Annotated in this window: 46 protein-coding genes and 2 pseudogenes (2 of these 48 running past the window's edge); 14 read left to right on the top strand and 34 right to left on the bottom strand. The window is 73.0% G+C overall.

What is annotated here, in order from left to right:
* The 3 genes in view from AC07B0_RS24325 to AC07B0_RS24315 are tightly spaced (at most 2 nt apart) and all read right to left on the bottom strand, a layout consistent with a single transcriptional unit that may run on beyond the window.
* Nucleotides 1–391: the 5' portion of a succinate dehydrogenase/fumarate reductase iron-sulfur subunit gene (locus AC07B0_RS24325; RefSeq protein WP_478898918.1), read on the bottom strand. It extends 350 nt beyond the left edge of the window; 391 of the gene's 741 nt are visible here — the first part of the coding sequence; its start codon is at nt 389–391; the stop codon falls past the left edge of the window.
* Entirely contained in the window at nt 388–2,373 is a 1,986-nt protein-coding gene (locus tag AC07B0_RS24320; protein ID WP_478898917.1) for a fumarate reductase/succinate dehydrogenase flavoprotein subunit, read from the bottom strand. Before AC07B0_RS24320 ends, AC07B0_RS24325 begins: the two co-directional genes overlap by 4 nt.
* A 2-nt stretch (nt 2,374–2,375) precedes the next feature.
* Nucleotides 2,376–3,080: a succinate dehydrogenase cytochrome b subunit gene (locus AC07B0_RS24315; protein ID WP_356882932.1), complete on the bottom strand. Its 705-nt coding sequence runs from the start codon at nt 3,078–3,080 to the stop codon at nt 2,376–2,378.
* Nucleotides 3,081–3,175: 95 nt separating this feature from the next.
* Between AC07B0_RS24315 and AC07B0_RS24310 the strand changes: the two genes are divergently transcribed.
* A complete protein-coding gene (locus tag AC07B0_RS24310; protein ID WP_469382295.1) occupies nt 3,176–4,054 on the top strand; it encodes a LysR family transcriptional regulator in 879 nt (292 codons plus the stop codon).
* Between the two features lie 73 nt (nt 4,055–4,127).
* On the opposite strand, the gene AC07B0_RS24305 is transcribed toward AC07B0_RS24310, so the two are convergent.
* Nucleotides 4,128–4,772 carry a TetR/AcrR family transcriptional regulator gene (locus AC07B0_RS24305; protein WP_478898916.1) on the bottom strand — a complete coding sequence of 215 codons (645 nt, stop codon included), beginning with the start codon at nt 4,770–4,772 and terminating at the stop codon, nt 4,128–4,130.
* A gap of 106 nt (nt 4,773–4,878) precedes the next feature.
* Between AC07B0_RS24305 and AC07B0_RS24300 the strand changes: the two genes are divergently transcribed.
* Nucleotides 4,879–5,955 (top strand): FAD-dependent monooxygenase, encoded by a 1,077-nt coding sequence (locus tag AC07B0_RS24300; RefSeq protein WP_478898915.1) that lies wholly within the window; start codon nt 4,879–4,881, stop codon nt 5,953–5,955.
* Between the two features lie 290 nt (nt 5,956–6,245).
* Here AC07B0_RS24300 and AC07B0_RS24295 read toward each other — a convergent pair whose 3' ends face one another.
* Together AC07B0_RS24295 and AC07B0_RS24290 are read right to left on the bottom strand one after the other, a co-directional pair.
* A complete protein-coding gene (locus AC07B0_RS24295) occupies nt 6,246–8,411 on the bottom strand; it encodes a putative bifunctional diguanylate cyclase/phosphodiesterase (RefSeq protein WP_356882952.1) in 2,166 nt (721 codons plus the stop codon).
* A gap of 137 nt (nt 8,412–8,548) precedes the next feature.
* The gene (locus AC07B0_RS24290) at nt 8,549–9,379 is read right to left on the bottom strand and encodes an SAM-dependent methyltransferase (RefSeq protein WP_356882940.1); all 831 of its coding nucleotides are present in this window, start codon (nt 9,377–9,379) and stop codon (nt 8,549–8,551) included.
* A gap of 826 nt (nt 9,380–10,205) precedes the next feature.
* Between AC07B0_RS24290 and AC07B0_RS24285 the strand changes: the two genes are divergently transcribed.
* The 3 genes from AC07B0_RS24285 (at nt 10,206) to AC07B0_RS24275 (ending at nt 12,245) form a co-directional block, all read left to right on the top strand.
* Nucleotides 10,206–10,421: a hypothetical protein gene (locus AC07B0_RS24285; RefSeq protein ID WP_356882942.1), complete on the top strand. Its 216-nt coding sequence runs from the start codon at nt 10,206–10,208 to the stop codon at nt 10,419–10,421.
* Between the two features lie 62 nt (nt 10,422–10,483).
* Complete coding sequence (locus AC07B0_RS24280) at nt 10,484–11,254, top strand: bestrophin-like domain (protein WP_356882944.1); 771 nt, start codon at nt 10,484–10,486, stop codon at nt 11,252–11,254.
* A 229-nt stretch (nt 11,255–11,483) separates the two neighbouring features.
* Nucleotides 11,484–12,245 (top strand): hypothetical protein, encoded by a 762-nt coding sequence (locus tag AC07B0_RS24275; RefSeq protein WP_478898914.1) that lies wholly within the window; start codon nt 11,484–11,486, stop codon nt 12,243–12,245.
* A gap of 216 nt (nt 12,246–12,461) precedes the next feature.
* Here AC07B0_RS24275 and AC07B0_RS24270 read toward each other — a convergent pair whose 3' ends face one another.
* Entirely contained in the window at nt 12,462–12,965 is a 504-nt protein-coding gene (locus tag AC07B0_RS24270) for a hypothetical protein (protein WP_356882453.1), read from the bottom strand.
* A gap of 375 nt (nt 12,966–13,340) precedes the next feature.
* On the opposite strand from AC07B0_RS24270, the gene AC07B0_RS24265 reads away from it, so the two are divergent.
* Nucleotides 13,341–14,006, top strand: coding sequence for a class F sortase (locus AC07B0_RS24265; RefSeq protein ID WP_356882451.1), 666 nt, complete (start codon nt 13,341–13,343; stop codon nt 14,004–14,006).
* A gap of 190 nt (nt 14,007–14,196) precedes the next feature.
* On the opposite strand, the gene AC07B0_RS24260 is transcribed toward AC07B0_RS24265, so the two are convergent.
* Entirely contained in the window at nt 14,197–15,069 is an 873-nt protein-coding gene (locus AC07B0_RS24260; protein ID WP_467297034.1) for a polysaccharide deacetylase family protein, read from the bottom strand.
* Between the two features lie 70 nt (nt 15,070–15,139).
* Entirely contained in the window at nt 15,140–18,451 is a 3,312-nt protein-coding gene (lysX, locus tag AC07B0_RS24255) for a bifunctional lysylphosphatidylglycerol synthetase/lysine--tRNA ligase LysX (protein ID WP_478898913.1), read from the bottom strand.
* Nucleotides 18,452–18,511: 60 nt separating this feature from the next.
* Between lysX and AC07B0_RS24250 the strand changes: the two genes are divergently transcribed.
* Nucleotides 18,512–18,973: a universal stress protein gene (locus tag AC07B0_RS24250; protein ID WP_356882445.1), complete on the top strand. Its 462-nt coding sequence runs from the start codon at nt 18,512–18,514 to the stop codon at nt 18,971–18,973.
* 8 nt (nt 18,974–18,981) lie between these two features.
* Here the strand turns inward: AC07B0_RS24250 and AC07B0_RS24245 are convergent, their stop codons facing one another.
* Nucleotides 18,982–20,202, bottom strand: a complete 1,221-nt coding sequence (locus AC07B0_RS24245) for a CapA family protein (RefSeq protein ID WP_469382297.1) — start codon at nt 20,200–20,202, stop codon at nt 18,982–18,984.
* Between the two features lie 301 nt (nt 20,203–20,503).
* Here AC07B0_RS24245 and AC07B0_RS24240 point away from each other — a divergent pair, with 301 nt between their 5' ends.
* The gene (locus AC07B0_RS24240) at nt 20,504–21,037 is read left to right on the top strand and encodes a sigma-70 family RNA polymerase sigma factor (RefSeq protein WP_356882441.1); all 534 of its coding nucleotides are present in this window, start codon (nt 20,504–20,506) and stop codon (nt 21,035–21,037) included.
* 255 nt (nt 21,038–21,292) lie between these two features.
* Complete coding sequence (locus AC07B0_RS24235; RefSeq protein ID WP_356882460.1) at nt 21,293–21,757, top strand: hypothetical protein; 465 nt, start codon at nt 21,293–21,295, stop codon at nt 21,755–21,757.
* 67 nt (nt 21,758–21,824) lie between these two features.
* Here AC07B0_RS24235 and AC07B0_RS24230 read toward each other — a convergent pair whose 3' ends face one another.
* The 4 genes from AC07B0_RS24230 to AC07B0_RS24215 form a co-directional block, all read right to left on the bottom strand.
* On the bottom strand, nt 21,825–22,217 hold the full coding sequence (locus tag AC07B0_RS24230; RefSeq protein ID WP_356882439.1) for a hypothetical protein: 393 nt from the start codon (nt 22,215–22,217) through the stop codon (nt 21,825–21,827).
* A 27-nt stretch (nt 22,218–22,244) separates the two neighbouring features.
* The gene (locus tag AC07B0_RS24225; protein ID WP_469382298.1) at nt 22,245–23,105 is read right to left on the bottom strand and encodes an Fpg/Nei family DNA glycosylase; all 861 of its coding nucleotides are present in this window, start codon (nt 23,103–23,105) and stop codon (nt 22,245–22,247) included.
* A gap of 346 nt (nt 23,106–23,451) precedes the next feature.
* The gene (locus AC07B0_RS24220) at nt 23,452–25,515 is read right to left on the bottom strand and encodes a SpoIIE family protein phosphatase (RefSeq protein ID WP_356882458.1); all 2,064 of its coding nucleotides are present in this window, start codon (nt 25,513–25,515) and stop codon (nt 23,452–23,454) included.
* Between the two features lie 7 nt (nt 25,516–25,522).
* Complete coding sequence (locus tag AC07B0_RS24215; RefSeq protein WP_478898912.1) at nt 25,523–27,241, bottom strand: DUF6777 domain-containing protein; 1,719 nt, start codon at nt 27,239–27,241, stop codon at nt 25,523–25,525.
* A 162-nt stretch (nt 27,242–27,403) separates the two neighbouring features.
* Here AC07B0_RS24215 and AC07B0_RS24210 point away from each other — a divergent pair, with 162 nt between their 5' ends.
* The 3 genes from AC07B0_RS24210 to AC07B0_RS24200 are packed head-to-tail and all read left to right on the top strand — an operon-like array spanning nt 27,404 to nt 30,290.
* On the top strand, nt 27,404–28,252 hold the full coding sequence (locus AC07B0_RS24210) for a YndJ family protein (protein ID WP_478898911.1): 849 nt from the start codon (nt 27,404–27,406) through the stop codon (nt 28,250–28,252).
* Nucleotides 28,253–28,308: 56 nt separating this feature from the next.
* The gene (locus AC07B0_RS24205) at nt 28,309–28,839 is read left to right on the top strand and encodes a DUF1990 family protein (protein WP_469382301.1); all 531 of its coding nucleotides are present in this window, start codon (nt 28,309–28,311) and stop codon (nt 28,837–28,839) included.
* An 11-nt stretch (nt 28,840–28,850) separates the two neighbouring features.
* Nucleotides 28,851–30,290: a lipase maturation factor family protein gene (locus AC07B0_RS24200; RefSeq protein ID WP_478898910.1), complete on the top strand. Its 1,440-nt coding sequence runs from the start codon at nt 28,851–28,853 to the stop codon at nt 30,288–30,290.
* Here the strand turns inward: AC07B0_RS24200 and AC07B0_RS24195 are convergent.
* The gene (locus AC07B0_RS24195; RefSeq protein WP_478898909.1) at nt 30,276–31,259 is read right to left on the bottom strand and encodes an NAD-dependent epimerase/dehydratase family protein; all 984 of its coding nucleotides are present in this window, start codon (nt 31,257–31,259) and stop codon (nt 30,276–30,278) included. The two genes, AC07B0_RS24200 and AC07B0_RS24195, sit on opposite strands and share 15 nt — an antisense overlap.
* 173 nt (nt 31,260–31,432) lie before the next feature.
* The gene (locus tag AC07B0_RS24190) at nt 31,433–31,603 is read right to left on the bottom strand and encodes a hypothetical protein (RefSeq protein ID WP_356882462.1); all 171 of its coding nucleotides are present in this window, start codon (nt 31,601–31,603) and stop codon (nt 31,433–31,435) included.
* Between the two features lie 332 nt (nt 31,604–31,935).
* Here AC07B0_RS24190 and AC07B0_RS24185 point away from each other — a divergent pair, with 332 nt between their 5' ends.
* A complete protein-coding gene (locus AC07B0_RS24185; RefSeq protein ID WP_356882456.1) occupies nt 31,936–32,241 on the top strand; it encodes a hypothetical protein in 306 nt (101 codons plus the stop codon).
* Nucleotides 32,242–32,299: 58 nt separating this feature from the next.
* On the opposite strand, the gene AC07B0_RS24180 is transcribed toward AC07B0_RS24185, so the two are convergent.
* Nucleotides 32,300–33,763 (bottom strand): SDR family NAD(P)-dependent oxidoreductase, encoded by a 1,464-nt coding sequence (locus AC07B0_RS24180; RefSeq protein WP_356882425.1) that lies wholly within the window; start codon nt 33,761–33,763, stop codon nt 32,300–32,302.
* A 290-nt stretch (nt 33,764–34,053) separates the two neighbouring features.
* Between AC07B0_RS24180 and AC07B0_RS24175 the strand changes: the two are divergent.
* Nucleotides 34,054–34,863: pseudogene (locus AC07B0_RS24175) on the top strand (DMT family transporter); the annotation flags it as partial.
* A gap of 63 nt (nt 34,864–34,926) precedes the next feature.
* On the opposite strand, the gene AC07B0_RS24170 reads toward AC07B0_RS24175, so the two are convergent.
* From AC07B0_RS24170 to AC07B0_RS24090, 17 genes and pseudogenes are all read right to left on the bottom strand, one after another.
* Complete coding sequence (locus AC07B0_RS24170) at nt 34,927–36,318, bottom strand: transglycosylase family protein (protein ID WP_478898908.1); 1,392 nt, start codon at nt 36,316–36,318, stop codon at nt 34,927–34,929.
* Between the two features lie 151 nt (nt 36,319–36,469).
* Nucleotides 36,470–36,664: a hypothetical protein gene (locus AC07B0_RS24165; RefSeq protein WP_356882421.1), complete on the bottom strand. Its 195-nt coding sequence runs from the start codon at nt 36,662–36,664 to the stop codon at nt 36,470–36,472.
* Nucleotides 36,665–36,776: 112 nt separating this feature from the next.
* Nucleotides 36,777–38,951, bottom strand: coding sequence for an FG-GAP-like repeat-containing protein (locus tag AC07B0_RS24160; protein WP_478898907.1), 2,175 nt, complete (start codon nt 38,949–38,951; stop codon nt 36,777–36,779).
* Between the two features lie 116 nt (nt 38,952–39,067).
* Entirely contained in the window at nt 39,068–39,733 is a 666-nt protein-coding gene (locus AC07B0_RS24155; protein ID WP_478898906.1) for an aspartate/glutamate racemase family protein, read from the bottom strand.
* Nucleotides 39,727–40,068, bottom strand: coding sequence for a GNAT family N-acetyltransferase (locus AC07B0_RS24150; RefSeq protein WP_478898905.1), 342 nt, complete (start codon nt 40,066–40,068; stop codon nt 39,727–39,729). The genes AC07B0_RS24155 and AC07B0_RS24150 overlap by 7 nt, the downstream gene beginning before the upstream one ends.
* Nucleotides 40,069–40,082: 14 nt before the next feature.
* Nucleotides 40,083–40,502, bottom strand: a complete 420-nt coding sequence (panD, locus tag AC07B0_RS24145) for an aspartate 1-decarboxylase (protein ID WP_356882413.1) — start codon at nt 40,500–40,502, stop codon at nt 40,083–40,085.
* 86 nt (nt 40,503–40,588) lie between these two features.
* Nucleotides 40,589–41,095 (bottom strand): flavin reductase family protein, encoded by a 507-nt coding sequence (locus AC07B0_RS24140; protein WP_356882410.1) that lies wholly within the window; start codon nt 41,093–41,095, stop codon nt 40,589–40,591.
* Between the two features lie 89 nt (nt 41,096–41,184).
* Complete coding sequence (locus AC07B0_RS24135; protein WP_356882455.1) at nt 41,185–42,021, bottom strand: AfsR/SARP family transcriptional regulator; 837 nt, start codon at nt 42,019–42,021, stop codon at nt 41,185–41,187.
* A 285-nt stretch (nt 42,022–42,306) separates the two neighbouring features.
* Nucleotides 42,307–43,413 carry a serine hydrolase domain-containing protein gene (locus AC07B0_RS24130; RefSeq protein WP_478898904.1) on the bottom strand — a complete coding sequence of 369 codons (1,107 nt, stop codon included), beginning with the start codon at nt 43,411–43,413 and terminating at the stop codon, nt 42,307–42,309.
* A gap of 63 nt (nt 43,414–43,476) precedes the next feature.
* On the bottom strand, nt 43,477–44,709 hold the full coding sequence (locus AC07B0_RS24125) for a cytochrome P450 (protein ID WP_356882406.1): 1,233 nt from the start codon (nt 44,707–44,709) through the stop codon (nt 43,477–43,479).
* A complete protein-coding gene (locus AC07B0_RS24120) occupies nt 44,706–45,929 on the bottom strand; it encodes a cytochrome P450 (RefSeq protein ID WP_356882404.1) in 1,224 nt (407 codons plus the stop codon). The genes AC07B0_RS24125 and AC07B0_RS24120 overlap by 4 nt, the downstream gene beginning before the upstream one ends.
* A gap of 53 nt (nt 45,930–45,982) precedes the next feature.
* Nucleotides 45,983–46,513, bottom strand: coding sequence for a nuclear transport factor 2 family protein (locus tag AC07B0_RS24115; RefSeq protein ID WP_356882402.1), 531 nt, complete (start codon nt 46,511–46,513; stop codon nt 45,983–45,985).
* A 104-nt stretch (nt 46,514–46,617) separates the two neighbouring features.
* The gene (ccrA, locus tag AC07B0_RS24110; RefSeq protein ID WP_467300703.1) at nt 46,618–47,841 is read right to left on the bottom strand and encodes a crotonyl-CoA carboxylase/reductase; all 1,224 of its coding nucleotides are present in this window, start codon (nt 47,839–47,841) and stop codon (nt 46,618–46,620) included.
* 155 nt (nt 47,842–47,996) lie between these two features.
* A complete protein-coding gene (locus AC07B0_RS24105; RefSeq protein ID WP_467300701.1) occupies nt 47,997–48,782 on the bottom strand; it encodes a thioesterase II family protein in 786 nt (261 codons plus the stop codon).
* A 6-nt stretch (nt 48,783–48,788) separates the two neighbouring features.
* Nucleotides 48,789–52,781: pseudogene (locus AC07B0_RS24100) on the bottom strand (type I polyketide synthase); the annotation flags it as partial.
* A 52-nt stretch (nt 52,782–52,833) separates the two neighbouring features.
* Nucleotides 52,834–56,187: a type I polyketide synthase gene (locus tag AC07B0_RS24095; RefSeq protein ID WP_478898964.1), complete on the bottom strand. Its 3,354-nt coding sequence runs from the start codon at nt 56,185–56,187 to the stop codon at nt 52,834–52,836.
* 78 nt (nt 56,188–56,265) lie between these two features.
* A protein-coding gene (locus tag AC07B0_RS24090) for a type I polyketide synthase (RefSeq protein ID WP_478898903.1) crosses the window boundary here: on the bottom strand, nt 56,266–57,426 show its 3' portion. The gene runs 2,259 nt beyond the window's last position; the window shows 1,161 of its 3,420 coding nt (coding positions 2,260–3,420); its start codon lies off the right edge, out of view; its stop codon occupies nt 56,266–56,268.

The raw sequence follows: 57,426 nt of genomic DNA, 5'->3' as shown, positions 1-57,426 counted from the left end.
CGGTGATGTAGCCGCCGGCCTGGATGATGCGGTCGAAGGCACTGCGGTCGACGACGAGGTCCTTGACGACGGGGAAGGCGGAGGCCCGCCACGGCTCGACGTCGATGGTGTCGCCGTCGACGAAGGACCGCATGTGGAGCTGGCAGGTGGTGGTCCGCTCCGGGCCGTGCGCGTCGCCGTTGATGACGAGGCTGCACGCGCCGCAGATGCCCTCGCGGCAGTCGTGGTCGAAGGCGACCGGGTCCTCGCCGCGCAGGATGAGGTCCTCGTTGAGGGTGTCGAGCATCTCCAGGAAGGACATGTCCTTCGAGATGCCGTCGACCTCGTAGGAGGCCATGGCGCCGGGGGCGCCGGCGTTCTGCTGGCGCCAGACGCGCAGGGTGAGCTTCATGCGTAGCTCCGCTGGGTGGGGTGGACGTACTCGAAGACGAGGTCTTCCTTGTGCAGGACGGGTGCGGCTCCGGTGCCCTGGTACTCCCAGGCGGCCGCGTAGCCGAACTCCTCGTCGCGGCGGGCCGCTTCGCCGTCCGGGGTCTGGGACTCCTCGCGGAAGTGGCCGCCGCAGGATTCGGCGCGGTGGAGGGCGTCGAGGCACATCAGCTCGGCGAGTTCCAGGTAGTCGACGACGCGGTTGGCCTTCTCCAGCGACTGGTTGAACTCCTCGCCGCTGCCGGGGACCTTGATGCGCCGCCAGAACTCGTCACGGATCTCGGGGATGCGGGCGAGCGCCTTGCGCAGCCCCTCCTCCGTGCGGGCCATGCCGCAGTACTCCCACATGAGTTCGCCGATCTCACGGTGGAAGGAGTCGGGGGTGCGGTCGCCGTCGACGGCGAGGAGCTTGGCCAGGCAGTCGCGGGTCTCGCGGACGGCGGCCGCCGCCTCCGGATGGCTGTCGTCGATCTCGTCGTGGTGCGGGTGCCGGGCCAGGTAGTCGTTGATCGTGGAGGGCAGTACGAAGTAGCCGTCGCCGAGGCCCTGCATGAGGGCGGAGGCACCGAGGCGGTTGGCCCCGTGGTCGGAGAAGTTCGCCTCGCCGATCGCGAACAGGCCCGGGACGGTGGTCTGGAGGTCGTAGTCGACCCACAGTCCGCCCATCGTGTAGTGGACCGCCGGGTAGATCCGCATGGGTACCTCGTACGGGTTCTCGGCGGTGATCCGCTCGTACATCTCGAAGAGGTTGCCGTACTTCTCGGCGACCTTGTCCTTGCCCATGCGGCGGATGGCGTCGGCGAAGTCCAGGTACACGCCCTGGCCGCCGGGGCCGACGCCGCGGCCCTCGTCGCAGACGTTCTTCGCGGCGCGGGAGGCGATGTCGCGGGGGACGAGGTTGCCGAAGGAGGGGTAGATCCGCTCCAGGTAGTAGTCGCGCTCCGCCTCGGGGATCTCGGCGGCGGGCCGGGTGTCGCCCTCGGCCTTGGGGACCCAGATGCGGCCGTCGTTGCGCAGCGACTCGCTCATCAGGGTGAGCTTGGACTGGTGGTCGCCGGTGCGCGGGATGCAGGTGGGGTGGATCTGCGTGAAGCAGGGGTTGGCGAAGTACGCGCCGCGCCGGTGCGCCCGCCAGACGGCGGTCGCGTTGGAGTTCATGGCGTTGGTGGAGAGGTAGAAGACGTTGCCGTAGCCGCCGCTCGCCAGGACCACCGCGTCCGCGTAGTACGTGGAGATCTTCCCGGTGATCAGATCGCGGGCCACGATGCCGCGGGCCACTCCGTCCACCGTGATCAGGTCGAGCATCTCGGTGCGGGCGTGCATCTCCACGTTGCCGGCGGCGATCTGCCGGGACAGCGCCTGGTAGGCGCCGAGCAGCAGCTGCTGGCCGGTCTGGCCGCGGGCGTAGAAGGTGCGGGAGACCTGGACGCCGCCGAAGGAGCGGGTGTCGAGGAGTCCGCCGTACTCGCGGGCGAAGGGGACGCCCTGGGCCACGCACTGGTCGATGATCTCGACGGAGATCTGGGCGAGGCGGTGGACGTTGGACTCGCGGGCCCGGAAGTCGCCGCCCTTGACGGTGTCGTAGAAGAGGCGGTGCACGGAGTCGCCGTCGTTGCGGTAGTTCTTCGCGGCGTTGATGCCGCCCTGCGCGGCGATGGAGTGCGCGCGGCGCGGGGAGTCGGAGAAGCAGAACTGGACGACGTGGTAGCCCTGTTCCGCCAGGGTCGCCCCTGCCGCTCCGCCGGCCAGGCCGGTGCCGACGACGATGATGCGGTGCTTGCGCCGGTTCGCCGGGTTGACCAGCTTGGCCTCGAAGCGGCGGCGGTCCCAGCGTTCGACGATCGGGCCCCCGGGGGCCTTGGTGTCGGCGACCGGGTCGCCCGTGGCGTACTCCGCGTACGGCGCGCGGTCGTGGAGCTCGTCGGGGGTTTCGGGTGCGCTCATGGTCAGCTCACGACTCCGGTCATGACGGCGACGGGGACGGACACGAAGCCCGCGAAGAGGACGAGGGCCAGGGCGTTGGCCAGGAACTTCAGCGTCCGGTCGCGCCGGGCGTTGCCCGCGCCGAGGGTCTGGGCGGCGCTCCAGAAGCCGTGGCGGACGTGGAGCCCGAGGGCGGCCATCGCGACGAGGTAGATCGTGTTGCCGTACCAGGTGGAGAAGGTGGCGAGGACGTTCTCGTACGGGTGGCCGGCCCAGGCGCGCTCGTTGACGGTGAGCGTGGTCAGGTCGAGGAGGTGCCAGACGATGAAGAGGGCGAGGATGACGCCGCCCCACCGCATGGTGCGGGTGGCGTAGCTCGCGCGGCGGCGCTTGCGGGCGTACTTCACGGGGCGCGCCTTGATGTCGCGCCGGCTGAGCTGGTAGGCGCAGACGGCGTGGGCGACGACCGCGGCGACGAGGACCAGGCGGACGATCCACAGGGCCCATTCGTGGTGGAGGAAGGGGGATCCGAGGGTGCGCAGCCAGTGGGCGTAGCCGTTGAACTCGTCCGCCCCGAAGAAGATCTTCAGGTTTCCGAGCATGTGCACGACGAGGTAGCCGAGCATGACCAGGCCCGATGCCGCCATCACGGACTTCTTGCCGACGGTGGAGTCCCAGAGCGTGCGCGTGGTGGACGGCCGTCGATCCGTCCGCGTTGCCAGAGCCATGACGTCGACGGTAAGGACCAAAGTCCCGAAAGGTCCAAGACATGGTGAAGCTGATCGCGATAGGCAATGCCTATCGATGGGGCTAGCCTGGCCGTATGCAGTTCCAGCAGCTCGTGTACTTCGTGGCCGTCGCCGAGACCCGGCACTTCACCCGCGCCGCCGAACGGGAGCACGTGGCCCAGCCGTCCCTGTCCCAGCAGATCAAGGCGCTGGAACGGGAGCTGGGGGCCGAACTGTTCAGCCGGGTGCGGGGGAACATCGCACTCACCGATGCGGGCGAGGCCCTGCTTCCGCTGGCCCGGCGGATCCTCGCGGACGCGGACACGGCACGGCTTGAGGTGCAGGAGCTGGCGCAGCTGCGGCGGGGGCGGGTCCGGCTGGGGGCGACCCCGAGCGTGTGCACGGGCCTGCTGCCGGCCCTGCTGCGGACCTTCCACACCGCACATCCGGGCATCGAGCTGCTGATCGAGGAGAGCGGCTCGCTGGACCTCGTACGGGAACTCGCGCGCGGGGTGCTGGACCTGGCCCTGATCACGCTGCCGCTGCCGCCGTCGGCACCCGCCCTGACCACGGTGGAACTGCTGACGGAGGACCTTGTGGTGGTCTCCTCGGCGGACCTTCCGCCGCCGGCTGGCGGCGGCGAGCTGACCATCGCGGACCTGCGGGACGAGCCGATGGTGATGTTCCGGCACGGGTACGACTTGCGGGACCTCACCGTGGGCGCCTGCCGGGCGGCGGGGTTCGAGCCGGCGTTCACCGTGGAGGGCGGTGAGATGGACGCGATCCTCGGATTCGTCCGGGCCGGGCTCGGCGTCGCGGTGGTTCCGGCCATGGTCGTCGAGCACGGCGGCCCGGGCCTGCGCGCGACCCACCTCGCCGGCTCTCCCCTGCGCCGCACGATCGCGCTGGCGCACCGCACGGACGTCGCACCCCCGCGCGCGGCCCGCGAACTGAAGCGCATCCTCCTCGCCTGAGCGGCCGGGCGTGAGCGTCCGGGCGGTTGGGCGGTTCGGCGGTTCGGCGACAGGGCGGCGGGGCGGCGGTGGCTCAGAGGCCGCGTCTGGACAGGGCCGCGTCGAGGCCGTCGGCCAGCATCGCGAAGGCACGGTCGGCGTCGGCCACCGCGCCCGGGTAGGCCTCGTCGGCGGTTCTGCCGGAGGCGATCCGGCGCCAGTTCTCCCGGCCCAGCTCCTGACGCACCGCAACCAGGTGCAGGGCCGCCAGCCGCGCGGTGAGCGGCGGGGCGGACTCGGCCTCCAGGACGGCGGCGAGGAGTTCCACTTCCCGGGCCGTGTAGTGGGCGAGCCGGGACTCCAGGCTGGCGGTGGAGTACATCAGTCCCTGGAAGGCGACCACGTTCGGGTGGTCGCAGAGCCCGGTGATCGGGTCCCGCTCGGCGAGGGCCGCCAGGAAGTGGTCGTGGACCGCCCCCACCGGGGTCCGGCCGGGGGCCCGCTCGCGGACGATCCGCGCCGCCTCGTCCTGATGGTCGGCGAACCGGTCGAGCACCAGGTCCTCCTTGCTCGGGAAGTAGCGGAACAGGGTGGGTTTGGACACCTCCGCCGCCGCGGCGACATCGGCCACCGATACGGCGTCGAAGCCCCGTTCCAGGAAGAGTTCCAGCGCCGTGGCCGCCAGTTGGCGGCGCGTACGCAGCTTCTTGCTCTCTCGCAGACCCGTCGTGTTCTCCATGTCCCACACCGTACCACAAAATCTTGACCAAGTTAAATTCATTACCTGGTTGCTTTTTCTTTCGTGGCGCGCTTTCCTTGGATCACCGACGACGAGAGGACATCCGATGACCGACGTAGTGATCGTGGGCTCCGGCCCGACGGGGCTCACCCTTGCCTGCGAGCTGGCCCTTCGCGGGGTCGGCGTGCGCATCGTCGACCAACGCCCCGGCCCGCACCGCGAGTCCCGCGGGAAGACCCTTCAGCGGCGCAGCCTCGATGTCTTCGAACGGCTGGGGGCCGCCGGGCGGATGACGGCCACCGGCCGTGCGGGGCTGGTCTTCCGCAAGTACTTCGACGGCGTCCGCGTCAGCGACACCCCTTACGCCGACGGCCTGTTCATCGGACAGTGGCAGATCGAGGAGGTGCTGCGCGAGCGGCTCGGAGAGCTCGGCGTGCGGGTCGAGTACGGAACCGGGATCACCGGGATCCGTCAGGGCGCGGAGACGGTGACCGCGGAGCAGGCGGCCGGCCCGGCCATCCGGAGCCGCTACCTCGCGGGATGCGACGGCGGTCGCAGCACGACCCGCAAACTGCTCGGTATCCCCTTCGAGGGGGACACCGCGCAGGAGTCGACGATGGTGCTCGGAGACGTGCGCGCCCCGGGGCTGAGTCCCGACTACTGGCACCAGTGGTTCACCTCGGACGGCGGCGTCATGATGCTCTGCCCCATACCGGGAACGGACTCCTTCCAGCTCCAGGCCTCCCGCGAAGTGGACACGGACGGGAAGGCCCTGCCTCCCTCCCTGGAGAGCTTCCAGCGACTGTTCGACCGGCACGCCCGGATGCCGGGGATCGAGCTGGCGGATCCCACGTGGCTGTCGGCCTGGACCGTCAACGTCCGCATGGCCGCCCGACTGCGCGAGGGCCGGGCGTTCCTCGCCGGGGACGCGGCTCACGTCCACCCCATCGCCGGCGGGCGGGGCATGAACACCGGGATACAGGACGCGGCCGTCCTCGGCCGCACCCTCGCCACCGCCCTGGATACGCCGGCGGGACCCGCCCGGGAGGAGGTGCTCGACGGGTACGAGGCGGAGCGGCTGCCCGTGGCCGCCGAGCTGCTGGCCGACACGACGGAACGGATGGCGCGGGTCCTCGTGGCGGTCCGCGAACCGGGCCGCGGGACGGAGGCGGGCCTGGACTGACCCGGGTGAGTGCCGCGGCGATGACGGCCGGATCGAATCGGCCCCGGCTGGCCCCCGACGACGCCCGGCCCCCAGCCGGTGACGGCCCGCGCACGAGGCGGGCCCGACACGGGGGCGCGGCCCCGCCCTGGGCGACCCCGACCGGGGTGGGCCCGACTGGGGTGGGCCCGACCGGGGTGGGAGCCGAGCGGGGTGGGAGCCGACCGGGGAGGGAGCCGAGCGGGGAGGGGCGGCCGTGCCGGAGCGGGGCGCGGCCGCTGCCCGGTGGCGGTCCCGCTCGGCGGGGGGCGTCAGGACGGGGTGGGGACGGCGTCCGAGAGGGAGAGCGTGTGGATGCGGTCCGGGGAGCCGGGGCGGGCGTAGTACCAGCCCTGGGCGGTGTCGCAGCCGAGGTCGCGGAGCTGGGCCGCCTGGGCGCCGGTCTCCACGCCCTCGACCGTCACGGCGAGTTCGAGGCTGTGGGCCAGCGCGACGATCCCTTCCACGATCTTGACGTCGACGGGGTTGGCCGGCTGCTGCTGCATCCCCTGGGTGAAGGAGCGGTCCAGCTTCAGGACGCTGACCGGGAGGCGGCGCAGGTTGGCCAGGTTCGAATAGCCGGTGCCGAAGTCGTCGAGGGCGATGTCCACGCCCAGGGCCGCGAGCCGGCGCAGCGGTTCGAGGAGTTCGTCGTCGGCCCCTATCAGGGCCGACTCGGTGACCTCCAGGCACAGGGCGCCCGGGGCCAGGCCCGAGGCCTCCAGGACCCGTACCGTGTCGGCGACCAGGCCGGGGTGGTGGAGCTGGGTCGGGGAGAGGTTGACGTTGACGCGCAGGCTGGAGCCGCCCCGCTGGAGCTGCCAGTTCCGGGCTTGCCGGACGGACTCCTCCAGGACCCAGCGGCCGAGCGGCACGATCAGGCCGGTCCGCTCGGCGAGCGGGATGAAGCGGTCCGGGCCGAGGACCCCGTACTGGGGGTGCGACCAGCGCACGAGTGCCTCCGCGCCGCGCACACTGCCGTCGTGCATGTGCACCAGCGGCTGGTACTCGATGAAGAACTCGCCCCGTTCCAGCGCCGCCGGCAGGGCGTTGGTCAGGCCGTGCCGGGTGATGGCGCGGGCATCGGCCTCCGCGTCGGCGAACTCGAAGCGGTTGCCGCCGGCCGCCTTGGCCCGGTACATGGTGATGTCGGCGCTGCGCAGCACCTCCGCCGGGGTGCGTTCGCCGGCCCGGCCCTCGACGATGCCGATGCTGCCCCGCACCGTCAACTCCCGGCCCTCCAGCCGGATCGGGGTGGACAGGGCGGACAGGATCCGGACCGCCAGGTCCGTCACCTTCTCCTCGGAGTCGGCGGCCGGTCCGGTGGTCAGGGCCACGAACTCGTCGCCGCCGAGGCGGGCGACCACCTCGCCCGGTCCCGTCGCGCAGCTCTGCAGCCGGTCCGCGACCTCCACCAGCAGCCGGTCGCCCGCCGAGTGGCCGAGGCTGTCGTTGACCGCCTTGAACCCGTCGAGGTCGAGGTAGCACAGGCCGAAGCGGCTGCCTCCGGCTCCGGCCCCGTTCAGGGCCTTCTCCAGCCGTTCGAAGAACAGGGTCCGGTTGGGCAGCCCGGTCAGCGCGTCGTGGGTCGCCTCGTAGCGCAGCCGCAGGTTCAGCAGCCGGCGTTCGGTGGTGTCCTCCATCAGGGCCAGCTGGTACTGCGGCACGCCCTCGGCGTCGCGCAGCAGGGACACCGTCAGGTTCGTCCACAGGACGGTTCCGTCGTGCCGGTAGTAGGGCTTCTCGACCCGGTAGTGCTCGCGTTCCCCGCGCACCAGTTCCCCGTACATGCGCCAGACGTGCGGCGTGTCGTCGGGATGGCCCCATTCGCTGACGTTGCGGCCCCGTACGTGGCCCTCCAGGCCGCCGAACATCTGCAGCAGGGTGTCGTTGACCTCGAGGACGTTGCCTTCCAGGTCGGCGATGCCGATCCCGATGGCGGCGCCCTCGAAGACGGCCCGGAAGCGTTCCTCGCTGGCGTGCAGGGCCTGCTGGGCGTCGCTGCGGGCCCTCAGGGCGGACCGGGCGATGGCCTCCTGCTCCTTCAGGGTCCGCTCGCGCAGCGCGCGGGCGAAGCCGGCCGCGATGCCGTGCTGGAGGCGCGCGCAGCGGGACCGGTACTCCTCGGTGCCCTCCGTCCCGGAGCCGTCGGGGCCGCAGTACAGCACCAGGTAGGACTCGACCACCCCCAGGGTTCCGGCGAGGGCTTCGGGGTCGGTGCAGTGCACGGCGACGAGCTCGGCGCCCACCCGCTGGGCGACGGAGGCGTCGAAGGGACGGGCGTGCAGGGCCTCGGTGAGGGTGCGGGTGAGCGGGACGAGGTGCTGTTCGAACTCGGGACGGGTCAGCGAGGTCGCCGTGACGGGGAAGATCGCCCGCCCCCAGATGGTCGCGAAGCGCGCGATCCGGTCCTCCAGCCCGCTCCGCAGCTCGCGCAGCGGCTCCCGCCCCTGGACGAGGGGGCCGGACGGCTTCGTGGAGGCGCCGGCGGGGTCCGGGGCGGTCCCGAAGGCGACGGCCTCCCGGGGGAAGGCCGGGCCCGGGGTGGCCGGTGGCGGGGTGGGAGCGGGGAGTCTCACGCCTTGCGTCCCACGCCGCCGAAGCCGGAGAAGGCGTACGGGTCCTCGGGCTCCTCGCCGTCGGCGAGGGGCTCGGTACGGTCCGGACGCCAGTCCGGCATGGACACGAGGCCCGGCTCCAGCAGTTCGAAGCCGTCGAAGAAGGCGCTGACCTGTCCCCGCGTGCGCATGACGAGGGGGTTGCGGATGTCCCGGTAGACGCCGACGGTGCCGGCGGCGACCTCCTGGGTGAGGGGGATCCCCTCGTACGAGGCGTGCGTGAGGACGAGCAGGCTGCCCGGCGCCAGCGCGTCGCGCAGCTCGGCGACGGCGGCGTACGGCTCGTCGGCGTCCTCGATGAAGTGCAGGACGGCGACGAGCAGCAGCGCGACGGGGCGGTTCAGGTCGAGGAGGCGGCCGACCTCGGGGGCGGCCAGGATGTCCTGCGGCTTGCGCAGGTCGGCGGCGACGACGCCCGTGCGGTCGTGACCGGCGAGGACGGCCTGGCTGTGCGCGACGGCCACCGGGTCGTGGTCGACGTAGACCACGCTCGCTTCGGGGCTCGCGGCGTGCGCGATCTCGTGGACGTTCCCGAAGGTCGGGATACCGGAGCCGATGTCGAGGAACTGCGTGATGCCCTCGGCGACGGCGTGCCGGACGGCCCGGCGCATGAATGCCCGGTTCGCCTGCATGATCTTGGGGAGTCCCGGCATGAATTCCATGGCGCGGCGGGCGGCCTGGCGGTCGACCTCGAAATTGTGGGAGCCGCCCAGGTAGTAATCGTAGATGCGGGACACGCTCGGCACCGATATGTCGATGCCTGCCGGGGCCCAGGCGGGGCGCTCCATCGGGGTCTCCAAGCCGTAGTCGTGCCGTGGTCCGTCCGGGGGGCGGGACGGGGGTCGGACTCCTGTCCGAGCCGAATGTACTGATCATTGCCCAAGGGAGCGAGTAAAAGCGGAAATTGGCGGTCCGTTCTTGGTCACACACCAAAGGTTCGGACGGGTCCGGACAGGGGTGACACGGAATCCGACAAATACCTTTTGGGAATTGAACGGCGCTCGATCAGACACGGTCGAAGAGTGGCTCAAACCTCTACGGTCCCAACTCCGCCCGTTCAGGCGAACCGAGGCCGACCCCCACATGCGCGGGCGCGCGCGGGCCCATGCTCCCCGGGTGAACAGAGCCTGTGCCAGGCGCCTGCTGGTGGTCCCGGTCCTGCTGTGGGCGGCGCTGTCCGTCACGCCGGCCATGGCCGATAGCTGCGCATACGCGACGATCGACGCCGGTGACGGCGGAGCGTCCCTCACGGTGTTCGCGGCCGCCGGCAGCGGCGGGAGCGGAGCCGGCCGGGGTGGCGGACATCACGGCAAGGGGCACTGCAAGGAGCACGGCGGCCACCACGGCGGAGGGCACCACGGAGGGCACGGTGGACACCACTGCCCGCCGCCTCCCCCGCCGTGTCCGCCGAAGCCCACCCCGCCGAAGCCGACTCCGACCCCCACGCCGACCCCGACCCCGCCTCCCCCGAAGCCGACGCCGACCCCACCGCCCCCGAAGCCGACCCCACCGCCGAAGCCCACCCCGAAGCCCCCTCCACCACCGGCCCCCGCACCGCCCAAGCCGGCCCCCAAGCCCGTGCCGAAGCCGCCGGCGCCGGCTCCGCCGCCCCGGGTGTACGCGGCACCCGCCCCGCCGCCGCCGAAGCCCGCACCGGAACCGACGCCGCCCCCGGCGGTGACCCCGTCGCCCGCCCCCAAGCCGGTGGCTCGGCCCAGCTACCACGCCCCGGCGCGCAAGCCCGCCGAGCGTCACATCTCACCGGTCACCTTCACCCTCATGACCGCGGCTCCCGCGGTGCTCGCGATCGTCGCGCTGCGCCCGCGCTAGCCGCCGCCGGGCGCCCCAGCGCGCCCGCCTTCCACCCCCTTGCTCACCGATTGGGAGTCATCTTGTCGGAATGGCTCGTCCTGTCCCTCGCGATGGCCGCGGCGTGCGCCGTGGTCCTTTCCATCGCCTTCTTCAACCACCGCAGGATCGGCGAGGACGACGATCCGAACGAAACCCCGGACGTCATCGAGTACATGACGATGATGATCGGAGTGATCTACGCCATCGTCCTCGGTCTGGCGATCGCGGGCGTCTGGGAAGGCAGAGGGGCCGCCCAGGAGTACGTCCGCCAGGAGGCCCAGGCCCTGCACGAGATCAGCGTCCGCTCCGAGGTCTACCCGGCCGAGGTCCGCAAGAAGATCCGCTCCGACGTCGACGCGTACGTGACGTACGTGGTGGACACGGAGTGGAAGGAGATGGCCGACAGCGGCAACCTCACCGACCGCGGCGACGAACTGCTGGAACGTATCCGCCGGGACGTGACGGACTACGAACCCCAGACCGACCACGAGGGACAGGCCTACCAGCCGCTGGTCGACCAGGCGGCCATGGTGGACGACGCCCGCAACTCACGCGGGCAGAGCGCCGGCGCCACGATGCCGGGGGTGGTGTGGTTCGGGCTGATCGCCGGGGCCCTGGTGACGGTGGGTCTGATCTTCACCCTGCAGATCCGCCGCTCGTTCCGCGAAATGCTGCTCGCCGGCCTGTTCAGCGCCCTGATCGCCTTCCTGCTGTTCCTGATCTGGGACTTCGACGCCCCCTTCGGCCGGGGCATCTCGGCGACCGCCGAGCCGTTCTTCGCACAGTTCCCGCACCTGGGCCTGGACGAATGAACCTGCGTGCCCCCGCCCGCGGAACCGGGCGGGGGCACGGGCCACGGCGGACCACGGCAAACCGGCGGCGGGCCCTCCGTCCCCGGTTCGGCCTACCGGAGTGCCCCATTCGCCCGTTCCTGATCGCGGGTCACCGTACCCGCACCTAGCGTGGCGGACATCGAGGTGCACGACCCCTCACGTGCGGAAACGCTGCGCGACTGCTCCTCGGGGATCCGGAGAACCAGCCATGGGTGCGATACGCAGCTCCGTCACCACCCTGTTCAGCGCCGGCGCCACGGGCGCGGTCCTCGCGCTCGGCGCCCTCGGCGCGCCCGCCGCCCTCGCGGCCGAGGCGGCGCCGATCACCTCGTTCGGCTTCACCATCACCCCGTCGACGGTCGCCCCGGGCGCGCAGACCGTGCTCTCCGTCACCGGCTGCGACGCCGCGTTCGCCACCGTCTCCTCCGGGATCTTCGACACCGTCAGCATCGCGCGCGGCCAGACCGCCCGGGTCACGGTGGACCGCGACGCCCGGCGCGGAGCCGTGTATTCCGTCGCGTTCACCTGCAACGGGGAGACCGGCTCGGCCGATGTGACGATCGCGGGCGCCACCAGCACGCCGACGATCAGCTCCACGGTCGGCTCGCGCACCGGTGCCTCCACCCCCGCCACGACGGCGGCCCCGCCCCGTACCGCGGCGGCGGCCTCGCCCCGTACGTCGACCACGGCCCGGCCCCGCACCCCGGCGGCCGCCGTCGCCCCGCGCACCACCACCGGAACCACCGCGCGCACCACCACGGGGGCGTCCCCGCGCGTCACGACGGGCACCGTCACGGGCAGCCTCACGGCCTCCCCGGGCGGCGCCAGCCTCGGCGTACGGGGCGGGCTCGGCGGCAGTGTCGCCGGGATGGACCCGCTGGAACTCGGCGCCGGCGCCGCGCTCTTCCTGACCGCCGCGGGCGGCACGGCGTACGCCCTGCGCCGTCGCCGCCCGGCCCGCGGCCACTGAGACGACCGGAGCGACCGGGACCGCCCACGGGCCCCGCCGCCCGTGCCCCCACCACGACGCCCGGCCGCGACCGGCCCGAGCGGACCTCGAACGGCCCATCGGCGCGAGGCGGCCCTGCCCCCGACAGCCGGTAGCCCCGGGTCCCTCTCCAGGGCCCGGGGCGACCGGCGGTACGTCAGGTCGGGCAGCCACGGCCGGCCCGTACGGCGGACGGGGTCAGGCCCGGCCCGCCGCGACCGGACGACGACGGCGCATGACGTGCACGCCCGCGCCGAGCGCCGCGGCGCCGACCAGACCCGCGCCGATGGCGGTTTCGGCGGCGGACGGGCCGAAGGACCCGCCGATGCCGCCCTGGGCGCCGTTGCCCGCGAGGATCGTGAAGCGGTGCGTGGCGACCAGGCTGTTGTCGTGGCACTTGACGGACAGCGTGTGGTGGCCCGGCGAGGCGTGGTTGAAGATCCGGACGGTGGCGAAGCCGATGGAGCCGGCCGAAAGGTTCGTCTGCGGAAAGTTGCCGTGCGACCAGACGGTGCCGCCGCGGCCGCAGCCCGCCGCGCTGACCTGCATCACGGAACCCTGGTGTACGGAGTACGGGTTGACCGTGACGTTGCTGGGCCCGTTGCCGCCGCCCTGCGGGGAGTTCGCGGTGGCGAACGTGGCACTGAGTCCGATCGCGGCGCAAGCCGCCGCGGTCACGGTGAGAGCGCGGAAAACACGCATGGTGGAACCTCCAGCGGAAAGCGCCCCGGGGCGGTGGCTCCGGGCAGATCGACGAGAACGCCTCCCATCACGAACCCTCGGGGTGGTCCGCAACCAGCGCATTTCCACCTTTGGGCCGCCCGGTTGAGCGACACGCCGAAGCGCGTGCGGGGAATCTGACGGATCCGCAGGTCACGAGGCGTCAGTCATTTATGTGACGATTACCTGGATGGGTGCACCCCTTACGGCCCCCTTCCGGTCGCGTGCCGGCCCCGCCACCCGTTCGCCCCTCCCCGATCGCCGTCTCGTGCGGTCGCCCTTAACGTGCGTGAAGTAGGGCGTACCGGGGTGGGAATGGAACGCGGGTCGGGACCCCCGCGTCGGGAAGGGAGAGCCATGACCGAGGACGAGAGTGAGCAGCGGCCGAGGAGACGTTCCCCCTGGGGCGTGCTCGCGCTGGTCATGCTCAGCGGCCTCGCCATGATGCGCAACGGAGCGAACGCCGAGGACGGCCCCCCGCAGCCCACCGCGGCGGCGGCGGTCGCCGTGCGCGCGGACCAGCTGCCGGCGAATCCGCCGACGCCGCCGTCGGACATGGAGGTGCTGGAACACTCGTCGGTCCAGCGCATCCGGATCCCGTCGATCAGCGTGGACGCGCCGGTGATGACGGTGGGGCTGGACGCCCAGGGCTGGATCGACGCACCGCCGCCACAGGACCGGAACCTCGCCGGCTGGTACCTGAACGGCATCTCGCCGGGCCAGCAGGGATCGGCGGTGATCGTGGGCCACGTGGACAACGCGCAGGGCCCGGCCGTGTTCTACGGCCTCGGGTCGACGAAGCCGGGCAGCCGGATCGAGGTGGAGCGCTACGACGGACGCACGGCGGTGTTCGAGGTGTACGGCGTGGAGGTGTTCTCCAAGGACGCCTTTCCCGGCGCCCGGGTGTACGGGGACACCGGACACCCGGAGCTGCGGGTGATCACCTGTGGCGGTGGCTACTCGAAGGACAAGGGGTACGACGGCAACGTGGTCGTCTTCGCCCGGATGGTGGCGGCCCGGTGAAGCCGGACTGCTGAAGCCGGACTGCTGAGGCAGGGCCGCCGCGCCGGACCGCTCGCACCGGGCCGTTCGTACCGGACCGCTCGCACCGGGCCGGCCGTCCGGCCGAAGCCGCTCGCGCGGGGGCCCGCCGACGGAGCTCATCCCTCGGCGGGCCCGCCGACGGAGATCCCGCCCGCCGAGGGCCGGCGTCTCAGCGGGGCGGCAGCACGGGAAGGGTCATCCGGTAGCCGCGCGCCAGGAGTTGGGGCAGGTAGGTGGCGAGTGCCTGGACGCTCTGCGTGCGGTCGCCGCCGGCGTCGTGGTTCAGCACGATCACGCCCGGCCCGGCTCCCGCCTCGACCCGGGAGACGATGGCGGTGGTCCCGGGCTCCTTCCAGTCGAGGGTGTCGAGGGTCCAGGCGAGCGGCTCCATGCCCAGATCGGCGCCGATCTCGAAGGCGGCCCGGTTCCAGGCCCCGTAGGGGGCCCGGAACCACAGGGGCGCCTCCCCCACGGTCTGCTGGACGACCTCGCTGGTGCGGCCGATCTCGGAGAGCAGTGCGGGCCGGCTGAGCTGGGGGATGAGCGGGTGCGTCCAGGTGTGGTTGCCGATGACGTGCCCTTCGGTGACCATCCGGCGCAGCAGGTCACGGTTGTCGGTGGCCATCTCCCCGCAGACGAAGAACGTCGCCCGGACCTGGTACCGGGCGAGGGTGTCGAGGATGGCGGGGGTGTAGCGGGGGTCGGGGCCGTCGTCGAAGGTGAGCGCCATGGCGCTGGCGTGGGCCGCGTCGTCGGGCAGCGCGAGGAGGGGCCGGGCGCGTACGGCGGGTTTCGTGACGGGCGGCCGCGCGGGCGCCTCGGCGGTCATCGGCCGGAGCCGGTAGGACTTTTCGGGCGGTCCGGCGGGGAGCAGTCCGGGGGCTCCGGCGGGCGGGCCCCCCGCCGGGGCGGGTCCGGCGGCGCCCTGGGGCGGGGTGTGTGACTCGCCCGCGGTGACCAGTCCGGACGCGGCGGCGATTCCGAGGAAGACGGCGGTACGCAGGAGCATGCGTCGCCCTACTGTCGGCTCGTCATTTTTCATTATTACTACGTATCAACGACATCCCCGCGGATGTCGAGAGGCGCGGAGGCTCCCCCGCTCGCTCACCCGTTCAGCCGCGTCGCACCAGGGGGAACGGCAGCGTCTCGCGGATCGTCAGGCCCGTGAGGAACATGACCAGGCGGTCGACGCCGATGCCGAGTCCGCCGGTCGGCGGCATGGCGTATTCCAGGGCGTCGAGGAAGTCGTTGTCGAGTTCCATCGCCTCCGGGTCGCCGCCCGCCGCGAGGAGCGACTGCGCGGTGAGGCGGCGGCGCTGCTCGACGGGATCGGTCAGTTCCGAGTAGGCGGTGCCCAGTTCGGTTCCGAAGGCCACCAGGTCCCAGCGCTCGGCGAGCCTCGGGTCCTTGCGGTGCTGCCGGGTGAGCGGGGAGACGTCGGTCGGGAAGTCCTTGTAGAAGGTGGGCAGCTTGGTCCGCTCTTCCACGAGCCGCTCGTACATCTCCAGGACGACGTCGCCGCGGGTGTCCTCGGGGGCGTGCGGGACGGCGGCCCGGTCGCAGAGCCGGCGCAGTACGTGTTCCTCGGTGTCGGCGTCGACCTCCTCGCCGAGGGCCTCGCTGATCGCCCCGTACATGGTCTTGACCGGCCAGGTGCCGGAGATGTCGTGGACGACGAGCTTGCCGTCCGGCCCGGCCTTGTGGGCGATCGGCGAGCCGAAGGCGGCCGTCGCCGCGCCCTGGATGAGGTCGCGGGTGAGGTCGAGCATGACGTCGTAGTCGGCGAAGGCCTGGTAGGCCTCCAGCATCGTGAACTCGGGGTTGTGCTTGTAGGAGACGCCCTCGTTGCGGAAGGTGCGGCCCATTTCGAAGACCTTCTCCATGCCGCCGACGCACAGCCGCTTGAGGTACAGCTCGGGGGCGATGCGCAGGTACAGGTCGAGGTCGTAGGCGTTGATGTGGGTGCGGAAGGGCCGGGCGTTCGCGCCGCCGTGGATCTGCTGGAGCATCGGGGTCTCGACCTCCAGGTAGCCGCGGTCCAGCAGCCCCTGGCGCAGGGCCTGCACCGCGCTGGAGCGGGCCCGTACGACGTCCCGCGCCTCGGGGCTCGCCACCAGGTCGAGGTAGCGGCGCCGGACGCGGGCCTCCGGGTCGGCGAGGCCCTTGCGCTTGTCGGGGAGGGGGCGCAGGCACTTGCCGGTGAGCTGCCAGTCGTCGACGACCACCGACAGCGCGCCGGACCTGCTGGTGCCGACCTCGCCGCTCGCCACCACGTGGTCGCCGAAGTCCACCTGGGAGGTGAAGGATCCGAGTACTGCGGGTCCGGCCTCGTCCCGGGTGAGCATCAGCTGGGCGTCGCCGGTCCAGTCGCGCAGGACGGCGAAGACGACGCCGCCGAGGTCGCGCACGACCATCACCCGGCCGGCGAGGGTGACCCGTTCGCCGGTGCGGGCGCCCGGCGGGTAGCCGGGGTGGGCGGCCTTCAGCTCGGCGACGGTGTGGGTGCGCCGGCGGATCCCGACCGGGTAGGGGTCGGTGCCGCCGGCGCGGATCCGCTCCATCTTGGCGTGGCGGACCCGGACCTGGTCGGGCAGCCGCTCGGCCCTCGCCCGTTCGCCGTCCTCCCCGACCAGGTCCAGGCCCAGGGAGTCGATGGACGGCAGGCCCGCGGTGGTGGCGGGGTTGGTGAGGCCCTTGGGGTGGCCGTTGCCCCAGAGGGTGCGCAGGCTCGGTACGGAGACGAACCCCTCGGCGATGCCGGAGGCGAGGCTGACCCGGGCGAGGGAGCCGGCGTCCTGGTAGCAGAGGAACCGCGGGTACCACTCGGGCCCGTACTTGACGTTGGAGCGGTACAGGGCCTCCAGCTGCCACCAGCGGGAGAAGAACAGCAGGAGTTTGCGCCACAGCTTGAGGACCGGCCCGGCGCCGATCCGGCCGCCCTCCTCGAAGGCGGAGCGGAACACGGCGAAGTTCAGGGAGATCCGGCGTACGCCGAGGCCGGGGGCGGCCGCGCACAGCTGCGCGACCATGAACTCCATGACCCCGTTCGGGGCGGAGCGGTCGCGGCGCATCAGGTCGAGGGAGATGCCGTCCTTGCCCCAGGGGACGAAGGACAGCAGCGCGATCAGTTCGCCCTGCGCGTCGAGGGCCTCCACGAGCAGGCAGTCCCCGTCCTCGCGGTCCCCGAGCCGGTCGAGGGCCATGGAGAAGCCGCGTTCCGTCTCGGTGTCGCGCCACCGGTCGGCCCGGTCGACGATCATCTGCATCTCGTCCTCGGACAGCGCGGAGTGGCGGCGGATGACGGTGGTGGCCCCCGTCCGCTTGACCCGGTTCACGGCCTGCCGGGTGACGCGCATGTCCCGGCCGTCGAGGTCGAAGTGGGCGACGTGGAGGATCGCCTCGTCCCCGAGCTGGAGGGCGCTGAGTCCCGAGCGGGCGTACGCGGTCGCGCCGTCCTCGGAGGCGCCCATGACGGCCGGCTGCCATCCGTAGCGGCGGGCCACCGCCAGCCACGCGTCGATGGCGGGGGTCCAGGCGGCGGGGTCGCCGACCGGGTCGCCGCTGGCCAGGCAGACGCCGGCCTCCACCCGGTACGTCACCGCCGCCTTGCCGTTCGGGGCGAAGACCACGGCCTTGTCGCGTCGGGTCGCGAAGTATCCGAGGGAGTCGGCCCGGCCGTACGCGCCGAGGAGCGCGCGGAGCCGGGGCTCCTCGTCCCCGTGGAGGGCGGCGGTCATCCGCTGGGAACGGAACAGGGTCATGGCCGCGTTCAGCAGGGCGAGGGCGCCGAACAGGCCGAGGAGGAAGTACAGCGGGCGGGGCGGGTGCCCGTCGAACTGCCGGGCGGAGAAGAGCCCGCCGAACACCTGCTTCGCCGCCCAGTCCAGCCACTGCCCCTTGGGCAGGCTCCCGGGGAACAGCGCCACCAGGCCCCAGCCGAGGAGGACCGCGGCGAGCAGCCCCAGGCCGAGGACCAGCATGGCCCGCCAGACGGCGCCGGGCCGGGAGGCGGCGTAGAACTCGCCGCGGGCCGCGATCAGGACGATCATGGCCGCCACCGCGAGGGCCATCGAGGGACCGCCGACCCAGTAGTCCCCGTCGGCGATGATCAGTACGTCGACCAGGATCAGCAGGGCCAGATAGGTGACGACGATCCACCAGGCGATCTTCTTGCGGGTGCCGAGGGCGGCGGCGAGCAGGAAGAGGAAGACGGCGTACGCGAGGTTCTCGCTGACCGGCACCACGAACTGGTCCAGGAAGCGGACGACGGGCCGCAGCAGCCGCCGCAGCGTGGGAGAGAGCGCCAGCAGGGCGCACAGCAGCCCGAGCGTTCCGAAGAACGCGCCGAAGGCGTCGGGAACCCGGTTGAGGAACCGGTTGCCGGTCCCTCGGGTCCCGCGGGTCTCCTCCACGGTGGCAGTCATGGTTCGCACTGTAGGGAGGGCCGCGCGGGTCCGCGCGGCGAGCCCGATAGCCTCGGGAGGGTGACAGAGCACGTGAACACGGGATTCGAGCGCGGCACCGACGGCCCGAAGGTCATCCTCGCCGGAGTTGACGGCTCCGATTCCTCCCTGCGGGCGGCCGCGTACGCCGCCGGCCTCGCCCGCCGCCAGAACGCACTCCTCGCCCTGGTCTACGTCCAGCCGGTGATGCCGTCCGGTGCCTCACTGGGCGCACCCGTCGCCGACACCACCGGGGAGATCGCGGAGGGCATCGTCGCGGAGATCCGCGAGTCCGCCGAGCGCCTCAAGGGCATCTTCGACGTCCGCTGGCAGTTCCACACCTTCCGCGGGGACCCGTACGCCGGGCTCGTGAGCGCCGCCGGGGAGCTGAAGGCGGACGCGGTGATCGTCGGCGCCTCGGAACAGGCCGGCCACCGGATCATCGGCTCGGTCGCCATCCGCCTGGTCAAGGCCGGGCGGTGGCCGGTGACGGTGGTGCCGTAGCCCCTGGCTCAGCGGGAGGCCTTCAGCCCGTCCTTGGCGGCGCCGCGGCTGAGGACGGCGTCGGTCACGGCCTCCTGGGCGTCCTCGTAGTCACCGCGGCCGGGATCCTCGGCGAGGGCGGCCGGGAGGTTGACCACCCGGCCCGCGCCGAGGTCCATCATCTGCGGGACGAACTCGGCCTTCGTCACCTGCCAGCGCTGCCCCGGCGCGGCCGGCGGGGCGAAGGTGAAGCGGCCGATCGAGCCGTAGTTGCCGCGCAGGTCGCGGGCGCCGGAGTGGTTGAACATCTCGCCGGCCACCTGGTCGCCCATGCCGTAGACGACCCAGGTGCCGTTCACCTTCTCGTAGGCCTGCGGGATGTGCGCGTGCGTGCCCAGGATCATGTCGATGTCCGGCCTGCCGTCGCTCTGCGAGGCGGTCAGCGCCTTGCCCAGCGACAGCTGGGTCTCGTCGGGGTCGGTCTCCCACTCCGTGCCCCAGTGCAGGCTGACCAGCACCACGTCCGCGCCCGCCTTGCGGGCCGCCCGGGCGTCCGCGACGATCCGGTCCTGCTGCATCAGGTTGACCGCCCACGGCTGGCCGTCCGGCAGCGGGTAGCCGTTCGTGTCGTAGGTGTACGCGAGGTGCGCGACCTTGGCGGAACCCGCCGTGTACACGGTCGGCTTGGCCGCCTCGGCGGCCGTCCGCGCGGAGCCGGCGTGGCCCAGGCCCGCCTTGTCGAACCGGTCGAGGGTGCGCCGGATGCCGTCCGCGCCGTCGTCGAGGGTGTGGTTGGAGGCCGTGGAGCAGCCGTCGTACCCTGCGGCCTTCAGGCCGTCGGCGACCTCGGGCGGGGAGACGAAGGCCGGGTAGCCGCTGAAGGGTCCGCCGTCCTCCCCGTAGATGGTCTCCATGTGGCAGAGCGCGAGATCGGCCGCCGAGACGACCGGTTCGACCCCCGAGAACATGGGCCGGAAGTCCCAGCCGTCGCCCCCGGCGTCCGCCGCCGCACGCTTGATGACGGAGGTGTGCGGCAGTACGTCGCCGCTGGCCACCAGGGTGAAGCCCTTCGCGGCCGCGCCGGGGGCGGCGGTGCCGCTCGGGCCGGGGGTACCGGACGACGGGCCGGCGGCGGCGCTGGAACCGAGCCGGGCCGGGGCGGGGCCGCCGGGGGTGGAGCAGCCGGCGGCGGCCGCCGGCAGCAGGAGGGCGGACAGCAGCGCGAGTGCCCGTCGGGTGCGTGTGCTCATCAGCCCTGGCTCCCTTTTGTATGACTATCGGATCATCTGATCCGCAATCCATAGGAGAAGACGGCGGAAGTCAAGGAACGGTGCCGTCCGCCCGCGTCGCCTCACCCCGACGGCCCCCGTCCGTTCGCCGCGCCGTTCGACCGTTCGTCGTCGGGCGCGGCCGCCCACCGGATGACCCGGGTGCTTGGGCGCAACGGCCGCGCCGGACGGTTCCCGGAGGGCTCCCCGCAGGTCAGGGTGAGTGGGCCGGACCGCCCCAGCGGAACCCGAGACCCCGGCGGACCCCCGGAAGGAGCCACTCGTGCCGCTCTCCCCCACCCTCCAGCACACGGAACCCGAGGCTCTCGCCGAACTCCAGCGCGACCACGGGCGGGCCCTGTTCGGATTCCTGCTCGGCCTCACGGCGGGGGACGCCCAGCGCGCGGAGGACCTCGTACAGGAGACCCTCGTACGGGTCTGGCAGCATCCGGAAGTACTGGCCAGCGCCCACGAGTCCATGCGGCCCTGGCTGTTCACGGTCGCCCGGCGGCTCGCGATCGACGCCCGCCGGGCGCGGCTGGCCCGCCCGCAGGAGGTCGACCCGGACGGCCTGGAGCAGGCTCCCGCGCCCGTCGACGCGGTCGCCGGCTCGGTCACCGCGATCGACATCCGGCGAGCGGTGGGCAGCCTGGGACCGGAACACCGGGACGTACTGGTGCAGGTCTACTTCGAGGACCGCTCGGTGGCCGAAGCGGCGGCGGAGCTCGGCATTCCGGCCGGAACGGTCAAATCCCGTACGTATTACGCCCTTCGCGCCCTCCGGAAGGGCCTCCAGGGATACGGACTCGGCGCCTGATCACCGGGGGCAGCCCCTCGCCGTCCTGGACCGGCACCGGAGAAACACTCAAGGATCGCCCGCCATGCGCACGAACCGGACAAGGACCGCATCGATTGGGGCATCAGTCCGTTCAAGTTGAGTAAACATCCCCCGCTCCACGAGTCGTGCGGTGAAGGCTCAGGGGTGACGGCGGGAAGCTCGACGCGCGGGAGAGGTGGAACGGTGCAGCCCGAGGGTTCGAACGGCACCAGTGACGGCGGACTGGCAGTGCCCATGGCGTGGCTCTACGCCGAGTACATCGCCGACGAGCTGCTGCGCACGGGCCGGCTGATCCCGGTCAGCACACTGGAGTTCCGCGCCGGGCGCGACACGCTCGCGCTGACGATCTACCTCTCGGACGCGGCCGGTGAGCTCTCCGGGATCCGGGTCGTCTCGCAGCTCGACGAGTGGCTGTCCCTGACGGCGTACGGGCACCCCTGGCGCGACTGGGTGCACACCCGCTTCCTCGCGCTGGGCGAGGAGGCCCGCGAACGCGGCGACGCGGAGGACCCCGACCTCGAACTGGCGCGGGCGGCGTGGCGCTGGCTGGACCACACCGAGCTGTTCGCCACCAATCTCGACCCGGGCCGCCACGGCCACGCCGACACCCCGCCGGGGTTGGACGAGAACGCCCGCGTGTGGACACCGGCCTGGCAGCTCGGGCTTCCGCTGGGGCATCTGGCGATGCACCTGTTCTAGGGGTGGGGGCTGAGGGCTGGAGGCTGGGGGTTGGGGGCCGGGGTGGGGACCGGCCGTGCCGGCCGTGCTACGGGGTGTCGGACGGGTCCGTGACCAGGCCCGTGAAGTCGGCCTCGTTGCGCTCGGCCCGGGTCACGTACCAGCGGGCGATCACCCACATCACCGGGTACGCCGCCAGGCCCAGCCCGACCCAGACGATCGGCCCCGCAGCCGACCGCGGCAGCAGGAACGCCAGCGGCAGCAGGGCCAGCAGCAGCGCGAGCACCGCCAGCGCACCCATTCCGGCCCGCAGCTGGCTGCGCATCAGGGCCCGTACGTAAGTGGTGCCGAGCGTGGTCTGCTCGGAGATCTCCGAGCAGGCCGGGGCGTGCGCGGGCGGCCTGCGGCGGGTCCCCCGGGGCACGCCGGTGACGACCTCGCGCCGGGGCGGCGGCTGCTGCTGCTCCTGCTCGGCGGCCATGGGGCCGGAGTCTACGCAGGGCCCCCGCTACTTGAGGAGGCGGGAGAGCCTGCGGTCCGCGAGGGGCTTGCCGCCGGTCTGGCAGGTCGGGCAGTACTGGAGCGAGGAGTCCGCGAACGACACCGACCGGACCGTGTCCCCGCACACCGGGCAGGGCTCGCCCGTCCGGCCGTGGACCCGCATCCCGCTCTTCTTCTCCGCCTTCAGCCGTCCGGCCGCCACCCCGTGGGCGCGCTCGACGGCCGTGCGCAGGGTGTCCTGGACGGCGTCGTAGAGGTGCGTGACCTGGTCCTCGTCGAAGGAGGCCGCCAGTTTGAAGGGCGAGACGCGGGCCTGGTGCAGGATTTCGTCACTGTAGGCATTGCCGATCCCCGCGATGACGCCCTGATCGCGCAGCACGCCCTTGATCTGCCGGCGCTCCCCCGCGAGCAGCGCGGCGAAGGCGTCCCGGTCGAAGTCCGCGGCGAGTGGGTCGGGGCCGAGGCGGGCGATGCCCGGCACCTCCTGGGGGTCGCGCACGACGTACACCGCGAGGCGCTTCTGGGTGCCGGCTTCCGTGAGGTCGAAGCCGGCGCCGTCGTCCAGTGCGACGCGCAGCGCGAGCGGGCCCTTCCCGGGGCGCGGCGGCTGCGCCGGCAGGGTGTCCTGCCAGCGCAGCCATCCGGCCCGGGCCAGGTGGGTGACGAGGTGGAGGTCGCCGATCCGCAGGGCGAGGAACTTGCCGTGGCGGGCGGTGGGGCCGGCCGGCTGGCCTTCCAGGGCGGTCAGCGGCGGGTCGTAGGTCTTGAGCACGCTGACGGCGAGCGGGAGGACGCGTTCGACCACCCGCCCGGCGAGGTGTTCGTCGAGGAACCCCCGCAGGGCCTCGACCTCCGGCAGCTCGGGCATCCTCCCAGCGTGCCGCCGCCCCGGGCGGAACGCGAGCGGAGACCGGGCGGGAGCGGTGCCCTGGCCCGGCTGTGGGGGGCCGTTGCCCTGGCCGGGCTGCGGGTGGGGCCGGGGTCGGGGTCGGGGACGGGGTGGGGGGTCGTCCGGGGCGGGCATGATTTATGGCGCCTTGTCCGGAGTGTTTTGCCGGGCGGGGCAGGGCGCCAACAAATCACGTTTTAGCCCCGGACGACCCCCCACCCCGTCCCCGACCCCGGCCGGGTGTGCGTCCCCGGCCGGGTGGGCGTCCCCGGCCGGGTGGGCGTCCCTCGGCCGGTCAGGTCAGGTCAGGTCAGGTCAGGTCAGGTCAGGTCATGACGAACTCGCACCATACGCACTTGCCGCTGCCTCGCGATTCCACGCCCCAGACGTCCGCGAGGCGGTCCACGAGCATCAGGCCGCGGCCCGACACTCCCGAGTCGCCCGCCTCGCGGCGGCGCGGGAGGGCGCTGGAGCGGTCCTCCACCTCCACGCGCAGCCGCCGTTCCGGGCCGGCCAGGACGCGCAGGGTCACGATCGCCGGGCCGTCCGTGTGCATCAGGGCGTTCACGATGAGTTCGTCCGCGACGAGTTCGATCTCGTCGGCCCGGCTCCGCGCACCCCATGCCCGTACGGCCGCGCCGATCATGTGCCGGGCGGCGACGAGGGCTTCGGGGTCGCCGGGGGCCACGTGCTGCTGGAGCCGGCCGCCGCCCTGCGGGGTGTCCTCGCCCTGGCGGCGCAGCAGGAGCAGGGCCATGTCGTCGTCGCCGCCCCGTTCGTCGACGACCTCGCACAGCCGGTCGGCGAGCAGCTGGAGGTCGGCCGGCCCGTTGCGGACCAGCGCGGTCAGGAACTGGATGCCGTCGTCGAGATCGGCGCCGGGCTGTTCCACCAGCCCGTCCGTGCACAGCAGGAGCGTTTCTCCCGGGTCCAGTTCCACGGTGGTCACCGGATATTCGAGGCGCCCGAACTCGGCCGACAGGCCCAGCGGCATGCCGCCCTCCACCGGCAGCCGCCGGCAGTCCCCGTCGCGGGTCCGCAGCAGCGGGTCGAGGTGGCCGGCGCGCACCAGCTGGAGGACCCCGGTGGAGAGGTCGGCCTCCACGTAGGTGCAGGTCGCGAAGCGGTCGGTGTCGAGCTCGTGCAGGAAGACCGAGGCCCGTGCCATGACGGTGCCCGGCGAGTGCCCCTCGGCGGCGTACGCGCGCAGGACGATCCTGAGCTGGCCCATCACGGCGGCCGCGTGCGTGTCGTGGCCCTGGACGTCGCCGATGACGGCGCCCACCCGGCCGCCCGGCAGCGGGATGACGTCGTACCAGTCCCCGCCGATGTCCTGGCCCATCCGGGCGGAGCGGTAGCGGACCGCGATCCGGGCGCCGGGGACGGTAGGGATCCGCCGGGGCAGCATCGCCTGCTGGAGTCCCTCGGCGAGGTCGTGTTCCTGTTCCAGCAGCATGGCCCTCTGGAGGCTCTGCGCGATGCTGCTGCCGAGGGCGACCAGCAGGTTCCGTTCGTCCTGGGTGAAGCCGTCCTTGTCCTGGTAGAGGAGTCCGATGGCGCCGATCGGGCGGGCCTGGGCGATCAGCGGGAGGTACGCGGCGGCGGAGATCCGCATGGGGGAGATCTTCGCCCAGAGGCCCGGGTAGCCGTTCGCGAACTCCTCCGCCGAGTCGAGGAAGCGCGGCTGGAGCGAGCGGACGACCTCGCTCATCGGGTACGGCTCGTCGATGCGGGTGTAGCGCGTGCCGGGGACGAAACTTCCCTGGGGCCCTTCGGCCACCAGGTGGATGCGGCCGGCCTCGACGAGGCCCATGACCATGCCCATCGAGCCGAGGCGTTCCAGGCCGTGGGCGTCTCCGAGGGCGTCGATGACGTCCTTGACGGTCCGGGCGTGGGCGAGGGCCGCCGTGGTGCTCTCGACCACGGAGGTCTGGCGGCGCCGCTCGTCGTCGAGGCCGAGGCGTTCGGCGGAATGGCTGAGTTCCTCGGTGGCGTCGCGGACGATGCCGATGATCCGGTGCGGGCGTCCGTCCGGGTCCCGCATGACGCGGCCCTGGGTGTGGGTCCAGCGGAGCGTGCCGTCGCGGCAGCGGATGCGGTAGTAGGCGCCGTAGCTGTCGACGCCGCTCTTGAGGGCGCTGGAGACGAGCGCGTCCAGCCGGGTGGCCTCGGCCGGCGGGACGCGCGGGGACAGGGACTCGGGCCGCCCGTCGTAGGCGTCGGCGGTCGTGTCGAAGACGTCGAGGGCGGCTGAGTCCAGGTGCATGAGCCCGGTGACCAGGTCCCAGTCGAAACTGCCCATCCTGTTCAGTGACAGCGACCGGTCCGCGTGTGCGGGCCAGTCGTCCGGCAGCGATGTGGTGCTCGGCACCGGTCCACCATGACACAGCGGCGGGTCAGGCGCTCTCCAGGTACCCGGTCTCCTCGGAGGGCTCGGTCAGCAGGTCGGGGGACGTGTTCGGGCCCTCGGGCAGGTACGGGTCGAGCAGGTCCTCCAGCCAGGGGGCGTCCTCCGGGTCCTGGGGCAGGGCGGGGTCGTTCGGGGCCTGCGGGGGCAGGTCGGACGGTACGTCGGCGGGTGCGTCGGAACGCGGGTTGGGCGCGGGGTCCGCGGGCCGGCCGGAGGGCGGCGTCTGCGGTGCCTGCGGGTTCGCGGGCTGCTGCGGGGGCCTGCCCGGCAGGGCGTCCGCGCCCGGCGGGCACGGCGCGGGGGTGCCGGCGCCCGGCACCGCGGACTGGGGGCCGGCCAGAGGCAGCCCGGACGAGGCCCCGGGATCGGCGGGAACCCCGCCGGGGACGCCGGAGGACCCGTCGGCCGGCAGCTCGGTGTGGGGGCCGGGCGAGCCGGGGAGGTCGGCCGCGCCGGGGGCGGCGGGTGCGCCGGGTGCGCCGGGTGCGCCGGGTACGCCGGGAACATCGGCGGGCACGTCCAGGGGCAGGTCCAGGGGCACGTCGAGGGCGGTGTCCAGGGGCAGGTCGAGGGCGGTGTCCAGCGGTGCGTCCGGCGACAGGTCCAGGGGGACGTCGGCGGTCGGGTCGGTCGGGAATTCGCCGGTCAGGTCGGTCGGGACGTCCAGCGGGACACCGGTGGCGGGGTCGAGCGGTGCGTCGGCCCCCGGGTCGGCCGGCACCTCGCCGGGAACGCCCCCGGTCACGTCGGACGGCGGTCCCGCCGGCGGGGCCGACGGGGAGACCGGCGGGCTGGTCCGGTCGAGGCTGTGGGGGTCCGCCGCGGTGCAGGGGTCGGAGGCCGAGGTTCCGGGCGGGGTGGCGGGGCCGTCGGGGATCCCGTCGGACGGGTCGTACGCCGGCAGCACCCTCGGGGTCTTGTCCTGGGCGCCGTCGTCCCCGGTCCTGCGCTCGATCCAGGTGTTGTCGGCGACGTTGACGATGACCAGGTTGTCCAGGGCGCGGGGGGTCGGTTCGATGACGATGACCTGGTTGGCCTGGTAGCCCGGCCACGGATCGCCCTTGGTGACCGGGCTGCCGCTCGCGGCGCGCGGCGCGACGAGCGGGTTTCCGCAGCCGCAGCGGACCCGGGGCATGCCGTGGGCGTCGACGAGGACGGCCGTCCCGGCCTGGAGGACGGCCTGGAAGTCCTCGGGGCGCCCGTCGCGGTATCCGTGGCTGGTGACCCGGGTGTCGGCGCGCAGGACGACCGGGGTGAGGCCGCGCAGGAACTCGGGGAGCTTGGCCTGTTCGACTCCGGAGACCTGCGCGAAGGCGCGGGCCTTGGCCTCGTCGCCGGCGAGGAACCCGACCTGCCGTTCCACGTCGCAGCTGCCGAACCGCTGCGTCCCCCCGTAGAGGCCGGGGGTGGCCGCGTTGACCGTGCGGATGCCGCGGCCGCTCGGGTTCGGCAGCGGGGGCTGCACGGGGGCGGACTCGCGGGTGGCGAAGGAGGCGGTGAAGGGGGTGGAGCCGGCGGCGCCCACGGGCTGGAGCAGGACCTCCTTGCTCTCGGCCGGCGGGCCCTTCGTCTCTTCGGGGGCGGAGCCCGTGCAGCCCGCGGCGAGCAGGCCGACGAGGGCGAAGAGGGCCGTGCAGGTCGGTACGTGACGGCGCGAAGCCTGACGGGATGTCATCGGTACGGGCACGTCATTCACGTCTTTCACGCTGATCTCCCTGTTCGCCCCGGGTTGTCACCTCTTGTCTGCCGCATCTTCGGGAGCGCCGCAAGTGGAGCGCCGACGACCCGTCACACCAGCGCCTTGAACATGTTCAACAATCCGCGTAGGGTCACGCCCGTGAGTTGAACACGTTCAAAGGAGTGGGTCGTGACGGTACTCGTCAACCTGATCGTCACCCTGGGGATGTTCTACGTCGTCCCCGTGGGCCTGCGTCTGATCGACCCGACGGGGCTGCGCGGCGCGGCCCGGCTGTGGCCGCTCGCCGCCCTGCCCGGCGCGTTGTGCCTGTGGCTGCCGCGCGGCGCCACCGCCACGGCGCTCGCGGCACTCTACGCCCTCGCCGCACTGGCCCTGGCGGCCCGGGCTCCGGCCCGGCTGCTGCGGACCCGCTCGCTCGCCCCCGCCGAGGTGGCCGTACTGACGGCGCTCGTCTCGCCGTCGGTCGCCGGGACCGCGCTGTTCGCCGAGCGGGCCGGGTACCGCCTCTTCGGCTTCGACCTCGACATCCTGGCCCTGACCGTCCCGCACTTCCACTACGCGGGATTCACGGCCGCGCTGATCGCCGGGCTGGTCTGCCGGGCGTCCGACGGGCAGCCGTGGGCGCGCTGGGCGGCGTACAGCGTCCCCGCCGGAACGCTGTTCGTGCTCCTCGGATACTTCGTGTCCGACTGGGCCGAACTGCTGGGGGCGGTGGTGCTGACGGCCGGGATGTGGGCCGTGGCGCTCGTGACCTGGCGCGAGGTCAGGACCGCCGCGCGCGACCGGGTCACGGGCGCACTGCTCGCGGTGTCGGCGGCGGTGCTGGTGGCCACGATGCTGCTCGCCCTGTGGTGGGCGGTCGGGGAGGCCACCGGGATCGCGCACCCCACTTTGACCTGGATGGCCGCGACCCACGGCCTCGGCAACGCACTGGGCTTCGCCCTGTGCTCGCTGCTCGCCTGGCGGCGCCTGGGCACGGTCCGTACCGACCGCGCCCTCGTCACGGCCCGCTCGTGACCGCGACCGCGACACCGACCTCAACCTCGACCTCGACCCACCGAACGGAGACCGTCATGACCCGCCTCACCGGCACCGGCCGGGACACCCTCAACTACCCCGACCGCGGCGCGACCCGCCGGCGGCCGCTGCCCGCCGGGTACCACCACCTGCACCACCGCACCCCCATCGGGCATGGTCGTGAGGTGTTCGAGGCGGCCGGCGCCGCGGTCACGGAGTTCCGGATGCACCGGGCGACCGGGGCGAGCGTCCGGGCGGACGGGCCCGCCGTGCCCGGGGCGCGGGTGGAGGTCGGGCTCGGCGTCGGCCGGCTGCGGATCACCGTTCCGTGCGAGGTGATCTGGGTCCCGGACGCCCCGGACCGGGCCGGATTCGCCTACGGCACCCGGGCCGGGCATCCCGAGAGCGGCGAGGAGTCGTTCCTGGTGGAGCTCGCCGAGGACGGCACCGTGTGGTTCGAGGTCACCGCCTTCAGCCGGCCCGCCGCCTGGTACACCCGCCTCGGCGGGCCGCTCGTCCCCGTACTCCAGCTCGGGTACGCCCGGCTGCTGGGCCGCCACCTGCGCAGGCTGGCCGCCGCCGCCTGATACTGGAGGGGATGGACTGGTTCACCGCCCCCGGATACTGGCTGGCCCGGCTGGTCTTCCAGCGGGCCCTGGCCGGCGTCTACCTCTTCGCCTTCCTCGGGGCCGCCCTTCAGTTCCGGGCCCTGATCGGGTCCCACGGCATGCTGCCCGTCCCGCGCTACGTACGGTACGTGCCCTTCCGGCGCGCCCCGAGCCTGTTCCACATCCGCTACTCCGACCGGCTCTTCGCGGGCTGCGCCTGGGCCGGCGTGGCGCTCGCGGCGGCCCTGGCCGCGGGCGCGGGGGACGTGGTCCCGCTGGGCGCGGCCATGGCCGCGTGGGCCGTGCTGTGGCTGCTGTACCTGTCGATCGTGAACGTGGGGCAGACCTGGTACTCCTTCGGCTGGGAGTCGCTTCTGCTGGAGGTGGGCTTCCTCGCGGTCTTCCTGGGCAACGCCCGGGCCGGGCCGCCGGCGCCGGTGCTGTGGCTGCTGTGGTGGGTGCTGTTCCGGGTGGAGTTCGGCGCCGGGCTGATCAAGATGCGCGGCGACTCCTGCTGGCGTGAGCTCACCTGCCTCTACCACCACCACGAGACGCAGCCGATGCCCGGGCCGCTGAGCTGGTTCTTCCACCACTTGCCGAAGCCGTTGCACCGGGTGGAGTGCGCCGCGAACCACGTGACCCAACTCGTGGTCCCGTTCCTGTTGTTCGCTCCGCAGCCGGTGGCCTCGTACGCCGCCGCCGTGATGGTGGCGACCCAGCTGTGGCTGGTGCTGTCCGGCAATTTCGCCTGGCTGAACTGGCTGACGATCACGCTGGCCCTGTCGGCCGTCGACTTCACCCGGATCGCGGGCGCCCCGCCCGCCGCCGCCTCGCGCGGGGGGCCGCTCTGGTACGTGGTCCTGGTCTGCGCCGTGACCGTGCTGGTGCTGGTCCTCAGCCGGCACCCGGTCGCCAACATGATCTCCCGCGGTCAGGTGATGAACCGTTCCTATGACGGACTGCACCTGGTGAACACGTACGGGGCCTTCGGCACGGTCGGCCGGGTCCGCATGGAGGTGGTGGTGGAGGGCACCGCCGACCGGCTGCCCCACGAGGAGGGCGTCTGGCGGGAGTACGGCTTCAAGGGCAAGCCGGGTGAACTGCGGCGGGTTCCGCGCCAGTTCGCCCCCTACCACTTGCGCCTCGACTGGCTCATGTGGTTCGCGGCGCTCTCCCCCGGATACGCGCGGGACTGGTTCGGGCCGTTCGCGGAGCGGCTGCTGGCGGGCGACCGGGACACGTTGCGGCTGCTGCGCCACAACCCCTTCCCGGACGCCCCGCCGCGTTTCGTACGGGCCCGGCTCTACCGGTACCGGTTCACCACCCGGCGGGAGCTCCGCGAGACGGGTGCGTGGTGGCACCGCACGCTGGTGCGCGAGTACATGCCGCCGACCCGGCTCGCGGACGCGGGCGCCTCAGAGCCCGAGTAGCGCCGCCTCCTTCTCGGCGGAGATGCCCTTCTTCGGGCGGTCGGGCCGCTGCGGGGCTTCGCCGCCCAGGGTCCGCAGCCAGGCCCAGGTGTCGGCGGCCGTCTCCTCGAAGGGGCGGCACGTCAGGCCCGCTTCCAGCGCCTTGGTGACGTCGGCGCCGAACATGTGGTCGTGCAGCTCGCCTTCGGGAAGCCAGATCGGCAGTTCCGTCCAGGGTTCGATGCCGGCCTTCTCGATCACCGCGTCCTCGGTCCAGCGCGGCTCGACCACCCCGCCGGTGGCGGCGGCGCAGGCCTCGATGAGGCCGCCCATGGTGGTGTGGCCGGCGGGGGAGACGAGGTCGTAGGCGCCGCCGCGGCCCGCCGCGGCCGAGTCGAGGGTCCAGCGGGCGAGGTCGCGCACGTCGATGTACTGCAACGGCAGGCCGGGGCGGCCGGGGGCGAGGAGGGGGCCGCCGCGGGCCACGCGGTTCAGCCACCAGGGCAGCCGGCCGACGTTCTCGTACGGGCCGACGATCAGACCCGCCCGTACCAGCAGCGCGCGCTCCCCGAAGGCGGCTTCGGCGGCCAGTTCGCCGCCGCGCTTGTCCTCGGCGTAGGCGACGGCGTCCGCGTCGGGCGAACCCTCGACGACCGGGGCGCCCTCGCCGAGACCGGCGGGAGAGGGGTAGGCGTACACCGAGCGGCTGGAGACGTACGTGTACTGCCCGGCGCGGCCGGCCAGCAGGCGGGCGCTGTCGCGCACGACGGTGGGAGCGCCGCCCCAGGTGTCGACGACGAGGTCCCACTCCCCCTCGGCGAGGGCGGCCAGGCCCTCGGGGGCCGTACGGTCCCCGTGCCGTACGGAGGTTCGGGGCGGGGCCGCGTGGTGGCCCCGGTGGAAGACGGTGACGTCCCAGCCACGGTCAAGGGCGTCGTCAACGATCGCGCGCCCGACGAATTCGGTACCACCCAGCATCAGCAGCTTCATGGACCGAGACTGCCCGCCGGGCGGCGGCCGGGGAAGCGGTGATCGCCGACAGCGATCACGCCGACGGCGGACGCGGAACGGGAACTCCTCCGCGCGCGCCGGACCCCCGTCGCCCGTGGGCGCGGGGGCCGGACCGGACCGGCATCCGGGTCGGGGATGCCGGGGGACGCGGTCTAGTCGATGCCGGGCAGGATGTGGGGTTCGGCCAGGTCGTCCTCGTAGCCCGCCAGGCGGATCGGGGCGGAACGCGCCCACACCTCGAGGCTTCCCAGCTCGTCGGACTTCGCGTGCGCCCCCCATCCCGTTCGCTCCACGGTCTGGTCGGGGTTCTTCGTTTCAGTCACCGCGCACTCCCTCGTGTCGCGTAACCCGGCGGACTCTGACGCGCGCCGGAGATAGGGAAATATAAGAGTTTCCGGACGCGGTGGCGCCTTGGTGGAGCGGGGCCCGGGTGGGGGCTCCTTGCGGATCAGGGTACACATATGAGCGCGACCCCGCTCGATGGAAGGGTAAAATCCACGCTGGACCGCATGTTTTCGCCCCGAGTTCAGTAAGTCGTACGCCCGTGTGCCGGGCAAGCTGATCTGCTCGACGGCGCGGCGCGTGCGCGCGGACGACGGAGGGAGCGGTGGTGGCGGGGTCGGAAGTACCGGAGATCGGCAGTGTCGACGAGCTGATGGAGCTGCTGGACGCGCACCGGGGCCGCGATCACGGGCTCAGGACGGCGGCGCTGCTGCGGCGCTCGTACCCGTCCGACAAGGAACTCCAGGTGGCCGGACTGCTGCACGGCCTGCCCGGGGAGGTGCGTCCGCTCCTGGGGGCCCGCGTGGCGGGCATCGCCCGGCTGCCCACGGCCCCGGACGCGGAAACCCTGCGCCAGGCCTCCGAGACGGCGGCGGCCGCGGGCCTGGACGCGGGGGTGATGGAGGACTGGCGCCCGGTCCTCGAACTGCTCGCCGCCCGCGCGCGCGGGCGGGGCTGACCGAGGACCGGGGCCGCGGGGCCTCAGGGGCCTTCCGGGCCTCGGCGGCCTTCGGGGGCTACCAGTTGGCGGGGGCGTAGTCCTTGAGGAATACGCCGAACAGGTCCTCGCCGGCCTCGCCGCGGACGATCGGGTCGTAGACGCGGGCGGCGCCGTCGACCAGGTCCAGGGGGGCGTGGAAGCCCTCCTCCGCGAGGCGGATCTTGTCCGGGTGCGGGCGCTCGTCCGTGATCCAGCCGGTGTCGACGGCCGTCATCAAGATCTGGTCCTTCTGGAACATCTCCTGCGCGCTGGTGCGCGTCAGCATGTTCAGCGCGGCCTTCGCCATGTTGGTGTGCGGGTGGCCGGCGCCCTTGTAGCCGCGGCTGAACACGCCTTCCATGGCGGAGACGTTGACCACGTAGCGGCGTCCGGCCTCGGCCGCGGCCATCGCCGGGCGGAGCTTGCTGATGAGGATGAACGGCGCGGTGGAGTTGCACAGCTGGACTTCGAGGAGCTCGACCGGGTCGACCTCGGACACCGTCTGGATCCAGCTGTTGGTGTCGTGCAGGTCCGGGACGAGGCCGCCCGCGTCGATGGCGGTGCCCGCGGCGATCCGCTCCAGGGAGGCGGAGCCGGAGACCAGCGCGAGCTCGGTGACGTCCTGGGCGGTGAGCTTCTCGCCCTTGCCGGCGGGCAGCGCCGCGACGCGGTCGACCGTGCCGCTGCCGAACGTGCCGATGACCTGGGCGGCGGGCAGCTCGCCGGCCGGGAGCGGGGCGCCTTCGGCGGCGACCAGCTCGCTGTAGGCGCCCGGGGAGCGGCGTACGGTCTGGGCCGCGTTGTTGATCAGGATGTCGAGCGGGCCCTCGGCGGCGACCGAGTCGGCGAGCGCGACGACCTGGGCCGGGTCGCGCAGGTCGATGCCGACGATCTTCAGGCGGTGCAGCCATTCGGAGCTGTCGGGCATCGCCTTGAACCGGCGGATCGCGTCGTTGGGGAAACGCGTGGTGATGGTGGTGTGCGCGCCGTCGCGCAGCAGCCGCAGCGCGATGTACATGCCGATCTTGGCGCGGCCGCCCGTGAGCAGGGCGCGGCGGCCGGTCAGGTCGGTGCGGGCGTCACGGCGGGCGTGGTTGAAGGCGGCGCAGTCCTGGCAGAGCTGGTGGTAGAACGCGTCGACCTCGACGTAGCGGGTCTTGCAGATGTAGCAGGAGCGGGGGCGCTGGAGTATTCCGGCGATCGGGCCCTTGGCGGCGGCGGTCAGGGCGTTGCCCTGGGTCTCGTCGTCGATGCGCTCGGCGGAACCGGTCGCGGTCGCCTCGGTGACGGCCTTGTCGTTGGCGGTCTTGGCGGCGCGGCGCTCCTGGCGGCGGCGCTGCTTGACCGTCCGGTAGAGGCCCGCGGTGGCACGGCGTACGGTGATGGCGTCCGGGTGGTCGACGTCGAGCTTGTCCAGCTCGTCGATCACGCTCAGGCAGAGGGCAAGCCGCTCGGGGTCGATGCCCGGCCCGTATGCGTGGTTGTCTTCGGTCACCGTCATGGCCGCTGCCGTTCCTTCTTCGTTCGTTCGCGTCCGCGCCCTGCGGAAGTCCCCAAAACCGCCACTGTACGGAGCCGACGCGCCGGGGACCAAACCCGTCCCCGTCCGCCTCACGCACCGCGAGTGGTCTGTGACGGTATGGAGGGGATCGTGACGCTCCGTACGCCGCCGGAGCCGGCCCGGAGCGGGGTGGCGACGTACTCGCTCGCGCCCTCGCGGAGCCTCGTCGTACTCCTCCTGGTGTATGCCAGGAGGATGACTCAGATGCTGATCATGGGGCCTCTGGGCGGATGAATCGCCCGCACGGGTGGGGCATGGTGGATTTCATGAGTGCCTTGGCCCTGTCGGTTCTGCTCTGCCTGGTGTCGGCCGTCGCGTACGCGGGGGGTGCGATCGTCCAGGAACGTGTCGCGGCGACCTCGCCCGGCCGCGGCTACGCGCCCCTGCGGCGGGCCGTCTGGTGGGTGGCGGTCGGGCTGAACGGCGTGGGCGCGCTGCTGCACGTGGTGGCGCTGGCGTACGGGCCGCTGAGCCTGGTCCAGCCGCTGGGGGCGCTGACGATCGTGTTCGCGCTGCCGATGGCGGCCGTCTTCGTGCGCCGCCGGGCGGGCGCGGCCGCGTGGCGGGGCGCGGTCCTGGCGACGGCGGGCCTGGCCGGGCTGCTCGCCCTGACCGGCGGGGACGGCGCCGGCCGGGAGGCCCTGGCGGGCGGGGAGCGGGTCCTGCTGCTGCTGGTGACGGCGGCCTGCGGGGCGGCCCTGTTCCTGGCGGCGCACCGGGTGGAGCGGCCGGTGCTGCGCAGCGTGCTGCTGGCCGCGGCGGCCGGTACGGCCTTCGGAATGGCGTCGGTGTTCACCAAGTCGGTGGCGGAGGGTTTCGCCCCGGACGCCCTGGCGGGGCTGTGGCCGGACCTGGCCGCGATCGCCGTACTGGCGTCCTGCGGGCTGCTGCTGTCGCAGGCGGCGTACCGGGGCGCGGGGCTGACCGCGCCGCTGGCCACCGTGACGGTCGTCAATCCGGTGGTCGCGGCGGCGGTGGGGATCTCCCTGTTCGACGAGGGCTTCCGCTACGGGACCGCCGGGGCGCTGGCGGCGGTGACGAGCGGCGTGCTGGCGGCGGCCGGCCTGATCCTGCTCACGGCCGTGCCGCCGCACGTGCGGGGGTCAGATGCGGACGCCGTGCCCGCGCAGGTACTTCAACGGGTCGATGTCGGATCCGTACCCGGGGGCCGTGCGCATCTCGAAGTGGAGGTGGGGGCCGCTGCTGTTGCCCGTCGAGCCCGACCGGCCGATCCGCTGGCCGCCGGAGACCTGCTGCCCGGCCTTGACGCCGAGCGCGGAGAGGTGGGCGTACTGGGAGTACCGGCCGTCGGAGTGCTTGATGACCACCTGGTATCCGTAGGCTCCGGCCCAGCCGGCCGACAGGACCGTGCCGGGGCCCACTGACTTGACGGTGGTGCCGGTGGGGACCGGGAAGTCGACGCCCGTGTGGTAGCCGCTGGACCAGGACGATCCCGCGACGCGGTAGGCGGTGCCGAGGGCGGCGTCGACCGGCGCGGAGAACCCGCCGGCGGCAGGCTGGGCGGGGACGGGCTTCTCGGCGGGCTTGGCGGCCGGTTCCGGCTTCGGCTTGGGCTTCTCGGCGGGCTTGGCCTGTTCGGGGGGCTTCGGCTTCTCGGCGGGCTTGCTCTGCTCCGGCCGGGGCTGCTCGGTGGGCTTCGGCTTCTCGGCCGGCTTGCTCTGTTCCGGCTTGGGCGCGGCCGGTTCCACGGGCTTGACCGGGTCCGCGGTGCGCGGCGGCTTCTCCGGGTTCTGCGCGGGCGGGGCGGTGGTGATCCGCAGGGTGAGCCGCTGCCCCGGGAAGATCAGGTTGGGGTTGGCGCCCACGGTGGCCCGGTTGGTCTCGTACAAGGCCTGCCAGCCGCCCTCCACGCGCTGGTCGGTGGCGATGGCCGAGAGCGAGTCCCCGGGCGCGACGACGTACGGGTTCGGCAGGACGGAGGTCCCGGTCGGACGGGGCAGGGTGACCGGGGCCCCCGTGGTGGCCTTGGTCGGCTGGATCCGGTCCTTGGGGGCCTGCGGCTGCTGGGTCTTCTGCGGGGCCGGGACGGTCTTCTGCGCGGCGGGCTTCTGCGCCGCGGGCGCGGCCTGGGTGCCGCCGAGGGCGGGTGCGGGGCCGCTGCGGCTGAGGCCGGCCTGCGGGCCGCACGCCGGCCATGCCTTGGGGCCCTGGCCCTTCAGGACCTTCTCGGCGACGGCGATCTGCTGCTCGCGGGTGGCCAGGTCGGCGCGGGGAGCGAAGGCGGTGCCGCCGAATTCCCGCCAGGTGCTCTGGCTGAACTGGAGTCCGCCGTAGTAGCCGTTACCGGTGTTGATCTTCCAGTTGTTGGTCGACTCGCAGTTGGCGACCTTGTTCCACGTGTCCACGGAGGCGGCGTTCGCGACCCCGGCGCCGATCAGCGGAAGGGCGATCCCCGCGCCACCGGCGGTGACGGCGAGCGAGGCCCGGTTGATGCTGCTCGGCTGGTACCGGCGGTGCCGGCCCCGTACACCCATGGGAGCCCCCTTGAAGACATGCAGGAACCGCACAACCTAACGGCGTGCCACATGTCTGGCAAGGGCCACAACCGGCCGCACTCAAGGGCAAGTTGACCGTGTCCTGCTCAGTTCTCCTGCCCAGAACTCCGACTCCTGCTCCGTACCGTCCTCAGCTCAGCGGGCCGGGCTGCGGGATCGGCGCGGGCCCGGGCGGCGGGGGCACCGGGTCGGGCTCGGGGTACGGTCCGGGCACGGGCGGTACCGGGCGCGGTACGGGCGAGGGGTCCGGCAGCGGCGGGACCGGCGCGGGGACCGGATCGGGCTCGGGCGGCGGGGGCTGGGTCTGCTCTGCGTTGCGCACCATGTGTCCCACCTTCCCCCGATCCGGCCGGCCACGCCCCCCGGATCCGGGCGAACGGACGGCGCCCCCCGACGGCCCGCGCCGCCGGGGGGCGCCGTGTCGGCGCGGGGGCTGGTCAGCCCAGGGGCACCGGGGTGGGGTCGACTCCGGTCGCAGTGCCGCGGAACAGTACGGTCCGGCCGTCGGAGCCGGTGGCCCACAGGTCGGCGCGCCCGTCACCGGTGAGGTCGCCCCCGGAGCCGAGTACGGGGTGGGCGGCCTGACCGAATCCGGTGCCCACCCTCACCCGAACGGGCGAACCCCAGCTCGCGGGGTCGAGGGTGCCGTCGGCGGTCTTCGCCCCGGCGACGGAGTGGAGGTCACCGGTGGCGTCCTCGCGCAGCCACAGCTCGGCGGCGCCGTCGCCGTCGGTGTCACCGGGGGCGACGACCGTGTACGCGGCCCAGTCGGTCCCGCCCACGGGCGTGGGGGCGGTGCGCCGGTCCAGCAGGCCGACGGCGCCGTGGTACAGCCACAGCCGGCCGCCCTGCCCGACCAGCAGGTCGTCGCGGCCGTCGGCGTTCACGTCGCCGGCGGAGACCAGCTGCGAGGCGTCGCGCCAGTGGTTGTTGGCGTCGTCGCGGACGCTCAGGTCGAACCGGTCGTCGGCTTCGACCGCGCCGAGGCCGTTGTTCGGGTACACCCACAGTTCGCGGCCGTCGTCGCCGGGAGCGAGGACGACCAGGTCGTTGTAGCCGTCCTCGCCCCAGTCGCCGCTCGCGACGATCCGGGACCCGGGCGCGAGGGTGGCGCCGGCGTCGGTGGGCGCCGCGAACGTGCCGTCGCCCCTGCCCGCGCGGAACTGGAGGCGGCCGTCGGGGCCGAGGGTCCACAGGTCGCGGTGGCCGTCACCGTTGAGGTCGCCGGGGGCGTCGGGGGTGGCGGGGCGCTTCGCGTAGAAGAGGTAGACGGCCGTGTCGGAGCGGTTGCCCGCCTTGTCGACGCTGTAGGCGTACACGGTGTGCGGACCGGTGCGGAGCGGGGTGATGACCGCGCTCCCGCCGACGGCCACGGTGCGCCCGGCCGGGTCTTCGTCCGACCAGTAGACGATCTTCGCCAGGTCCTCGACCCCGCCGTCGGCGAAGGTGAAGGTACCCGGGGTGCGGGCGGCGCCGGTGTTCTCCGGCGCGCCGCCCGAGCCGTCGGGGAACTCGGCCGAGGAGATCACCGGGGTGGCACCGGGCCGCTCGCGGTCCACGGAGAAGGCGCAGCTCGGCGACCACGGGGAGGCCTGCCCGGCGGCGACGGCGCGGGCGTTCCAGGTGTAGCGGCCCGTGGGCAGGTCGGCGTCGGCGACGGGCCAGACGGCCGGCTGGCCGTTCGTACCGGCGGCGACCGCCATGGTGCGCACGGGGGTGGTGGCGCCGGCCCCGAAGAGCTGGAACTCGGCCTTCAGGTCGCCGGCCGGGCCTTCGGCGACGGCGAGGAGGCTGACCTGGGTGTTGCCGACGAGGCCGCCGGTGCAGGCGGTCGCGGGGGTGGTCCGCAGGCCCGAGACGGCCGGCGGTGCGGTGACCGAGGTCTCCAGGGAGGCGGTCTTCGCGTCGAAGCGCTTCCAGGCCGAGGTGTCGTTCTCGTCGGTGGCGTACAGGCCGACGGTGACGTCGCTCCGGCCGGCGGCCGCGGCGTCCTTGAGGAGCGCGGTGACGTCGAACTCCAGGTTCCCGGCGGCGCAGCCGGGACGGCCCTTGGCGGCGGTGACCGTGGCCAGCTTGGTGCGCTTGGCGGGCTGCTTGTTCCAGGTCGTCTTCGCGGAGACGGGGTCCACGCTCCACAGCTCGACGGGCTCGGCCGTGCAGGAGCCCGCGCCCGTGTTGCGGATGCGCAGGGTGGAGCCGGTGACCTGGGCGCCGTCGAGGTTGCCGGTGCCGAGCCGCAGGAAGGAGCGGGACAGGCCAGCGGAGCCGCCCTCGTTGCCGGCGCGCAGGGCATCGGCGGACTTCCAGTAGGCGGTGTTCGGGTGCTTCCTGGACACCCGGGTCCAGCCTTCGACGGCGCCGTGCACCGTGCCGTCCGGCCGGGCGGTGGCCGCGGCGGTACCCGCCGGTGCGGCGGTCGCGGCGGTTGCGGCAGTCGCGGCGGTTGCGGCGGTTGCGGCGGTTGCGGCGGTTGCGGCGGTTGCGGCGGTTGCGGCGGTTGCGGCGGGGGCCAGTGCGACGAGTCCCGTCGCGGCCGTCGCGCCGGCCAGCGCGAGCGTTGCGGCGCGTCTGAGCGCGCTTCCGGCCCGGCCCCCCGGCCTGGTCTGCTGCATGATCACGAGCCCTCCCCTGACTGAAAACGATCAGCGTGACCCTAGCGGCGGCCCCGGGGCAAGCGCACGCGGATTAGCGCCGCCCCAGGGGCACTTCAGGGGTACTTGGGGGCGCCTTACGCGCGGGCCGCCAGGTCCAGTGCGGCGGCGAGGCCGGGGCGCGGGCTGGAGAGCACGGGCAGCCGGGTGCGTACGAGGTCGGCGGCTCCGGCCATGGAGGCCTGGGCCAGGACGACGGCGTCCGCGTCGGTGACGGCGTCCGCCGCCGCGGCCACGGCCCGGAGGTGCCCGGCGGTGTCCCCGGCCTCGAACAGCGCCCAGGCCCCGGCGACGAGGTGGGTGCGGACCGACAGCGGCCGGCCGGCCGCTCCACCAGCCTGTCCCGCCTCCTCGGCCAGGCCCGCCTCCTCGGCCAGCAGGGCGGCCGTCGGGGCGAGCGTCGACTCCACGGTGGCCAGTACGGCGATCCGCCGGCCGGTGCGGACGGCCGCGGCGGCCATCGGCCGGTCCACCCGCAGCACCGGTACGCCGAGGGCGGGCGCGAGGGACTCCGCGACCGCCCCGATCGTCGAGCAGGTGACCAGCACCGGGCCGTCGGCGCCGTCGAGCCGCGCCAGGACGTCCGGGGCCACCGGGCCGGGCCCCTGCGCCCGGGCCCGGTCGAGCAGCTCGGGGGCCACCAGGTGCCGCAGTACGGCGCCCGGATGGTGCCGGTCCCGGAGCGCGTCGAAGACCGGTACGTGGGCCGGCGAGGTGTGGAGCAGCGTCAGCCGCGTCACCACAGGTCGGGGTCGCCCTTGAGCTGCGCCTTGGCGGCCTCGACGACGTCGGCCGGGGCCTCGGGCGCCTGGTCGGGGTGCTTGGCCGCCCAGCTCGCCGCGTAGGGGCAGAGCGGGACGACCGGGACGCCCTCGGCGGCGGCCCGCTCGTAGAAGGAGGCCACCAGCGCCCCGGCGATCCCCCGGCCCTCGTGGCCCGGCTCGACGACCGTGTGGACCGCCACCAGGGCGTGCGGCTCGGCGGCGAGGACGAAGTAGGCGATGTGTCCGACCACCCCGCCGTCCTCGACGGCCAGCAGCCGGCCGGCCCCGCGCTCGTCCCTCAGCTCGACCGCCATCGCCCCGACTCCCCTCAGACAGCCACCGCGTGGGGGCTGCGTTCCTGGTCCGTGCCCGGTACGGGGGCGGACGGATCCGCACCCAGCTCGATGATCGCATTGTCCGCGTCGACGTGGACGACGCGCGGCACGAGCGCACGGGCCTCGGCGTCGTCGACCTGCGCGTAGCTGATCAGGATGACCAGGTCGCCGGGGTGCACGAGGTGCGCCGCGGCCCCGTTGATCCCGATGACACCGGAGCCCCGCTCCCCCTCGATGACGTACGTCTCCAGCCGCGCACCGTTGGTGATGTCCACGATGTGGACGAGCTCCCCCGGCAGCAGATCGGCCGCGTCGAGCAGATCGGCGTCGATGGTGACGGACCCGACGTAGTGCAGGTCGGCCTGGGTCACCGTGGCCCGGTGGATCTTCGACTTGAACATGGTACGAAGCATGCGAATACTCCCGGTGTGTCTGCTCCCTGCCCGCTGTGCGCAGGTCAAGGGCGGTCGCCGCAGACTACAACGGTTCGCGTGTCCGGTCAGCCCTGGGAGCTCGGTTCGAGCAGCGGGGTCAGGGTGTGGAATTCGCGTCGGAAGTACACCGCCGGCTCTTCCTCGTTCACGCGCGCCCGCGTGACCGCGCCCACGAGGATGGAGTGGTCGCCGCCGTCGTGGCGGGCGGTCGCCGCGCATTCCAGTACGGCGCTGGCCCCCTCGAGCAGGGGGTGGCCTTCGGCGTTCGTCGTGAACTCGCCCCGGGAGAACTTGTCGACGCCCTTGGAGGAGAACCACAGGGCGAGGTCCCGGTGCCTGGGCGGGAGCACGTGGACGACCCACGAGCTCGCCGCCGAGAAGGCGGGGTGGCACTGTGCGTTGACGGAGAGGCAGACCAGTACCAGCGGTGGGTCGAGGGAGAGCGAGCAGAAGGAAGTGGCGGTGAATCCCCACCACTTCCCCTCGGCGTCGACCGTGGTCACGATCGTCACTCCGCTCGGGAATGAGGACATGGCGTGCCGGAAGCTGTCCGTCAGCTCCTCAGTGGGCATTTTCGATTCCCTCCAGACAGGACGTGTCGGCTGCGCCGTGACGGGCTCGCCGTGGGAACGCCGACGAGCAGCCCCTGCCGGTACGCGCGCTAGGAACGGCTCATCAGCAGCGGTCGCGGTGACACCGCGGTCGCGGATCCGGTCAGCAGGCCGACGTCGGCCCGCAGGATCCGCAGGTGGAGCTCCTGGAGCTGCCGGCCCGGGTCCACGCCCAGGTGGTCGGCGAGGGCCTGGCGCAGGGTCATGTAGGCGGCCAGCGCTTCCGCCTGCCGGCCGGACCGGTAGAGGGCGAGCATCAGCTGGAGCCAGTGGGGTTCGTGCAGGGGGTTCGCGGCGGTCAGCGAACGCAGTTCGCCGACCAGCTCCTGGTGGCGCCCCAGTTCGAGATCGGCGTCGATGCGGGCTTGGATGGCCTCGGCGCGCAGGCCTTCCAGTTCGATGACGCGCTGGACCACCGTCGAGGTGGCCTGGGCGTCCGCGTAGGGGTCTCCCCGCCACTGGGCGAGTGCGCTCGTGAGGAGTTGGGACGCGCTGCGCGGGTCACCTGCGGCCAGGGCCGCCTTCCCCTCCCGCACCAGGCGCTCGGCCCGCACGGCGTCGAGGTGCTCCGGGGGGATGTCCAGGACGTATCCGGAGGGGCGGGTGAGCAGCCACTGCCCTTCGGGATCGCCCAGGGCCCGGCGGAGCCGCAGGACGGCCACGGCGACCGCCTTGCGGTCGGTGGTGGGCCGGTTGTCGGCCCAGACTTCTTTGAGGATGCGCTCGGTCGACATCGCCTCGCCCAGCTGTGCGGTCAATGCGGCAAGCAATGAGCGAACGCGAATACCACTGACCGGTACTTCCGATCCGGACCTTTCGGTGAATCGGACCTCCAAGGGGCCTAATACTCCCACTCGAATTGGACATTGTGGGTTTTTGTGTTCCATCCATTCAGGCATCTTCAGCACCGGCCCTCCTCCGGGGTCACCTGCTTCCGGCAAGCCGGAATAAGGTGGCGGATGAACATAGTTGCATTGGCATCCGTCACGATCAAGCGACTACCGAGCGATGCGTCAGGTTGTGCGGTAGATCACCCGCCGCTGGTCACACGGCCAACGGCCGGGTCGGAGAAGGGCGGTGCGGGCGACCTAGGGAGAGGTTTGGCGGAGCGCCGCGCGGGGACGGTGGAGGAGGGTCCGTCCACGCGCGGGCCGGGCGGCCGGCGGTCGGGATCAGCCGGCCTCGCAGGCGTCGAGTACGAGGTCGCTGACCTCGCGAAGCCGCCCGATACCGGCTCCGAACTCGGGTTGAACGTTGGACAGGTACGCGAACACGAGCTCGCGCGCGGGATCGGCCCACACGACGCTGGACGTAGTGCCCGCGTGCCCGAAGGTGCTCCTGCCGCTCGCCCCGCCCATCACCTGCGCCAGATCCCGCGGGTCCTGGCCCGGCCCGCCCAGCATGAATCCGTGGGACCAGCGGACCGGGCGTTTCAGGGAGGCGTCGTTCTCCCCGTCATTGGACGGCTTGACGGCCTCTGCCACGCTCTCGGGCCGCAGTACGCGGACACCGTCGAGGATCCCGCCTCCCAAAAGCATTTGATAAAAGCGGGCCAGTTGTGCTGCCGTGCCGGAAAGTCCGGCGGACGGAATGACGGACTGCCGGTATCGGCGCCTGTTGCTCATCCACTGGTTGGGCCATTCGGAAGGATGGTCGGCGCGCGCCGGCACGTGCCGGTCCCAGGCACTGTCGGGCAGTCCCATGTGCAAATCGTCCAGACCGAGCGGGACGAAGAACTCAGATGTCACGAAATCGCGGAACGACCGGCCGGTGACGCGTTGCACGAGTTCGCCCAGAATGAATCCGTAACTCATGAAGTGGTAGGCGGCGACCTCGCCTCCCGGCCACCGGGGCCGGGCCGCTTCGAGGTCGCCCACCGAGCGCTCCCAGTCGGAGGCGGTCCGCATGGTGCGCAGCATGCCCCGGCCGACCGGCACGCCGGCCCGGTGCTGCAGGACGTGGCGGACGGTCACCCGGGCCTTGCCCTGCTGGGCGAACTGCGGCCAGTACGCGGCCACCGGCTGGTCGAGCTCCAGCAGGCCGCGCTCGGCGAGCGCGTGCACGGCGAGGGCGGCGAAGGGCTTGGTGGCCGCGTAGGCGAGGAAGAGGGAGTCGGGGGAGCAGCCGAACGAGCGGTCCAGGACCACGGCGCCGCGCCGCAGGACGCACAGCTGTGCCGCGCCTCCCCTCCCCTGCACCACCTCGGTCAGTCGTCGCAGGACCGCGGGGTCCATGCCCGCGGCCTTCGGGTCGTGTTCCCGTTCGTTGATGGCGTTCATTGCGGTCGGTCCACCCTCTGTGCGCTGGTGTCGGAAGGCTGCCTGGGCTTCATCGCGGTGTCCTCACCAGGTGACCGGCATGGTGTGCATGCCCCGGACCATCAGTCCCGCCTTCCACGAAAGGTTCTCCTCGGGCACGGCCAGGCGCAGGCCGGGGTACCGGCGGAACAGTGTGGTCAGCGTGATCTGGAGTTCGACGCGGGCCAGTTGGGCGCCCATGCAGTGGTGCGGGCCCGCTCCGAATCCCAGGTGCGGGTTCGGCTGCCGGGCCAGGTCCAGTCCGTCCGGGTCGGTGAACAGGGCCGGGTCGCGGTTGGCGGCGCCCATCGACGGCACCACCGTCTCCCCGGCCTTGACCAGGACTCCCCCGAGGTCGACGTCTTCGGTGGCCGTCCGGGGGAATCCGTCGACGGTGCCGATGGGCACGAAGCGGAGCAGTTCCTCGACGGCGGCGGGGATCAGGGCGTGGTCGTTCCTGAGCCGCTCCAGCAGTTCCGGGTTGCGGAAGAGGACGTAGAGGAAGTTGGGGATCTGGCTGGCCGAGGTCTCGTAGCCGGCGATGAGGATGGCCTCGGCCAGCCGGACGAGTTCGCCCTCGGTGAGTCCGTCCTCCTCGTCCCGCGCGGTGACCAGGGCGCCGATCAGGTCCTCGGTGGGCCGCACCCGCCGTTGGGCGACGAGCCCGCCGAGGTAGTCGTGCATCCGCATCATGTGGTCGCGCACCTCCACGGGGGTGTGCGCGGTGGTGGTGAGCAGGGCGTCCGACCAGGTGCAGAACCGCTTCCGGTCCTCGGGCGGCACGCCGAGCAGCTCGCAGATCACGGACACGGCGAAGGGCAGGGAGAAGTCCTCGACCAGGTCGGCGGGAGGCCCCATCTCCTCCATGGCGTCGAGCAGCGCGTCGGCGGTGCGCTGGATGCGGGGCCGCAGCTCCTCCACCCTGCGGGGCGTGAAGACCTTCCCCACCAGGCGGCGCAGCCGTGCGTGGTCGGGGCCCTCCACGCTCAGGACGGCGTCGGGCGGCGGCTGGTGGGGCAGGAACCGGGGGGCGCCGGGCGCGACGGCGAGCGCGCGGGAGAACCGGCGGTCCGCGAAGACCCTGCGTACGTCCTCGTAGGCGGTGGCCAGCCACGCCTCGCCGCCGTAGGGCAGGGTGACGCGCTGGAGGGGCCGCTCCCGGCGCAGGGGCTCCCAGTACGGGTCCGGCTCCAGCCTGTCGGGGGCGTGGAAGGGGTAGGCGGGAGCCTCGTCGGCCCCGAAGGGGCATCCGGGCGCGGCGGCCTGCCGGCCGGTCACGAAGCGTCGTCCCAGGTCACCGGGAGGTTGTACACCCCGTACACGATCTGGTCGTCGCGCCAGCGGATGTCCTCGGGCGGCGCCGCCATGCGCAGGGTGGGGAAGCGCTTGACGAGGCCGCGCCATGCCGAGCGCATCTCCACGCGGGCCAGTTCCATGCCCAGGCACAGGTGGATGCCGTGTCCGAAGGCGAGGTGCGGGTTGTGCTCGCGCGTGATGTCGAGGCGGTCCGGGTCGGGGAAGACCTCGGGGTCGCGGTTGGCCGCGGGCAGCGAGGCGAGCAGGGCCTCACCGGCCTTGACCGGGTGACCGGCCACCTCCATGTCCTCGGTGACGCCGCGCGGCAGCCCCTGCTGGACGATGGTCTGGTGCCGCAGCAGCTCTTCGACGGCCTGGTCGACCAGGGTGATGTCGTCGCGCAGCAGGGCCCACTGGTCCGGGTTCTCCAGCAGGGTGTAGGTACCGACGCCCAGCATGTTGGCGGAGGTCTCGTGCCCCGCGATCAGCATGAGCACGCCGATGCCGGCGACTTCCAGGTCGGTGAGCGCGGGTACGGCGTCGGGGTCCTGGATGAGGTGGCTGAGCAGGTCGTCGCCGGGGTTCTCGCGCTTGGCGGCGCACAGGTCGATCATGAACTGGTTCATCTTGGCGCCGAGGGCCCCGAGTTCCTCGGGGGTGGCCTCCAGGTCCTGGAGTCGCAGGACCATGTCCATGAACTCGGCCCGGTCGTCGTAGCGGATGCCCATCAGCTCGCAGATGACCAGCAGCGGGATGGGCAGCGCGAACGACTGGACCAGGTCGACGGGGCCGCCTTCGGCCTCCATGGCGTCGAGGGTGTCGCTGACGATCTGCTCGATCCTCGGTTCGAGCTTGCGGATCGCCCGCATGGTGAACCACTTGGTCAGCAGGCGGCGGTAGCGGGTGTGGTTCGGCGGGTCCATGAAGATCAGGAAGCCCGGCAGGTACTCTTCGCCGCGCATCTCGGGTGCCAGGTTCCGCCACGGCTGGGGCGTCTTGCCCGGGTGCGAGCTGACGCGGGGGGCGGCGAGCGCGGCGCGGACGTCCGCGTGGCGGGTCAGCAGCCATCCCTCGGAGTCGTCGGCGAACCTCATCCTGCTGACGGGGTCGGTCGCCCGCAGCTCTTCGAGCTCGGGGGGCGGCGAGAAGGGGCAGGTGCGCTGCCGCGGCAGCGTGGCCGGCTGCTGTTCGGTGTCGGTCACGGTCGGGACTCCTCGGGACGTGGTGCGGTGCGGGCGGGGCTGGGCGGCGCGGCTCAGAGGGTGGGCGCGTCCGGGCCGTTCAGCGGCAGTACCTGGTAGCTGGCGTCGGTGCGGTCGCGCAGGGAGGGGTTGAAGCCGGCCTGGGCCTCGGCGGGGTCGAGCGGCACCTCCTGGACGAGGTTCCATTCGTTGAGCACGAGCCTGCGGGCGATCTTCCAGACGCCGTCGCGCCGTTCGAACCGGTCGACGTACCGTCCGGCGTACTGCTCCACCCGCTTGACGCCTTCGCTCTCGCGGTAGTGGTAGGCGGTGCAGTAGGTCTCCACGCCCGCGGAGTCGCCGTCGATCTCGATCGTGCTGCCGTGCAGGGTGTGCAGGGTGCCGGTGTAGGCGTCGCGCAGGATCGGGACGATCTGCTTGACGAAGTCGTGTGCGTTGCCGCGGATGACGCCGCGGTCGTCGTGCGCGTCCTCGTGGTAGGCGGACTTGACGAGTTCCTCGTCGAGCCGGTCGAGCCCGCGGCAGTAGCGCTGCAGGACGGTCCGGATCTCGCGCTCGCTCCACAGGATGTCGAGCTGGTCCATCGTGGTCTCTCCTCGGTTCGCTGTTTTCTGGTGGTTCCGGGCGTGCCGGGGTCTGCCGCGGCGTGCCCGGACGGCGCGGTTGGGGTGGGGCTGGTGGGGGTGTCTCAGGAAAGCGTGGTCAGGCCCGTCCTGGGGGCGTTGACCAACACCGCCTGGTTGCCCTGGGGGTGCTGGTTCTCGTACATCAACTGGTGGGCCTTGCCGATGTCGTCGAACCCGCCGGTCCAGGAGAGGCACGGGTCGAGCTGTCCGGTGGAGACGAGGTGGATCACGTCCCGGCACTGGCGGAGGTTGGCGAAGTGCGAGCCCTGCAAACGCTTTTGGCGCATCCACAGGAAGCGCAGGTCGACATCGGCGTTGTAGCCGGTGGTTCCGCCGCAGATGACGACCATTCCGGCGTTGTCGCACAGGTACATGGACGTCGGGATGGTGTCCTGGCCACTGTGCTCCAGGACGACGCGGGGTGCCCTGCGCTCTCCCAGCGCCTCCCAGAAGCTCCGGCCGAAGGCCCGTACGCCCTCGGTCCAGCGGGCCATCGCCTCCCGGTCGCCGATGTCGGGCAGCCGCCCCCAGTGGTCGAAGTCGAGGCGGTTGACGGTGCCTTGGGCGCCGAGTTCTCGGCAGTACCGGGCCCGCTCCTCGTCGGAGACCACGGCGACGGGGACGCCGCCCCGGATCCGGGTGATCTGGATGGCCATGGAGCCGAGGCCGCCGGCTCCGCCCCAGATGAGGACCGGGTCGCCGGGCCGTACGTCGTGGGGTGCCCAGCCGCACAGCTGACGGTAGGCGGTGGCTCCGGTGAGCAGGAAGCAGGCGGCTTCCTCCCAGGTCAGGCCGGGGGGCTTGGGGTGGCACTGGTAGTCGTCGACGAGGGCGAACTGGGCGAAGGAGCCGTAGTTCCCCTCGTACCCCCACACCGACTGCGAGCCGGAGGTCATGGGGTCGGCGCCCATGCGGATGTCGGAGGCGGTCTCCGTCCACTGGCAGCCGGACAGGATCACCTCGTCGCCCACCGCGACCTGGCTGACGCCCTCGCCGACGGCCCACACCACGCCGGAGCCCTCGGACCCGCCGATGTGGAAGTCGTCGGTGTCGCCGCGCCTGAGCCGCTCGGAGATCACGTCGACCGGCTGCCCGAGGGAGGCCCAGACGTTGTTGTAGTTGATGCCGGCGGCCATAACGAGGACCAGCACCTGGCCGGGCCGCACCTCGGGCACGTCCACGACCTCGCTGCGGAACGCCTGGTGCGGCGGGCCGTAGCGGTCCCGCCGGATCACCGAGGCGTACATCTGCTCTGGAACGGTGCCGATCGGGGGTATGTCACCCAATTCGAAAAGAGTATGTCGCACGCGGAACCCCGTCTGGATACAAACTCGTGCCGGATCAGAAGAAATTCGGAAGAAATGCTGCGCGGCAGCAGGCCACTGCAGATTCGGAATGCGGGGGGCCGTACGGAGAATGAATCGATCCGTCGGCCGGGCGCTCACATGGAGAGCGAATAACTCAGTCTATCGTACACAAGTTCCCCCACTTCCCGGAACTGGTTCGACAGGAAAAAGTGCCCGCCCTGAAATACCTTCAGCCGGAAGTCCGCCGAGGTGTGTTCACGCCACTTGTCGACCTCGTCGACCGGGGCCATGGCGTCCGCGTCACCGACCAGCGCGGTCACGGGGCACGGCAGGAGCGGACCGGGCCCGTGGCGGTAGGTCCTCACCGCGCGGTAGTCACTGCGGATGGCCGGCGCGACCATCCGCAGGACGTCCTCGTCGGCGAGGAGGCCGATGTCGGTGCCGCCGAGCTCGTCCAGGGCCGTGATCATCGCCCGGTCGTCCAGTTCGTCGAGCGGCATGCTCACCCCCTGCGCGGGATTCCCGCGCCCGGAGACGAACAGGTGGGCGGGCGGCGTGCCCCCGTCCCGGGACAGCAGCCGCGCCACCTCGTAGGCGACCACCGCTCCCATGCTGTGGCCGAACAGGGCGATGGGCCGGTCCAGCCACGGCGTCAGCGCCCCGGCCACCCCGTCGCGCAGCTGCTCGATCGAGTCGAGGAGCGGCTCGCCCCGCCGGTCCTGCCGCCCGGGGTACTGGACGGCCAGGACCTCGACCCGCGGTGTCAGCTCCTTGGACAGTGCGAAGTAGGCGCTGGCGGAGCCCCCGGCGTGCGGCAGGCACAGCAGCCGCGTCCGGGCCTCGGGAGCCGGATGGAAGCGGCGTATCCACAGGTCGCCGGAGGGGAAGGGCCGCGGGTCCCGCGCGCTGGTCGTCGTCATCGCCGATCAGCCCCTGCCACCGGCGAGGCCCGCGAGCCAGGTGTTGACGGCCCGGGCCGTCTGCGGAGCGTGTTCGTCCATCATCGTGAAGTGGTCGCCTTCCGTGTCGAGGACCGTACTGTCGAACTTCCAGTCGGGCCGCCATTCCTGACCCTCCGCCACCTCGCCCAGCGGCGACGACGCCCGCAGCAGCAGCGTCGGTACGCCCGCTTCCTCGGGCACCCAGTCGGTGAAGAACTGGAAGTACTTGCCCATCGCGGTCAGCCGCACGTCCGTCATCGCCCCGAAGTCCTCCTCGCGGTCCAGGACTCCCTGGGCGAGTTCGCGCTCCATCCGGTGCAGCGCCGGGTCGTTCAGCAGATAGGTGTCCAGCAGGACCACGGCTTCCGGGCGGGGCCCGGTGCGCGCCAGGTGGGCGGCGAGGCTGTAGGCGAACCAGCCGCCCGAGGAGTGGCCCAGGAGGACGAACGGCGCGCCGTCGGCCTGCCGGCGGATCCCCTCGGCGAGGAACTCCTTCATCACCTCGAAGTCGGCGGGCAGCGTTTCGCCCGGCGAGAAGCCGGGGGCGAGCAGGGCCGCCGCACCCCGGGTCCCGCGGAAGGCCGCGGCGAGACGGGCGTACTGCTGCGCCCCGTACAGCGGTACGGGTGCGGGGCAGCAGATCAGCCCCGCCCGGTCGGTGGCTCCCGCCAGCTCCAGCGTGACCGGGTCCTGCCCGGCCCCGGCCACGGTGTGGAAGGCCGGTCGCAGCCGGGAGGCGACCTTGGTGAGCTCCAGTGCGTCCTCGGGCCGGCCGAGGGTGTTCGCGTTGCGGTACAGCGCTTCCAGGGAGTACGGGGAGGGCGCCGCGGCGGCGTCGGCGCCGGAGCCGGCCGCGTCGAGGCGCTCGCCGAGGAACGCGGCCAGCGCGGTGGGGGTCGGGTGGTCGAAGATCAGTCCGGCCGGCAGGGTCAGCGCGCAGTCGGCGGCGAGCGCGGCGCGCAGCTCGACGCCCATCAGGGAGTCGAAGCCGATCTCCAGGAACGGTCGGTGGGGTTCGATCTCCGTGGTGCCGGCGCCGCCCATCACGGCGGCCGCCTGCTCGCGGACCAGGTCCAGCAGGAGCCGGCCGCGTTCTTCCCCGGAGGCTCCGGCCAGGCGCTGCGACGGCGGCGGCGTCCCCGGTACGGGCTCGGCCGACGGTTCGGCGGCGGACGGCCGCGCGTTCTGCCCGGCTCCCGCACCCGCCATGCCCGCCAGCCAGTAGCGCCGGCGCTGGAAGGCGTACGTGGGCAGCTCCACGCGGGTGCGGCCCACGGGCAGCAGGCGGTCCCACGCCGGTGAGACGCCGGCCGTGTGGGCCTGGGCGGCGGCCGTGAGCACGGCCTCCGGCTCGGGCACGCGGCGCCGCAGCACGGGCACGAACGTCTCGGGGGCGGCGTCGGGAAGGCACAGCCGGCCCGCGGCCGTCAGCACTCCCCCGGGGCCCACCTCCAGGAACGTGGTGGCTCCCCGGTCGCGCAGCGCGCGGACGGCGTCGTGGAAGCGCACCGTCTCGCGGACGTGGCGCACCCAGTACTCCGGGCGGCGGATCTCGTCGGAGACGGGCCCGCCGGTGAGGGTGGAGACCACGGGGAGGGCGGGGGCCCGGTAGGAGATGCCCCGGGCGACTTCCGCGAACGCCTCGGTCATCCCGTCCATGTGGGCGGAGTGGAAGGCGTGGCTGACCTTCAGCCTCTTGGTCTCGCGGCCGCGCGCGGCCCATTCGCGGGCCAGTTCCGAGACCGCCGTCCCGTCCCCGGAGACCACGACGGAGTCCGGCCCGTTGACGGCCGCGATGTCCAGTCCCGCACGGCCGTGGGCGAGTTGGGCGCGCACCTCGTCCTCGGTCGCCTGGACGGCGACCATGGCCCCGCCGCCGGGCAGTGCCTGGATCAGCCGGCCGCGGGCCGCGACCAGGGCGCAGGCGTCGGCGAGGGACCAGACTCCGGCCGCGTAGGCGGCGGTCAGCTCGCCGATCGAGTGGCCCGCCACCACGTCGGGCCGCAGGCCCCAGTCTTCGAGCAGCCGCAGCAGGGCGACCTCGACGGCGAACAGCGCGGGCTGGGTGTAGGCCGTGGTGTCGAGCAGGGCGGCCTCGGGCGTGCCGTCGGCGGCGAACAGGACCTCGCGCAGCGGACGGTCGAGGTGCCCGTCGAGGTGGGCGCACACCTCGTCCAGCGCGTCGGCGAACACGGGACTGTACGCGACCAGTTCGCGGCCCATACCGGGCTGCTGGCTGCCCTGCCCGGTGAACAGGAACGCCGTCTTGCCGCCCGTCGGCGCCGTCCGGCCGGTGACCACGCCCGGGGCGCGGGCGCCGCCCGCCAGGGCCGTCAGGCCGGCCAGCAGTTCCGCGCGGTCCCGGCCGACGACGGCGGCCCGGTGCTCGAAGGCCGCCCGGGTGGTCGCGAGGGCGGCGGCGACGTCCGCCGGGGCCAGGTGCGGGCGCGCGGCCAGGTGGTCCGCCAGGCGGCCGGCCTGCTCGCGCACGGCTTCCTCGCTGCGGCCGGAGACGACCCAGGGCAGGGGCCCGGCGACGGTCCAAGGCCCGTCCGGTGCCTCCTCCGGGGTCTGCTCGGGTGACTCCTCTTGTGCCGCCTGCTGTGTCTCCTGCCGTGTCTCCTCGGGGGGCGGGCCCTCCAGGATCACGTGGGCGTTGGTGCCGCTGACGCCGAAGGACGAGACCGCCGCGCGGCGCGGCTCCCCGGTGTCCGGCCATGCCCGGGCCTCGGTCAGCAGGCGCACGTCGCCCGCGGACCAGTCGACGCGCGGGGTGGGCTCCGTCAGGTGCAGCGTGCGGGGCAGTACCCCGTGCCGCATGGCCTGCACCATCTTGATGACACCGCCCGCACCCGCCGCGGACTGGGTGTGGCCCAGGTTCGACTTCAGCGATCCCAGCCACAGCGGCCGGCCCTCGCCGCGGGCCCGCCCGTAGGTGTCGAGCAGTGCCCCGGCCTCGATGGGGTCGCCGAGGGGGGTGCCGGTGCCGTGTGCCTCCACGGCGTCGATGCGGTCCGCCGTCAGCCGCGCGTTGGCGAGGGCCTGGCGGATCACCCGCCGCTGCGAGGGCCCGTTCGGCGCGGTCAGTCCCGCGCTCGCGCCGTCCTGGTTGACCGCGCTGCCGCGGATCACGGCGTGCACCGGGTATCCCAGGCGCCGCGCTTCGGAGAGCCTGGCCAGGAGCAGCACCGCCGCGCCCTCGGACCAGGTGGTGCCGTCGGCGGTCGCCGAGAAGGACTTGCAGCGGCCGTCGGGCGCCAGGCCCTGCTGGCGGCTGAACTCGATGAAGGCGGTCGGCGTGGCCATCACCGTCGCGCCGCCCGCCAGCGCCAGGGAGCACTCCCGCTGCCGCAGGGACTGCGCGGCCAGGTGCAGGGCCACGAGCGAGGAGGAGCAGGCGGTGTCGACCGAGACGGCCGGTCCCTCGAAGCCGAAGGTGTAGGCGACGCGGCCGGAGAGGATGCTGGCGGAGTTGCCGGTCCCGATGAAGCCTTCGGCCGTCTCCCGCGCGTCGAGCACGTTGAGCAGGTAGTCGTTGCTGTTGGAGCCGACGTAGACCCCGATGTCCTCGCCCCGCAGGGTGGTCACGTCGAGGCCCGCGTGCTCGAACGCCTCCCAGGAGACCTCCATGACCAGACGCTGCTGCGGGTCCATGGCCAGGGCCTCGCGGGGCGTGATGCCGAAGAAGGGTGCGTCGAACCCGGCCGCGTCCTTCAGGAAGCCGCCGTGACGGGAGTACGTCTTGCCCGGGGTCCCCGGCTCGGGGTCGTATACGGCGTCGACGTCCCACCCCCGGTCTTCGGGGAAGCCGGCGATGGCGTCCCGGCCCTGGGCCACGAACTCCCACAGCGCGTCCGGCGAGGCGATGTCCCCGTCGCCTCCGGGGAACCGGCATGCCATGCCCACGATCGCCACCGGCTCGTGGGCCGCGTCCTCGGCCTCTTCCAGCCGGTTCCGGGTCCGCCGGAGATCGGCCGTGACCAGCCGCAGGTACTCGCGGAGTTTCGTCTCGTTGTTCTCGTCCACGTGTTCAGCCACGGCGGAGTTCCTTCTCGATCAGCTCGAACATCTCGTCGTCGGTCGCCGTGTCCAGCGCGTCCCGGTCCTCGCCGCCCGCGTGCCCCGCGCTCCCCGCGCTCCTCGCCGGAGCGTGGACCGCGAGCAGGCCCTTGAGCCGCTCGGTGGCCCGGGTGAGCTGCCGGTCGCCCGCCGGCAGCCGCGCGAGGTCGGCCTCCAGACGGTCGAGCTGGTCCGACAGGGACAGGTCCGGTGCCGCCCCGGCCCCGGCCAGGCCGGTCACCAGGTGGTCGGCGACGGCCGCGGGGGTGGGGTGGTCGAACAGCAGCGTCGTCGGCAGGTCCTGCCCCGTCACGGCCGCCAGCCGGTTGCGCAGCTTCACGGTCATCAGCGAGTCGAAGCCGTGGTCGAGGAAGCCCCGCTCCGGTTCCACCGCCTCCGGCGCGTCGTGCCCCATGACGGCGGCCGCCTCGGTCCGGACCATCCGCAGCAGCGCCTCGTACCGTTCGCCGGCGGGCAGCGCCCGCCACGCCGCGACGCGCGAGGCGGCCTCGGCGGCGGGCCCGGGCCGGCCGTCCGGGCCGGCGTCCTGCGCCGCGTCCGTGTCGGGTCCGGAGCGGGCGGGGTCGGTGCGCCATCCGGTGGCGCCCTGCGGCCAGTAGTGCTGCTTCTGGAACGCGTACGTGGGCAGGTCGGGCGCGGACGGTCCGTCCCCGAGGAAGGCCCGCCAGTCCACGGACACTCCGCGGGTGTGCAGCGCGGCCAGCGCGGTCAGCAGTGCGGGCACCCCGTCGCGGTCGGCGTGCGCCGTGGACACCAGCAGCGGCGCGCTCCGGCCGGGCTCGGCCGCCAGGCAGGCCTGGCCGGCGCTGCTGAGCACGGTGTCGGGGCCGACCTCGACGAAGGCCCCGACCCCGTACCGCTGCAGTCGGCGCATCTGGTCGTGGAAGCGCACCGCGCGGCGGATGTGGGCCACCCAGTACGCGGGGTCGCGGGCCTCGCCCGCGCCGAGGAGGTCGCCGGTGACGTCCGAGACGATGGGGATGCTCGGGGATCCGTACGACAGGCCGGCCGCGACGCGCCCGAACTCCTCCGTCATGGCATCCATGTGCGGGGAGTGGAAGGCATGGCTCACCTTGAGCCTGTTGGTCTTGCGTCCCCGCGCCGCCCAGTGTTCCGCGAGCTCCGTGACGGCGTCCGCGTCGCCGGAGAGGACCACCGAGGAGGGGCCGTTCAGGGCGGCGATGTCCACCGCGTCCTCCCTGCCCGCGAGGCCGGCGCGGACCTCCTCCTCCGTGGCCTGCACGGCCACCATGGCGCCGCCGGCGGGGAGGGCCTGCATGAGCCGCCCCCGCGCGGCGACGAGTACGGCCGCCTGCGGTACGGACAGCACACCCGCCACGCACGCCGCGGACAGTTCGCCCAGTGAGTGTCCGGCCAGGACGTCGGGGCGCACGCCCCAGCTCTCCAGCAGCCGGAACAGCGCCACTTCGTAGGCGAAGATCGCCGGCTGCGCGTAGTCCGTACGGTCGAGCAGCTGCCCGTGGGGGTCGGCGGCGGGCGCGAACATCACGCGCAGCAGCGGAGCGTCCAGGTGGGCGTCGAAGTGCGCCGCCACCGACTCCAGGGCCTCGGCGAAGACGGGGAACGCGGCGTGCAGGTCGCGCCCCATGCCCGCCCGCTGGCTGCCCTGCCCGGTGAACAGGAACGCCGTCTTTCCCTTGGCCGGTTTTCCCGGTGCGACACCGGTGACGACATGGTCCGGCGCCTGCCCGTCGGCCAGGGCGTCGAGGCCCGTGAGGAAGGTGTCGGTGTCGTCGGCGAGGACCACGGCCCGGTGCTCGAACGCCGACCGGGTACCCGCCAGCGCACGACCCACCGCCCGCACGTCCAACAACTCCCGGCCCGACGCGTACGCGCGCAGCCGACGCGCCTGCCCGGCCAGCGCCTCCTCCGTACGACCCGACACCAGCCACGGCACCAGACCGCTCTGCGGCGACGCGTCCTCGGCAGGGGCCGGCTCCTCGGGAGCCTGCTCCAGAATGACGTGCGCGTTCGTACCGCTGATCCCGAACGACGACACACCCGCCCGCCGCGGACGATCAGCCTCGGGCCACGCCCGCGCCTCGTCCAGCAGCCGCACCCCACCCGCCGACCAGTCCACCAACGGCGTCGGCACCTCGGCGTGCAGCGTCCGCGGCAGCACACCGTGCCGCATCGCCATCACCATCTTGATGACACCACCCACACCCGCCGCCGTCTGCGTGTGCCCCAGATTCGACTTCAACGAACCCAGCCACAACGGCCGCTCCACCGACCGGCCCTTCCCGTACGTCGCCAACAACGCCTGCGCCTCGATCGGATCCCCCAGCCGGGTCCCCGTACCGTGCGCCTCCACGGCGTCCACCGACTCAGCCGGCACACCCGCGTTCACCAACGCCTGACGGATCACCCGCTCCTGCGCCGGACCACTCGGCGCCGTCAGCCCATTGCTCGCACCGTCCTGATTGACCGCACTCCCCCGCACCACCGCCAGCACCCGACGCCCGTTGCGCCGGGCATCCGAGAGCCGCTCCAGCACCAGCACACCAGCGCCCTCGGACCAGCCCGTACCGTCCGCCCCCGCACCGAACGCCTTGCACCGCCCGTCCGCCGACAGACCGCCCTGACGGCTGAACTCGACGAACATCGCCTCGGCGGCCATGACCGTCGCGGCGCCGGCGAGGGCGAGGGAGCTCTCGCCGCGCCGCAGGGACTCCGCGGCGAGGTGCATCGCCACCAGCGACGACGAGCAGGCCGTGTCCAGCGTCATCGCGGGACCCGTGAGGCCGAGCCCGTAGGCGACGCGGCCGGAGGCGACGCTCACGCAGTTGCCCGACAGCATGAACCCGTCGACGACGGCGCCGGTCTGCTGGAGGCGGGCGAGGTACTCCTGGTAGCTGGTGCTCAGGAAGGCCCCGGTGTCGGTGCCCTTGAGGCTGACCGGATCGATGCCCGCCCGCTCGATCGCCTCCCACGAGGTTTCGAGCAGCAGCCGCTGCTGCGGGTCCATCGCGAGGGCCTCGCGCGGGGAGATCCCGAAGAAGCCCGGGTCGAACTCGGCCGCGTCGTAGAGGAAACCGCCTTCGACCGCGTCCGACTCCCCTTCGAGGGTCTCGATGTCCCACCCGCGGTCCTGCGGGAACGCTCCGATCGCGTCCTCGCCGGCGGCCAGGAGCTCCCACAGCCGCTCCGGGGTGTCGGCGCCGCCCGGGAAGCGGCATGCCATCCCCACGATCGCGATGGGTTCCGCGCGCAGTGAAGCCTCCGCCTCCGCTTCGGACAGCCGCTCCCGCGTCGCTTCGAGTTCGGCGGAAACCCGCTTCAAGTAGTACCGGAGCTTTTCTTCGTCAGCCATGTCGGCCCCTTCACACGTGACTCGTCGGACTGTGATTCGGTGACCGCTCTACGAAATTCCGAATTTCTTGCCGATCAGGTCGAACATTTCCTCGTCCGTGGCCGCCTGCATTTCCTCGCTCACGGCGCCCTCCGATTTCTCCTCGGCGGCCCGGGCGTCGGCCCATGTGGTGAGGAGGCGCTGCAGCCGGACACCGATCTCGTCGTTCTGCTCGGGGTCGGCCTGCGGCTGGGCCAGTACGGCCTCCAGCTCGTCGAGGTGGGTCAGCACCTCGGAGCGGGTCGCGGGGGCCGGCTCGGGACGGGCCGCCGCCACCTCCGAGGCCAGGTGGTCGACGAGGTCCTGGGGCGTGGGGTGGTCGAAGACCAGGGTGACGGGGAGGGCGAGGCCGAGCGCGGCGCCGAGCCGGTTGCGCAGTTCGACGGCCGTGAGCGAGTCGAAGCCGAGGTCCTGGAACGGACGCCACATCTCGGTCTCCTCGGCCGAGCCGTGACCGAGCACCGCGGCGGCCTGCTCGCACACCAGGGCCTCCAGGAACGCGTCGTGCTCGTCCGCGGGCAGCTCCGCCAGGCGCCGGAGCGCATGCCCCTGGGTGCCCTCCTCGGCCGGTCCGGCGCTCGCGGCGTCCTGACCGGCCACCGCAGCCGGGGCCGCCGGGGTACCGGCGGGGACCGTGCCGGCCGGCTGGGCGGGCCCGGCCGTCATCTGCGCGTCGGGCCAGAACCGCCTGCGCTGGAAGGCGTACGTCGGCAGGTCCGCGCGGCGGGCGCCGGACAGGTTCGGCATGCGGCTCAGGTCGAGCGGCAGGCCTCGTACGTAGGCTTCGGCGACCGAGGTGAGGAATCGTTCCTCCCCGCCTTCGTCGCGGCGCAGCGTGCCCACCACGGCGGCCGTCGCGCCCGCCCGTTCGAAGGTCTCCTGAAGTCCCACGGTCAGTACGGGATGCGGGCTGACCTCGATGAAGAACCGGTGTTCGTCCTCCAGCAGCCTGCGCACGGCGCCGTCGAGGAGCACCGGCTCGCGCAGGTTCCGGTACCAGTACCCGCAGTCCAGTGAGGTCGTGTCGGCGACCTCGCCGAGGACCGTCGAGTAGAAGGGCACGCTCGACCGGCGCGGCGCGACCGAGGACAGCTCCTCGACGAACTCCGTCCGCAGCGCGTCGACTTGCGCGGAGTGGCCCGCGGCGGTCGCCCCGGGTACCTTCCGCGC

Source organism: Streptomyces sp. NPDC044704 (genome assembly GCF_056433525.1).
Note: the sequence above shows the minus strand (reverse complement) of the source record. Positions and strands in the feature narration are given on the sequence as shown.

Coding starts and splice junctions, on each gene's coding strand:
- AC07B0_RS24320 (WP_478898917.1), bottom strand. CDS start 2,373: ATGAGCGCACCCGAAACCCCCGACGAGCTCCACGACCGCGCGCCGTAC.
- AC07B0_RS24315 (WP_356882932.1), bottom strand. CDS start 3,080: ATGGCTCTGGCAACGCGGACGGATCGACGGCCGTCCACCACGCGCACG.
- AC07B0_RS24310 (WP_469382295.1), top strand. CDS start 3,176: ATGCAGTTCCAGCAGCTCGTGTACTTCGTGGCCGTCGCCGAGACCCGG.
- AC07B0_RS24305 (WP_478898916.1), bottom strand. CDS start 4,772: ATGGAGAACACGACGGGTCTGCGAGAGAGCAAGAAGCTGCGTACGCGC.
- AC07B0_RS24300 (WP_478898915.1), top strand. CDS start 4,879: ATGACCGACGTAGTGATCGTGGGCTCCGGCCCGACGGGGCTCACCCTT.
- AC07B0_RS24290 (WP_356882940.1), bottom strand. CDS start 9,379: ATGGAGCGCCCCGCCTGGGCCCCGGCAGGCATCGACATATCGGTGCCG.
- AC07B0_RS24275 (WP_478898914.1), top strand. CDS start 11,484: ATGGGTGCGATACGCAGCTCCGTCACCACCCTGTTCAGCGCCGGCGCC.
- AC07B0_RS24270 (WP_356882453.1), bottom strand. CDS start 12,965: ATGCGTGTTTTCCGCGCTCTCACCGTGACCGCGGCGGCTTGCGCCGCG.
- AC07B0_RS24265 (WP_356882451.1), top strand. CDS start 13,341: ATGACCGAGGACGAGAGTGAGCAGCGGCCGAGGAGACGTTCCCCCTGG.
- AC07B0_RS24260 (WP_467297034.1), bottom strand. CDS start 15,069: ATGAAAAATGACGAGCCGACAGTAGGGCGACGCATGCTCCTGCGTACC.
- lysX (WP_478898913.1), bottom strand. CDS start 18,451: ATGACTGCCACCGTGGAGGAGACCCGCGGGACCCGAGGGACCGGCAAC.
- AC07B0_RS24245 (WP_469382297.1), bottom strand. CDS start 20,202: ATGAGCACACGCACCCGACGGGCACTCGCGCTGCTGTCCGCCCTCCTG.
- AC07B0_RS24235 (WP_356882460.1), top strand. CDS start 21,293: ATGGCGTGGCTCTACGCCGAGTACATCGCCGACGAGCTGCTGCGCACG.
- AC07B0_RS24230 (WP_356882439.1), bottom strand. CDS start 22,217: ATGGCCGCCGAGCAGGAGCAGCAGCAGCCGCCGCCCCGGCGCGAGGTC.
- AC07B0_RS24225 (WP_469382298.1), bottom strand. CDS start 23,105: ATGCCCGAGCTGCCGGAGGTCGAGGCCCTGCGGGGGTTCCTCGACGAA.
- AC07B0_RS24205 (WP_469382301.1), top strand. CDS start 28,309: ATGACCCGCCTCACCGGCACCGGCCGGGACACCCTCAACTACCCCGAC.
- AC07B0_RS24200 (WP_478898910.1), top strand. CDS start 28,851: ATGGACTGGTTCACCGCCCCCGGATACTGGCTGGCCCGGCTGGTCTTC.
- AC07B0_RS24195 (WP_478898909.1), bottom strand. CDS start 31,259: ATGAAGCTGCTGATGCTGGGTGGTACCGAATTCGTCGGGCGCGCGATC.
- AC07B0_RS24185 (WP_356882456.1), top strand. CDS start 31,936: ATGGAGCTGCTGGACGCGCACCGGGGCCGCGATCACGGGCTCAGGACG.
- AC07B0_RS24180 (WP_356882425.1), bottom strand. CDS start 33,763: ATGACGGTGACCGAAGACAACCACGCATACGGGCCGGGCATCGACCCC.
- AC07B0_RS24170 (WP_478898908.1), bottom strand. CDS start 36,318: ATGGGTGTACGGGGCCGGCACCGCCGGTACCAGCCGAGCAGCATCAAC.
- AC07B0_RS24165 (WP_356882421.1), bottom strand. CDS start 36,664: ATGGTGCGCAACGCAGAGCAGACCCAGCCCCCGCCGCCCGAGCCCGAT.
- AC07B0_RS24160 (WP_478898907.1), bottom strand. CDS start 38,951: ATGCAGCAGACCAGGCCGGGGGGCCGGGCCGGAAGCGCGCTCAGACGC.
- AC07B0_RS24150 (WP_478898905.1), bottom strand. CDS start 40,068: ATGGCGGTCGAGCTGAGGGACGAGCGCGGGGCCGGCCGGCTGCTGGCC.
- panD (WP_356882413.1), bottom strand. CDS start 40,502: ATGCTTCGTACCATGTTCAAGTCGAAGATCCACCGGGCCACGGTGACC.
- AC07B0_RS24140 (WP_356882410.1), bottom strand. CDS start 41,095: ATGCCCACTGAGGAGCTGACGGACAGCTTCCGGCACGCCATGTCCTCA.
- AC07B0_RS24135 (WP_356882455.1), bottom strand. CDS start 42,021: ATGGAACACAAAAACCCACAATGTCCAATTCGAGTGGGAGTATTAGGC.
- AC07B0_RS24130 (WP_478898904.1), bottom strand. CDS start 43,413: ATGAACGCCATCAACGAACGGGAACACGACCCGAAGGCCGCGGGCATG.
- AC07B0_RS24115 (WP_356882402.1), bottom strand. CDS start 46,513: ATGGACCAGCTCGACATCCTGTGGAGCGAGCGCGAGATCCGGACCGTC.
- AC07B0_RS24105 (WP_467300701.1), bottom strand. CDS start 48,782: ATGACGACGACCAGCGCGCGGGACCCGCGGCCCTTCCCCTCCGGCGAC.